Here is a 43,751-nt window from a genome sequence, read left to right on the forward strand (position 1 = left end):
CGTCACCGTCTGCTACTACGGCGGCAAGGACCGAATCCAGGCCTCGGCCAAGGTCACCGGCGACAGCGCCGACCGGCTAAACAAATTGATCGAGACAGCCCCGGCCGGCCGTAACCCGGTCCGCCCACCCCAGAGCTGCGACGCGAGCACCGACACGCCCCATCCGGACGCGGTCCTCCTGACCGGCAACCGCACCGTCCGCGTCCGGTTCAGCACGTGCACCGGCCGCGGCATGGACGACGGCGCCAGGACCGCTCAGACGACCCGCAGCATCGTCCAGGCGATCATGGCGCCGATCCACACCGGCTACAGCGTCAGCGGCGACCTACCCGCATAAAGCAACGGTGCCACCAGCTCGCGCAGCAGGTCGATCCCGTGCTCGGTCAGCACCGACTCCGGGTGGAACTGGACGCCCGCGAACGTCGGGCCGCGCAGCGCGTGGACCTCTCCGGAGTGCTGGTCCCGGCTCACCTCAACGCCCTCGAAAGCCGAGGAGCAGACGGCCGTGTACGTCGAATAGAAACCCACCCGCTCCGCCCGGCCGAAGAAGTCGATCTCGCGCTGCATGCCCTGATAGGGGCTGTCCTTGCGGTGCAGCGGTAGGCCGAGGGCGCCCGCCAGCACCTGATGGCCGAGGCAGATCGCCAGCATCGGCTGCCGCGCTGCCAGCAGATCGCGCACGAGCCGGTCCAACGCAAAAATCTTGGGATCGGCGAGATCACCCGGATCTCCCGGCCCCGGTCCGACCACGACCAGGTCAAACCCCTCACGATCAAAATCTTCACGGTACGAGCGGAGCGTCACCCCGAACCCCAGCGCGCGCAGTTGGTGGGCGAGCATGCCGGTGAACGTGTCCTCGGCGTCCACGACGAGCACCCGACGGCCGTCGAAGACCGGCGAAGCGACCCGTTCCTCAAGCCAAAATGAAGCCAGCGTGTCGTTGCGGCGCGCCAGCCCCGCCTGTACCTGATCATCAGCAACCAGGACGGCAGGAGCCGAAGCATCGCCACTCCCCCGCAGCCCGAGCGCGGCCATGACCCCGGCGGCCTTGGCATAGGTCTCGGCGACCTCGTGCTCCGGTGTCGAGTGCCGGACCAGCGTCGCCCCGACCGGCACCCGCAGCTCACCCTCGGCGGAAAAGACCGCGGTACGGATCAGGATCGGTGCGTCGAGCGTCTGCCTACCGAGAGTGTCCCGGCCGATCAGAGCGAGAACTCCGCCGTAGTACCCACGCCCACGCTGCTCGTGGCGGGCCACCACCCGGCATGCGTTCTCGATCGGGCTGCCGACGACGGTCGGCGCGAACATCGTCTCCCGCAGCACCTCACGCGCGTCCTTCGAGCCGCGCCCGACCAGCAGGTACTCGGTGTGCGTCAAGTGGGCCATCTGCTTGAGGTACGGACCGACGACCTGGCCACCCCGATCCGCGACGGTCGCCATCATTTTGAGCTCCTCGTCGAGCACCATGTACAACTCGTCGGTCTCCTTGCGGTCGGCGAGAAACGCCAGGAGCTCGTCACGGTCCGGACCGCCCGCGGGGTGGCGGTAGGTGCCGCTGATCGGGTTCATCATGACCAGGCCGTCGTCGACGCTGACGTGCCGTTCGGGGGTGGCACCGACGAACGTCAGCGAACCGGTGTGCACCAGGAAGGTCCAGTACGCTCCGCGCTCGTCGCGCAGCAATCGGGCGAACGCGGCCAGGGCGGCGGCAAGCGGGTCTCCGTCGACGGACGCCTCGAAGACCCGGTGGATGACGAAGTTGGAGCCCTCGCCGCGGCCGATCTCGTCTCGGAGCACGTCTTCGACGATCCGCGCATACGAAGCGTCATCCACGTCGAAGGCACCGCCACGGACCCGCGGCGGCGAAGACGGCAGCCCCGCCAGCACCTCGTCGACCGGCGCCTCGGCATAACCGCCGATCGGCAGGTACAGCAGCGCAGCGCCGTCGTCGACGGCCTCGAAGCCGCGCTCGCGCACCTGCCGATAAGGCACAAGCGCGAGGACGTCCGGACCGGCCGAAGCGTCGTCGCGCAGGGGCAGTTCGGCGAGGGACGAGGCCGTCTCGACCGTACCCGTCAGGATCTCGACATGGTCGCGGCCCTCGCGACGCAGCAGCGCGAACGGGCCCTCGGGGATCTCCACTGGGTTTCCTCTCGGTCTGGCCGCCTGCACGAGGCGGAAAGACCGCGGAAACGCCGACGGCCGCCTCGAAAGGCGGCCGCGGATGGTCAGGTCACGCGCGGGTAAGGATGGCCGCCGGTCAGGCGGGCCACCAGAAGTTCAAACGCGCGGACATGATCAACAGTGTATCAGCCCCGGCTGCGCCCGTTCTTCTTCCGGGGACGTACCGACACGTGGATCGGCGAACCGGCGAAGTCGAACTCCTCGCGCAGCTTGCGCTCCACGAAGCGCACGTAGCCGGGATCGAGCGGCCCGGTGGTGAACAGCACGAATCGCGGCGGACACGTGCCCGCCTGGGTGGCGAACAGGATGCGGGGCGCCCGACCACCGCGTACCGGGTGCGGGGTGGCCTGTACGAGCGCGGTGAGGAACTGGTTGAGCCGGCCGGTCGGCACCCGCCGAGACCAGTTCTCCAGCGCCGTCCGAAGGGCCGGGGCGAGCTTGTCGACCGCCCGGCCGGTCATGGCCGACACGTTGAGGCGCAGCGCCCACGGCACGCGCCGCAGGTCCCGCTCGATCTCGCGGGACAGCTGGTGCCGGCGGTCCTCGTCGACGAGGTCCCACTTGTTGAACGCGATGATCAGCGCCCGGCCGGCCTCGGCGACCATGGTGATGATGCGCTGGTCCTGCTCGCTGATCGGCTCGTGGGCGTCCAGCAGCACGATGGCCACCTCGGCCGCCTCGATCGCGGCGGCGGTGCGCAGGCTGGCGTAGTACTCGGTACCGCTGGCAAAACCGACGCGCTTGCGCAGGCCCGCGGTGTCGACGAAGTTCCAGACCTCGCCACCGACGCTGACCAGGCTGTCGACCGGGTCGACCGTGGTGCCGGCGATCGCGTCAACGACCGCCCGCTCCTCCTTGGCAAGCCGGTTCAGCAGGCTGGACTTGCCGACGTTGGGGCGGCCCACGAGCGCGACGCGGTGGGGGCCGCGCGGCCGGGCCACGCCGGTGGGCTCCTCGGGTATCGCGGCGAGGACGGCGTCGAGCAGGTCACCCGAGCCGCGTCCGTGCAGCGCCGACACCGGGTGCGGCTCGCCGAGGCCCAGCGACCACAGGTGGGCGGACTCGGCCTCCTGCCGGGCGTTGTCGACCTTGTTGGCTACGAGTACCACCGGCTTGCCGCCGCGGCGCAGCATGCGCACGGCCGCCTCGTCGTCGTCGGTCGCGCCGACCCTCGCGTCGACCACGAACAGCACCACGTCGGCCGTCAGCACGGCGGCCTCGGCCTGGGCGGCGATCGCCTTGGCCCGGTCGCGCGCGTCGCGCTCCCAGCCGCCGGTGTCGACGATCGTGAACTTGCGCCCGGACCACAGCGCGTCGTAGGCGACCCGGTCGCGGGTCACGCCGGGTACGTCCTCGACGACCGCCTGCCGGCGGCCGATGATCCGGTTGACCAGGGTGGACTTGCCGACGTTCGGCCGTCCGACGACCGCCACGACCGGCACCGGCCCCTCGTCGACCTCTTCGATGTCGCCCTCGGCGGCCTCGGCCTCCTCGAAGTCGGCTTCGTCGAACTCCTGGAAGTCCGCTTCGTCAAAGTCTTCCTCGTGGAAGTCGACCTGATCCAGCTCGGTCCGGTCCGATTCGTTCATAGTCACTGTCGCGTCGCCCCGTCCACCAGTGCCTTCAAATGCGCCACGACTTCGTCGATACCCAGCTCGGTGCTGTCGAGCACCACCGCGTCGTCGGCCTGGCGCAGGGGATCAGCCGCCCGACTGGAGTCGAACGTGTCGCGGCGGGCCAGATCCGCCACGGTCGCCGCGAGGTCGGCCGCGTTCTCGGCGCTGCGCCGGCGGCCCCGCTCATCCTCCGACGCGGTCAGGTACACCTTCAGGTCGGCGTCGGGCGCGACGACGGTGCCGATATCACGGCCCTCAACGATGATGCGCGGCTCGGCGGCGATGATCTGGCGCTGCTGGGCGACCAGCCGCGCGCGGACGGCGGGTACCGCCGCGACCGGCGACACGGCCGCGGTCACCTCAGGCCCGCGGATCGGACCGTCGACCGGGGTGTCGTCCACGCTGATGTGCGGATCCCGCGGATCGGTGTTGATGGTGAGGACCACGTTGTCGGCGATCTTGGCGACCGCTTCGGCATCGGCCGGGTCGATCCCGTCCCGCAGGACCGCCCAGGTCACCGCCCGGTACATCGCCCCGGTATCCAGGTAGCGCGCGTCCAGCGCGACGGCGAGACGACGCGAGACGGTGGACTTGCCGGACCCCGAGGGCCCGTCCACGGCCACCACGCAACGCTGTTCGCTCACTCTGCCTGCCTCCGATGCGCTTCCACGACCCCCTCAATAATGCCGGGCGTTACCTCACGGCTTCCCGCCGGCTACCCTTCCACGGCCTTGAACAGGGCGGCGACCTCCGCATTGGTCAACCGGCGGGTACGTCCGGGCTTGAGATCGCCGAGCCGGATCGGCCCGATCGCGGTACGGATGAGGCGGTTGACCGGGTGGCCGACCTCCTCGAACATGCGCCGGACGATGTGCTTGCGGCCCTCGTGAATGACGACCTCGACCAGGGCGGTGCGCTGGTGGGCGTCCACCAGCTTGAACTGATCGACCCGGGCTGGCCCGTCCTCCAGCTCCACGCCGGCCAGCAACTGACGCCCGACCGCGCGCGGCACCGGGCCCGCCACCTCGGCACGGTAGGTCTTGGCCACCTCGTACGAGGGGTGCATGAGCCGGTGCGCGAGGGTGCCGTCGTTGGTGAGCAGCAGCAGCCCCTCACTGTCGGCGTCCAGCCGACCGACGTGGTAGACCCGCTGGTCGACGTTGCCGACGTAGTCGGCGAGGGCCTCCCGGCCACGCTCGTCGGCCATCGTCGACACCACGCCGCGCGGCTTGTTCATGGCGATGTACACGAGCTTCTGGTTCGTGACCACCCGCTCGCCGTCGACGTGGATCGCGTCGGTCTCGGGGTCGGCCTTGTCCCCCAAGGTCGCGCGCTTGCCGTTGACGGTGACCCGACCGGCCGCGATCAGCTCCTCGGAGGCCCGGCGCGAGCCGACCCCGGCAGCGGCGAGGACCTTTTGCAACCGTTGGGTGTTCTCTGACTCAACCCTGGGCATTTGCTATCTCATCCACATCATCGGGTAGGAACGGGGCCAGCGGCGGCAACTCGTCGATGCTGTTGATGCCCAGTTTTTCCATGAACAGTGCTGTTGTGCGATACAGGAAGGCACCGCTTTCGGGCTCGCTGCCGCAGTCCTCGACCAGGCCGCGGGCCAGCAGGGTACGCACGACGCCGTCGCAGTTGACGCCACGGATCACCGAGATCCGGGACCGGGTGACGGGCTGCTTGTACGCGATGACGGCGAGGGTTTCCAGTGCCGCCTGCGTCAGTCGTACCTGCTGCCCGTCGAGGACGAAGCGCTCCACGTACGCGGCGTAGTCGGCCCGGGTGTACAACCGCCAGCCACCCGCGGCGCGCCGCAGCTCGAACCCACGACGCTGTTCGGTGTACTCGCCGACGAGGTCGACGAGTACGGCCAGGATGCGGTCGGTGGGCTGGTCGAGCACCTCCGCGAGGGTCATCTCGGACACCGGCTCGTCGATGACCAGGAGGATCGCCTCGACCGCGCCGCGCAGCTCAACCGGGTCCTCGAAGCGGATCGCAGCGGGCGGTTCAGGCTCAGCGGCCGGCTCAGGCTCAGGCTCAGCGGCCGGCTCAGGCTCAGCGGCCGGCTCAGGCTCGGCCTCTGCAACCGGTTCAGCCTCCGCCGCAGGCTCAGCCTCGACCGACTCGACCTCGGCAACGGGCTCAGGATCAGATACCGGAGCGGGCGCGGGCGGACGTTCCCACGGCGGAATCCACGTCGCCGCCTGGTCCGCGAGCGACCGGGCAGCCGCGTCATCGCCGCTCACTGCGCCTCCTCCTCAACACTCTTAGTCTCGTCCTCGCCGTACTCGTCGATGTCGAGACCACCGCCGGCGTCGTCCCTGCCGGTCCACCGCACGTTCAGCTCGCCGAGCGCCTGCACCTGGTCGAAGCCGACCAGGCCTTCCCGGTACAGCTCCAGTAGCGCCAGGAACCGCGCCACGACCTCCAGGGTGCTGTCACAGTCGACGCACAGCGTACGGAAGGAGGCCACACGGAGCCGAATCAGCTGCTCACGGATCTTTTCAGCGTGCTCACGAACGCTGACGCGCACCATGTGGATGTGCTCGATCGACACCACCGGCGGCACCTTGGGGGCGAACGCCTTCATCGCGAGCGCGGCGAGGCGCTCCGGCCCGATGCCCAGGACCATGTCGGGCAGCGCCTCGGCGTAGCGCGGTTCGAGCTGGACCTGGCGGGGCCACCGGCGGGACGCGACCGCCTCCATCCCGGAGATCGCGGCGGCGGCCTCCTTGAACGCCTTGTACTGCAGGAGCCGCGCGAACAGCAGGTCGCGCGCCTCCAGCAGGGCCAGATCCTCCTCGTCCTCGACCGCGGCCGCGGGTAGCAGCCGGGCCGCCTTCAGGTCGAGGAGCGTCGCCGCGATGACGAGGAACTCGCTGGCCTCGTCGAGGTCCCAGTCGTCGCCCATGGCGCGGATGTACGCGATGAACTCGTCGGTGACCTGATGCAGCGCTACCTCGGTGACGTCGAGCTTGTGCTTGCCGATGAGCTGCAGCAGCAGGTCGAACGGGCCGGTGAAGTTGGCCAGCCGGACGGTGAAGCCGGCCGGGGCGTCGTCAGCAGCCGGGGTGCCGTCGACACCCGCGGCAGCCTCGTCGACGAGCCCGGACGCCCCGTCAACAGGCGCCGGCACCTCATCGACAGGCACGGTCGTCTCGTCGACAGGCGCGGTCACCCGAAGACCGTAGCTCACGACCCCATGCTCACCGGCGAGGCACCGATGAAATAGGACGAAATCACAGGCGCGGCGGCCTTACCTGTCGTCCCGCTCGGCCTGCGCCGCGATGACCTCCCGGGCGAGTTGCCGGTAGTTGCGCGCACCGGACGAGGCCGGGTCGAGCGTGGTGATCGGGGTGCCGGCCACGGTGGACTCCGGGAACTTCACGGTCTTGGTGACCACCGTCTGGTACACCTTGTCGCCGAACGCCTCGACCACCCGCTGGAGCACCTGGCGGCAGTGGGTCGTCCGGCTGTCGTACATCGTGGCGAGAATGCCCTCGAGGTCGAGGTCGAAGTTGAGCCGTTCGCGCACCTTGTCGATGGTGTCCAGCAGCAACGCCACCCCGCGGAGGCTGAAGAACTCGCACTCGAGCGGGATCAGCACCCCGTGGGCGACGGTCAGCGCGTTGATCGCAAGCAGGCCCAGCGACGGCTGGCAGTCGATGAGGATGAAGTCGTAGTCGCGCAGCACCGGCCGGAGCGCCCGCGCGAGGGCCATCTCCCGGGCCACCTCGTTGACGAGCTGGATCTCGGCGGCGGAGAGGTCGATGTTGGCCGGCAGCAGGTGCAGACCGGCCACGTCGGTCTTGATGCGGATGTCCTCGATGCCGACCTCGGGGTCCATCAGCAGGTTGTAGACCGACAGCTCCAGCTCATGCGGGTTGACGCCGAGCCCGACCGAGAGCGCGCCCTGCGGGTCGAAGTCGACCAGCAGCACCCGCCGGCCGTACTCGGCGAGAGCCGCGCCCAGGTTGATCGTGGTGGTCGTCTTGCCGACGCCGCCCTTCTGGTTGGCCATCGCGATGATGCGCGCCGGGCCGTGCCGGTCGATCGGGAACGGATCCGGGATGGGCCGCCGCGTGGTGTACGCCGTCGGATCGGCGGGACCGAGATGCGCGCCGAGATCCATGGCGGACTGCTGCTCCGCCCGAAGCACAGAGGTCCACGCCTCTGCCTGCTGCTCGCCAATGCCCATCTACTTCCCGCCCCCTCCCGGTGGCACACACCCGCCGCCCGGGTCCGCACCGGTTCGCCGACTCCAGGCACGCGCGGAAATGGCCGTCGCCCGACTGTACGCCACGACCAACCTAAATCTCCTTACAGGACACGGCGTGTCGTTACCGCGACAAGCCAAATACTGCCTGTGAACGGCAGGTAGACAGCCGATCCCGCACGAACGATGTACCCGAAAAGGGGCAATATGTCAGCCACGAGCGCGTGGGTGGGCCGTCGCGTACACCTCGCGCAGCCGCTCCACCGTTACCAGCGTGTACACCTGCGTTGTCGTCACCGAGGCGTGCCCTAGCAGCTCCTGGACCACCCGGATGTCCGCGCCGCCGTCGAGCAGGTGGGTGGCGTAAGAGTGGCGCAGCGTGTGCGGCGACACCCCGCGGTCGCCGTCGACCGGCAGCCCGGCGGCGACAGCGGCCTGGCGCAGGATCGTCCACGCGCTCTGCCTGGACAGCCGTCCACCCCGGGCGTTCACGAACACCGCAGGGCTCCCCCGCCCGGCGGCGAGCAGCCCCGGCCGCGCCCGGACGAGGTAGGCCTCGAGGGCCTCGCGGGCGTACCCGCCGACCGGAACCAGGCGCTGCTTGCCACCCTTGCCGTGCAGCAGCACCGTGCCCTCGCGGAGGTCCAGGTCGTCGACGGCACAGCCGACGGCCTCCGAGATGCGCGCGCCGGTGGAGTAAAGAAACTCCAGCAGCGCCCGGTTACGCAGGGCTAGGGGTTCGTCGAGGCCGGCGCCGGCGGCGGCCAGCAACTGCTCGATCTGCGTGACATCGAGGGCCTTGGGCAGCCGCTTCGGCAGCGTCGGCGGCTTGACCTCCCGCGCCGGGTCATGCGTGGTCAACCCCTCCCGGACGGCGAACCGGTGCAGCCCACGGACCGCACTGGCGGCGCGCGCCGCGGACGCCGCCGACAGCGGCGGATGGTCGTCGCTACCGGTGCGCAGCGTGGCCAGGTGCCCGGCGATCTCCGAGGGCCCGACCGCGGCGAGGTCGGACACCCCCGCCGCGGTGAGCACCTCCAGGTAGCGATCAAGATCACGACGGTACGAGCTGAGCGTGTTCGCGGCCAGCCCCCGCTCGACCGTCAGGTGATCAAGATAGGTTCGCAGTACCCGCCGGAGAGCCGGTCCGGGTTCGTTGTTCGGCGCCGGGCTGTTCAGGCGAGCACCTCGGCGACCGGCAGGTGGCTCAAGCCGTGGACGTCGGCCACCGGGCCGTACGTGACCTGGCCGGCATGCGTGTTCAGCCCCGCTGCCAGGGCCGGGTCGACGCGCAGCGCGTCCCGCCAGCCGCGGTTGGCCAGCTCCACCGCGTACGGGAGGGTGACGTTCGTCAGCGCGTACGTGGAGGTGTGCGGCACCGCGCCGGGCATGTTGGCCACGCAGTAGAAGACCGAGTTGTGCACCTGGTACACCGGGTCGGCGTGCGTGGTGGGGCGCGAGTCCTCGAAGCAGCCGCCCTGGTCGATGGCGATGTCGACCAGCACGCTGCCCGGCTTCATCCGCTTGACCAGGTCGTTGGAGACCAGCATGGGCGCCTTCGCGCCCGGCACCAGAACCGCGCCGATGACCAGGTCAGCGTCGATCACGGCCTTCTCGATCTCGTACGCGTTCGACGCGACCGTCTGCAGGTGGCCCCGGTAGATGGCGTCCGCGGCGCGCAGCCGGGAGATGTTCTTGTCCAGCAGCAACACCTCGGCCTGCATGCCCAGGGCGATTGAAGCGGCGTTCATGCCGGAGACCCCGGCGCCGATGACGGCGACCTTCGCCGCGTAGACACCGGACACGCCGCCCATCAGGACGCCACGGCCACCGCCCTGGCGCATCAGGTGGTACGCGCCGACCTGCGGCGCGAGCCGGCCGGCGACCTCCGACATCGGCGCGAGCAGCGGCAGCGACCGGTCCGGCAGCTCGACGGTCTCGTACGCGATGCCGGTGACGCCGCGGTCCAGCAGCGCGCGGGTGCAGTCAGCCGACGCGGCCAGGTGCAGGTACGTGAAGAGCACCTGCCCTTCCCGCATGCGGTGGTACTCCTCCGCGATCGGCTCCTTGACCTTGAGGACCAGCTCGGCGGTCCCCCACACGTCGTCGGCGTCCGCGAGGATGGTCGCGCCGGCAGCGCGGTACTCCTCGTCGGTGATGGACGACCCCAGCCCCGCTCCGGACTCGACGAAGACGTCGTGACCGTTTCGAACGAACTCGTTCACGCCCGACGGCGTTATCGCTACGCGGTACTCGTGGTTCTTGACCTCGCGCGGGATTCCGACCTTCACCGTGTGCGACCCCTCAATCGCTAGGTAGTGGCCCCGTTGCCACCTGCGAGGACGCGGAGCCTCGCCGACGGGAGTCTAGGTCTGAGATGCCGATGCGGCATGGATCACACTGGAAACCACTGGACCGCATGGTTAACAGCATGTCACCCAGGAGGCGCCACTTCCCTCCTCGGTAGCGGCGTGTCCACCGGACGGAGCGTCGACCAGCCGCAGTCCCGGGCGCGGGCCGCCGCCAGCAGGCCCACCAGGCACGCCGCGTTGACGATCTCGCCACGCAGCGCCATCGCCACCGCCTCGTCAAGGTCGACGCGGCGCACGATCATGCCGGCCTCCTCGTCCCGCCGCTCGTGGCGACGCTCGGACGGCACCGGGCTCAGGTCGCGGGCCAGGAACAGCCGGATGAGCTCGTTCGAGCAGCCCGGCGACGGGTACGCGTCGACCAGCACGTCGAGCCGGCCGGCGGTGAGGTCGGCCTCCTCCTCCAGCTCGCGCAGCGCGGCCCGGTCGAGCGCCTCGCCGTCGACGTCCATGATCCCGGCCGGCAGCTCCCACAGGTGCTGGCCGGCCGGGTGGCGGTACTGGCAGACCAGCACCACCCGGCCGTCCTCATCGAGCGCGACCACCCCGACCGAACCGATGTGGACCATGTAATCGCGCTTGGCGACGTTCCCGTCCGGCATCCGCACCTCGTCGGTGACGACGCGGAACATCGGGCCGGCGAAGTGCTCCGTACGCGAAACGACCTGGTACCGCTCGGTCTCGGCAGCCGCGCAGTCACTCATGACCGGACCGACGCCCGGGACGCTCCGTTGCGGGACGTGGCCGCCTTGGCCGCCTTCTTGGTGCGCTTCTTGGCGACCTCACCGTCGGCGACCTGCGCCGACGCGGCCTCGGCAGCGGCGGCCTCGGCGGCGGTCTCCTCGGCTGCGGTCTCCTCGGCTGCCTCGGGCAACGCGACCGGCAGCCGGTCGGCGTCGTTGTACTCGATGGCGGCGCCGATGAACGCGGCGAACAGCGGGTGCGCCTTGGTGGGCCGGCTCTTGAGCTCCGGGTGCGCCTGGGTGCCCACGAAGAACGGGTGCAGGTCGCGGTCGAGCTCGACGAACTCGACCAACCGCCCGTCCGGCGAGGTGCCCGACACGACCAGGCCGGCGTCGGCCATCGCGTCCCGGTAGGCATTGTTGACCTCGTAGCGGTGGCGGTGGCGCTCGGAGATCACGGTCTCGCCGTACGCCTCGGCCACGATCGAACCCGGCAACAGGTGCGCGTCGTACGCGCCGAGCCGCATCGTGCCGCCCAGGTCGCCCTTGCCGGCCACGATGTCCTCCTGGTCGGCCATGGTCGAGATCACCGGGTTGGGGGTGTTCTCGTCGAACTCCAGCGAGTTCGCGTCGGCGATACCGGCGGTGTGGCGCAGCGTCTCGATGGCCATGCACTGCAGGCCCAGGCACAGGCCGAGGGTCGGGATGCGGTTCTCCCGGGCGTACCGGATCGCGCCGAGCTTGCCCTCGATACCCCGTACGCCGAAGCCGCCGGGGACGAGCACGCCGTCGACGCCGGCGAGCTCCTTCGCGGCGCCGGCCGGGTCGGTGCAGTCGTCGCTGGGCACCCACCGGATGTCGACGCGGGCGCGGTGGGCGAAGCCGGCCGCGCGGACCGCCTCGGTGACCGACAGGTACGCGTCCGGCAGGTCGATGTACTTGCCGACGAGGGCGACGGTGACGGTCTGCCGCGGGTGGCGAACCCGGTCGAGCAGGTCGTCCCAGCGCTTCCAGTCGACGTCGCGGAACGACAGGTTGAGCCGGCGCACCACGTACGCGTCGAGCCCTTCGCGGTGCAGCACCTTCGGGATCTCGTAGATGCTCGGCGCGTCCGGCGCGCTGACGACGGCCTCGCGGTCGACGTCGCAGTACAGCGCGAGCTTCTCCTTGAGCTTCTGCGGGATCTCCCGGTCGGAGCGGCAGACGATCGCGTCCGGCTGAATACCGATGTTGCGCAGCTCGGCCACCGAGTGCTGGGTCGGCTTGGTCTTGAGCTCGCCGCTCGGGGCGAGGTACGGCACCAGCGACACGTGCAGGTAGAAGACGTTGTCCCGGCCGATGTCGTGGCGCACCTGCCGGATGGCCTCCAGGAACGGCAGCGACTCGATGTCGCCGACGGTGCCACCCACCTCGGTGATCACCACGTCCGGTTTGCGGCCGTCCGGACCGGGCTCGGCCATCGCCAGGATCCGGTCCTTGATCTCGTTGGTGATGTGCGGGATGACCTGGACGGTGTCGCCGAGGTACTCCCCGCGCCGCTCCTTGGCGATCACCGCCGAGTAGATCTGGCCGGTGGTGACGTTGGCCTTCTGCGACAGCTCACGGTCGAGGAAGCGCTCGTAGTGGCCGACGTCGAGGTCGGTCTCGGCCCCGTCCTCGGTGACGAACACCTCGCCGTGCTGGAACGGGTTCATCGTTCCGGGGTCGACGTTGAGGTACGGGTCGAGCTTCTGCATGACCACGCGGAGGCCGCGGGCAGTGAGCAGGTTACCCAGGCTCGAGGCGGTCAGCCCCTTGCCGAGAGAGGAGGCGACGCCCCCCGTGACGAAGATGTGCTTGGTCGTCCTAGCCGAAGGGGCCAAAGCCTGCTCCCGTGGTCGTTGCGAGGTCTCTCGTCTAACGGTGTGGGCAAGCGTGCGACGCCCGATCCACGGGACTCCACAGTAACACCAGCATCGAGGTGGATCGGCCGCGCCCGTCGGCGCGTCCAAGATCCACCCGTACGTGTGGCGCCGCTGAGCTGGATCGTCACCCCGTGCGGCCGCTCGGCGACGGAGAAAACTGTCCGATCTACCGACACCCGGCGGCGAAGTACCTTGGTGTGGAAGGTCACGGCATGGACGTATTCGTCGCAGTTCTCGTCGGCCTACTCGGCCTGATCATCGTCACCGTGACGATGGTGTCGGCCGCGCAGACCTTCGTGGTCCCCCGCGGCACGCCGATGCTCATCACCCGCTGGACCTTCCTCGGCATGCAGGCCATCTTCCACCTGCTCACCGGCCGCGCCCACGGCTACCGCAGCCGCGACCGGGTGATGGCCATGTTCGGCCCGTTCAGCCTGCTGGCCCTGCCCCTGGTCTGGCTGGCGCTGGTCGTCGTCGGCTTCGCCGCCATCTACTGGTCGCTCGGGGTACACCCCTGGCAGGACGCTCTGCTGGCGAGCGGGTCGTCGCTGTTCACGCTCGGTTTCCGGGGGCCCACCGGCGTCCTCACCGGCGTGATCGAGATGGTCGAGGCGGCCTTCGGGCTCGGCCTCGTCGCGCTGCTGATCAGTTATCTGCCGACGATCTACGCAACCTACTCGCGCCGCGAACTGCTGGTGACCGCGCTGGAGACCGAAGCCGGCGACCCACCCTCAGCGGCGGAGCTGCTGGACCGGCTGCTGCGCATCAAAGGCCTACCGCTGCTGGAGACGTACTGGGCCGACTGGACAAAGTGGTTCAACGAGATCGAGGAGACCCACGCCACCACACCCATGCTGGTGTTCTTCCGGTCCCCCTCGCCCGACCGCAGCTGGGTCACCGCAGCCGGCGCCGTCCTGGACTCCGCGGCCCTGGTCGTCTCCACCTTCGACCCGGAGGAGCACATCGGCCACTGCAACGCCGAGATCTGCCTCCGCGCCGGCTACCTCGCGCTGCGCCGCACCGGCGACTACTTCGCCATGCCCTACAAGGCCAATGCGCAGCCGGGCGACGGGATCGCGGTGAGCCGGCAGGAGTACGACGAGGTGTGCGATCGGCTGGTCGATGCCGGAGCCAAACTGCGAGACGACCGCGACGAGGCGTGGCGGGACTTCATCGGCTGGCGGGTCACCTACGAGTCGACCCTGCTGCGATTCGCGTCGCTGTGCATGGCGCCCACCGCGCCGTGGTCGAGCGACCGGCCCATCGAGTTCCACCGCCTGCCGATCACCAGGCACCGCGACCATCGCCTGATCCGCGATCGCCGAGAGTCTGGGGCGAGGTGACGCCCCAGACTCTCGGCGATCATCAGGAGAACTGAACCGGTAGCTCCAGCAGGCCCCGGAACGGCGACGCCGCCGGCAGCCGGCGCAGCTGCTCGACCGGCACCGCGAGCCGCGGGTCCGGCAATCGGCGCAGCAGTGCCCCGATGCCGATCTGAGCCTCCATCCTCGCCAGCGAGACCCCGAGGCAGTAGTGGACACCGTGACCGAAGCCGATGTGCGGGCCACGGTCGCGGCAGAGGTCCAGCCGGTCCGGGTCGGCGAAGTGCTCCGGGTCGTGGTTCGCCGAGTTGATCACCACGCCGACGATCGACCCGCGCGGGATGCGTACGCCCTGGTACTCGATGTCCTCGGTGGCGATCCTGGGGCTGGCCACCGGCAACGGGCCGTCGAACCGGAGAAGCTCCTCGATCGCCTGGGGCAGCAGATCCGGCTTGGCGCGCAGAAGTTCGAGCTGGTCAGGGTTGGTCAGCAGGGCCACCGTCGCATTGCCGAGGAAGTCCGCGGTGGTCTGGTGTCCCGCGAACAGCAGCAGGAACGTGGTGGTGACGAGTTCCGACTCGGCCAGCGTCCCGTCGTGGTCGCAGGCCTCGATCAGCGCGCTGATCATGTCGTCGGCGGGATTCCCGCGTTTGGCCTGCACGAGGTCGGCAAGGTAATGGTTCAGCCGTAGCTGGGCCTCCTGCACGGCCGCCCGCTCCTGCTCCGGAGGTCGACGGGACGACCCGGACGTCCTGATCACCTGGGTCCAGTCGAGGACCCGATCGTGGTCGGTCGCCGGGATCCCGAGCAGGTCGGAGATCACCATCATCGGTAGCGGGATCGCGAAGTCGCGCATCAGATCGGCCTGGCCCTGCGGGACGATCTTGTCGAGCAGGTCGTCCACGATCTCCGCCACGCGCGGCCGCAACGCCTCGATCCGGCGGGGCGCGAACGCCTGCGACACGACCCGGCGCAGCCTGGTGTGCTCCGGCGGGTCGGAGTTGAGCATGTTCTTGTTCAGCCCCTCCGAGTTCGGCCCGAAGATTCGCAGGTAGTGCTGGCCGGGGCCGTAGAGGTCCTTGGACAGCCGGGGGTCGGTCAGCGCGGCCTTGGCGTCGTCCAGCCTGGTGATCAGGTACTGGTCGAACCGCAGCGAGCTGACCGGGCACACCGGAGCGTCCGTCCGCAGGCGCGCGAAGGTGGGATAGGGATCGGCGACGAACTCGTCGGTGTAGAGCTCCGACGCGGGTACGGCGCGGTCGGTCATCTCGACTCCTCGGGCTCGCTCCGCACGCTGTGCAGGACCTGGTACGTGTGCCGTTGCGCGGACTCGCGCAGGTCACGGATCACCCGCATCAGATCGTCGCGGTGCCCGCTGTGGCCGAAGGCGTCCAGCCGCTCGCGGTCCGCCCAGTCGCTGATTATCAGGTAGCTGCGCGGGTCGTCGGCGTCGCGGACCAGGTCCTGGCGCAGGCAGCCGTCCAGCGTGCGGATCTTCTCCGCCGCCGACAGCCACTCCGATTCGAACCGTTGCTCGCAGCCCTCCCTGGCGCGCATCGCGAGCACCGTGCGGACCCTCGTCACTTCGCACCTCCGAACACCAGCTGAAGGTTCTTGCGCAGCGCGTCGGCGTCGAGTGGCTGGCTTCGGAAACCGACATGCCCGTCCGGGCGGATCAGGTACAGGGCGGTGCCGGTGACGCCGTAGGCGGCGCGGAACTCGCCCGCGGTGTCGCGTACAACGGGCGGGTTGAGCATCGCCGGCACGCTGGCGTCCGGGCTGGCCAACAGGTACGCGTCGAGCTCCCCGGACGCCAGCTCGCGGACCTCGGCGCACACCTTCTCCACCGCGGCCACCGCCGCCTCGTCGGCCGAGCCGTCCGCGTAGAGCAGCAGCGTGTGCCGCGTCCCGCAGGTCAGGTCACGCAGTCGCAGCGGATGTCCGACGCCCCGCCGGTGCAGGCCGCCAGCGTCGGGGGCGCGGTCGCCGGGCTTGGGGGCGTCGGCGGCCAGGGCATCGGGAGGGGAGACGGACTCGCCGACGAGCGGACTGTCCGAGTAGCTGAGCAGCATGGACATCTCCTGCAGGAACTGGCGCTTCAGGTCCTCGCGGTCCAGCTCGTCGGTGAAGGCCATCCGCACCGCACGCCCGACGATCTCCTCGCCTTCCGGGCGCCGTTCGGCCTCGTAGCTGTCGAGCAGCCCGGGCGCGGCGATTCCCCGTACTGCGAGGGCCAGCTTCCACGCCAGGTTCCAGGAATCCTGGATCCCGGTGTTCATGCCCTGGCCGCCCGCGGGTGGGTGCAGGTGCGCCGCGTCGCCGGCGACGAACACCCGGCCGTCGCGGTACCGGTCCACGATCCCGTGGCTGATCCGGAACACCGACGACCAGCGCAGGTTCGACGCGCGCGTGCCGGGCGGGGCCAGCTGGTCCAGCGCGGCCTGGACGTCGGCCAGGGTCGGTGCGGCGAGCTCCTCGCTGAACCCGGGCGGGGCCTCCGCCCCGCCGGTCTGCGCGAAGAACCTGGGCGGCGCCAGCGTCGCGATCCGGTACCGGGACTCACCGCGCAGCGGTACGCACACCAGCATGCCGTCCATCCGGCCGTCGGTGGAGTGCATGAACCGCAGCAGATGGCCCTCCGGCATGTCCCAGTCCACGTCCACGTCGCCGAGCATGAACAACTGCGGGAACCGGCCCAGCCCGCCAAGGAACGTCAATCCGAGCAGCTCGCGGACCTTGCTGTGCGCGCCGTCGCAGCCGACCAGGTACTTCGCGCGTACCGTCTCGCCGCCGCCGCCGGCCGCGCGCGCGAGCGTGGCCAGCACGCCGTCGTCGTCCTGGATGAACGTGACCAGCTCGACCCCTCGCTGCGGGCGCACGCCGAGCGTGGCCAGCCGCTCGGTGAGGATGCGCTCGGTCTCGTACTGGGGCAGGCCGAGGTGCGCGTACGGCAGCTCGGGCAGCTCCCAGCTCATCCGGTGGGTCTGGACACCGTTGACGAACACCATGTTGCCGGTCAGCCAGATCCCGGCATCCATGGCGTCCCGGACGATGCCCTGCTCCGCCCAGATCTCCATGGTGCGGCAGTGAATTCCGATCGCCTTGTCGGCCTGGCCGGGTGGGGTGGTCAGCTTCTCGATCACCCGGCACTCGATGCCGCGCCGGGCCAGCTCGACGGCGGCAGTCAGCCCGGTGGGCCCCGCGCCGACGATGAGTACATCCGTTGTCGTGTGCACGTCGATCTCCCTGCCCGTACTGGCTTCTCGTGTGGGATGGGTCGCGAGGTGGAAGAGGCGGCGCCGGAAGTCTGTGCGGAGGAAGGACGCGATCGGCCCGGCCTCCTCCTGCGCATGCGCCGGGTTGTCGATCCAGCGGAAGAACTCCGCTTCGCCGCGCCATTCGGCGAAGATGTGGAAGATGTCCGAACCGGGCTCGTGCAGCAGGTCCTCGCGCAGGTATCCAGGCACCCCGGCCATCCGTGCCTTGACCTCGGCGTATCCGCGTGTGAACGCCGCCAGCCTGGCGGCCGGCACGGTGACCGAGACCTCTACGAAGATCCCCGGTGCCTCGTCGCCCGGGTCGCGCATCACCCGGTAGCTGTCCGGTGCGGGTTCCTCGCACAGCGGACGAACGGCAGCGGCGAAGCGGGCGGCGACCGGCCCGATCTCGTAGTCGCGCAGTGCCGAGTCGTCGGCCCACTCGGTGACGACGACGAACGAGCGCCCGTCGCCCGCGTCGCGGAGCAGTTGCCGCAGGAGGTTGCCGGCCAGCTCGCCGATCTGCTCGGCGACCGCGCGCCACGCGGACTCCACGGCGTGTTCGCACCCCGGGCGCGCGCGTAGCCGGCGCATCGTCCTGATCACGGCGTCTCCTCGGCCGGCTGCCCGCTGAGACGACCGCATCCAGCGCCTCGACCCGTCATCAGTCCGAGGCCCGCCAGCGGTAGAACTCCTTGGCCACCGCGTCCTGGTGGCTCTGCCACTGCGGGCTGTAGTGGCCGACGAACGGGCTGAGGTCCGCCATGAGCTGGGCGAAGGCGGGCTTCTCGTGGCTTCGCGTCCGGGCCTCGACGGACGGCAGCGCGCTGTACTCCAACAGGTGCAGATAGACGTCGTCGAGCGAGTACAACCAACGCCCTCGGACGCCCATCTCGCCCGGCAGCGGCCCGGCGTCGGACTCGGCGAAGAGGCGTGCGATGTCCGGCTCGGCGCCGGGCCGGAGGCGCTGGACGATGACGGCTTCTTCCGTCACGGCCGATTCCGGCTCCGTGGCCGGAACCCAGCTGTAGAACTCCTTGGCGACGGAGTCGGACGGGACCTTCCAGTCCTTCGGGTACGGCGTCACGTACGGCGCTATCTCTTCGGCGATCTGCTGGAACGCGGGCAATCCCCGGGGTCGCTCCAGCGTCTTCGGATCCACGTTGCGCTCGATCACGTGGATGTACAGGTCGTCCAGTGACAGCAGGGTGCGCCCGATCACGCCGAAATCCTGCGGTCGCGTCGCCCTGTCGTAACGGCCGAAGACTTCGGCGACCTTGTCCTCACTGCCCGGGACGATGTGACAGACGATCACGCTTCGGAAAGTCATGGCTACTCCTTGGGTGGCTGCTCGCTACGGCTGGATCACGTTCCGTCGTGGTGCGTTGCTGAGCCTGCATTGACCGCTGATCCACGATGTGGATCCCTCACGGCTCCCAGCGATAGAACTCGGAAGCCATGGCGTCCGCGGGGCTGCGCCAGGTCGCGGGGTCATACGCCTCGATGTACGCCGCGAGCTCCGCATTGATCTGCTGGAACAGGGCGTCGTCCCGCACCCGCTCGACCGCCGGGCCTACCGGCCTGTCGGCCTCGATGAGATGCATGTAGAGATCGTGAAACCGGAACAGAGTGCGCGATCGGACACCGATGAGGTGGGGCAGCTCGGTGCGGTCGGAGCGGGCGAAGACGTCCGCGACGGCCTGCTCGGCATCGGGCTTCATCCGGGCGACGATCAGGGTTCGGTGCATCTGACTTCCTCTCATGCCCATCGCGATATCCCTGGGGCGCCGTCACGAAGGCCCCAGGGGACAGCGTTCATACCGATCAGCCGCGCGGCGCCGAGGCGGACGCGCCCGTGTCCGCCTCGAGCTTTTCTTTGATCAACTTCAGCTGTACCGGGCTGTTCGCGTTGATGCGGGCGGTCATGCCGGCGTCGTCCACCGGCGCGTCCGGCCGCATGGCGAAGTCCTGGATCCAGCGCATCAGCACCCCGTCGTCGGTCTGCTCGTACGTCCAGCGGATCCGCATGTACTCGAAGGGGCCCGGTTCGACCCGGCGCGCCTCGACGGTGCGCGTGACCGGGTCCGCGATCCGCTCCGAGACCCACGACCACACGCGCTGCTGCTCGTCGGGGTACATGGTCAGCCGGAACCGGACCCGCGGGCCGTCCTCCTCCAGGACTTCGGCGGCGGCGTACTCGCTGAACAGGTCCGGCCAGGCCCGGATGTCGTTCGTACGCTGCCACACCAGCTCCATCGGAGCGGAGATCACGATGCTGTTCTCGGTGCGCCCCGGCATGTCAGGCCGCCGCGAGGAGTTGCTCGTTGACGGACCTGAGGAACGCGGCGATCGAGGTCGAGCCGGTGACCTCCGCCGTCAGCTTGACGTGGTAGCGGCGCTCGATCTCGGCGGTCAGACCGAGGACCGCCAGAGAATCAACACCGAGGCTCGCGAACTGGGCGTCCGGCGTGAGATCCGCGACCGGGATCTTCAGGCCGGCGCCGGCGTCCAGAAAGACGGCAAGATCCTCTTGGGCGATACGAACCGACATCGGGTAACTCCTTCACTTCAGGTAGGGAAATCTGATCAGCCGGCATCCGGCGGGCGGCGCAGCACGAGGGCGGAGGCGAACCCTCCGAAACCGCGGGCGATGACCAGTACGTTCGAAAGCGGTAGCCGCCGCGGTTCACCGGTCACAAGGTCGATGTCCTCGTCGACGTCGGCCGGGATGACCGACGGGGTCGGTGGGAGCGCGCCGTCGCGGATCGCCAGCGCGGCGGTGACAACGTCCAGCGCGGCGCCGCCCGAGTACAGCCGCCCGACTCCCGCCTTCGGCGCGGTCACCGGGGCCCGGGCCGCCCGCTCACCCAGCGCGATACGCAACGCCTCGACCTCGGCCCGGTCGGCCGCCCGGACACCGACCGCGTCGGCGACGACCGCGTCAATGTCCGAAGGGGACAGACCGGCGTCGGCGAGCGCGCCGCCGATGGCCGCGGCCAGCGCGGGCGCGGACGCGGCCCAACCGCCGGCGTCCGCCCGGTCATCGGACGGCCCGGCGAAGGCCGTGGCGTAACCCGCTATCTCGGCGAGGACCGGGACACCCCGGTCCCGGGCGCTCGCCCACTCCTCGACGACCATCATCGCCCCACCCTCGCCCGGCACGTGCCCGGCGGCGTCGCGGGTGAAGGGCCGGTAGGCGCGTTCGGGATCGGCGCCGGTGAACAGGGTGCCGGCCGGTATCTGGCAGGTCAGCGCGTACGGGCCGATCGGCGCCTCGGTACCGCCGGTGAGCACGGCCCGGGTGCCGCGCCGGATCGCCCGCCGCGCGTGCCCGAGCGCGTCCAGCCCGCCCGCGCCCTCCGTGCAGATCACGCCGCACGGGCCGCGAAGCTGGTTGGCGATCGACAACTGACCGGTCGAGGCGGCGTAGAACCAGGCGATGGACTGGTACGGGCCGACGAACGCGGGCCCCTTCGACCACAGTGCCTGGATCTCCCGCTGCCCGAAGAGGTTGCCGCCGGACGAGGCCGACGTGGTGACCCCGATCGAGAACCCCTCGTCGCCGGCGTCCGGTAACCCCGCCGCGGCGAGCGCCCGCGAAGCGGCGACCAGAGCGAAGTGCGTCCACCGGTCGGTCTGCGCGAGGATCCGCTGCTCCACGGCACCGCCCGCGTCGAAGTCGCGGACCTCGCCGGCCAGCCGGGCCGGGTACGCGGACGCGTCGAAATGCGTGATCGGGCCGATCGCGCTGCGACCGGCCAGCGTCGCCGTCCAGTACTCCTCGGTGTCACCCCCGGTGGGCGCCACCACGCCGAGCCCGGTAAGAACGGCCCGCCGTGTCATCGCGCCCTCCTGCCGCAGGCGTCGAGCACGACAGCGGACTGGAAGCCACCGAACCCGCTACCCACGCTGACCACCAGGTCGAGCGGGGCCGGCCGGGCCTGCCGGGGCACGTAGTCGAGATCGCATTCTGGATCGGGTGTCTCGTAGTTCGCGGTCGGCGGGATCACCCCGTTGGCGATCGCCAGGACACACGCGACCAGCTCGATGCTGCCGATCGCGCCGAGCGAGTGACCCACCATCGACTTGATGGAGCTCATCGCGGTGCGGTAGGCGTGCGGTCCGAGGCTGCGCTTCACGGCTGCCGTCTCATGGCGGTCGTTCTGCCGGGTGCTCGACCCGTGCGCGTTGACGTAGTCCACCTCGTCAGGATTGGCCCGCGCCTGCGCCAGCGCCGACGTGATGGCGGCGGCCATCTCGACGCCCGCGGTCGTCAGCCCCGTCATGTGGTAGGCGTTTCCGAACGTGGCGAAGCCCGCCAGCTCGCAGTAGATCCGCGCGCCGCGGCGTCGAGCGTGCTCGAACTCCTCCAGGATCAGTACGCCGGCGCCCTCCCCCAACACAAAACCGTCCCGATCCGCGTCGAACGGGCGGGAGGCGTGTGCAGGGTCGTCGTTGCGGGCGCTCGTGGCTTTGATCGCGTCGAAACACGCGACGCTGATGGGCGAGATCGGCGCGTCGGACGCACCGGCGATCACGATGGCGGCCTGCCCGTCCTCAATCAACTGGAACCCGTAGCCGACGGCGTCCAGCCCTGAGGTGCAGCCGTTGGAAACCGTCATCACCGGGCCGTGCGCGGCGTGGTCGCCGGCGATCTCCGAGGCGAGCGTGCTGGGCACGAGAGCGTGGTACAGGTACGGGTGGGGGCTGCCGGAGTCGACCAACCACTGGCGTCCGGTGTCGGACACGACGACGTACTCGTCCTCCAGCCGGATGGTGGAGCCAACCGCCGTACCCATGACGACGCCGGTGCGCCAGCCGTCGATCGCGCCCGCGTCGAGCCCGGCATCCTCGACCGCCTCCCGCGCCGCGACGAGCCCGAACAGGATGTGCCGGTCGAGTCGGTACACCTGCGCGTCCGTGAGCCCCGCTGCGCGCGGGTCGAAGTCACACTCGGCTGCGATCCTCGATCGGAACCGCGACGCATCGAACAGGGAGAGTGGTCGGGTGGCGGTACGCCCGTCGACCAGCAACTCCCAGAAGTCCTTGGTTCCGATCCCGCCTGGGGCGACGACACCGACACCGGTGACGGCGACCCTCCTGGTCATCGGGCACTTCCCTGACCACCATCGGTCTCGGTGTCGACGTGCCCGAGCTCCGGTCGAGGGGCGAGCGGGCCCAGGTGGAACACGCACTGGGCCGGCTCCGTGCCGCTGTTGCGCAGCCGGTGCCGCGTACCGGGCGGGATCAGCAGGGCGTCGCCGGGCCGCATCGGGTGCGGCTCGCCGTCCAGGTCGACGACGAGTTCGCCCTCGATGAGGTACAGGAACTCTTCGGAGTACGGATGGTAGTGCTCGGCGATCCGCTCACCCGGCGCCAGATCCGCCCGGCCGAGGAACCCGGACGTCGAGCCCACTGACTTGGGACCGAGCAGGACACGTAGCTCGCCGCCGCGCCGCACGTCGGTGGGCACGTCGCCGGCGGACACGAGTCCGATCGGCCGGTCGGGCTGCCGTTCATGCACCGGATACGGCTCCGGCGGGGCAAGGGTGGTGCGCTCCATATTGAAACCTCACAGGTGTCAGCGCCGGCGAGGGGCATATCGCGCTTTATTACGATCAAGAGCGATTTCCCCGGGCAGCGGGGAACCACAGACCCGTACGGCGTTGCCGCGTCGGACCTGTTGCTTCTGCACTTTCGGCACCGGCGACGCATCAGCGCCGGTGGGGTATCGGCTGACCGTGTCCATGAGCGGGAACGGCCACCGTCGAACGCACTCCTCGCGCACCCATCACCGCGACAATCACGGCGAGCGACGAAGGTCCGAGGAAATTCGGTGCTTAGGCTCAGATGCTATCCAGGTAGCTGCCAGGTCGCACGGCGATCGAAACTGGTCAAACCGGCGCGAAGCTCGGAGGTCGATCAAGCCGGCTGGTGGCGATGCTCATACGGAGCGGGCGGACGCGAGGACGAGCGGGCTACGAGGCGGCGGTGTCCTGGGCGGCGGCCACGGCGGCCACGGCGGCCGCGTCCGGCGCGGCGGACGGGACCGGCGCGGCGGACGGGACCGCCGGCGTCGCGGTCACGGCCGAGCCGGTCGGATCCACCGTGACTGCGGGGGTGCGCTCGTCCGCGTGCCGCAGCACCCGCAGCGCCGCCAGGACGGCGAGCGGCAACACGGTCGCCGCGGCACCGCCAGCCGTGTTGAAGCCCACGCCCTTCAGCGGGCCGGCGATCAGGGTCGCGACCGCCGTACCGGTCAGGCCGGCGCGGACCGCCGGGAACAGGCCGAAGAGGCGCTTCAGCCCGCCCCAGGGGCGCAGCAGCGCGAAGTAGACCATCACGGCGGCGCCGACCACCAGCAGCGTGAGTGGGCTCGTCACCGTGACCACGACGTTGTCGGACTCGATCGGGTAAAGGACCAGACGGCTGGTGCCGTCGCCCAGGTGGCCGAGGAAGCGGCCGACACTGCCGCGCTGGCCGACCGGCCGGGTCATGTCGAGCACCGCGAACGCGATGGTCACCGCGATACCCGCCATCAGGGCCCAGGCGACCCGTGGGAAGGTCAGCCACCCGCCGCCTGCCATCGCCGCCGCGACGCAGACACCGGCGGCCAGGGCGACCGCGCCGACCGCATCCGTACCGAGGTACGGGCTGCCGACGAGGACCACCGCCACGCCGCCGAGCACCGCGACCACGACCGGGCGCCACTGCCGCGTGACGTGCTGGGCCAGGCACCCGGCGGCCACCAGCACGCCGGCGGCGAACACGCCGAGCGCGAGCGTTGCCAGGCCGGTGTACTGCCCGCCGGTGACGGCCGAGTACCCGACGACACCGTTGAGCTGAAGCCGCGAACCGGTGAGCACATCCGTTGCTACCACCGCTGCCGCCAGGGCGGCGATCCCGCCGAGCGGCCCAAGTACCCGCCGCACGAAGCGGGACAGCGTGATCATGGCCGTGGCCACCACGATGGCGGCCACCGTGACAGCGGCGAAGACCAGGCCCGGCACCGGCGTGCGCCACCAGGGCACGACCCCGGCCACCAGCGCCGCCGGTACGGCCAGCGAGGCCGCGACCAGCAGTACCTCGACGCCGCGCTCGAACCATGGCGGGTTGGGCACGGGTGCGACCGGCCCGGCCGGCCGGCGGGCGCGGCGCAGGAGCGGGATGGCGGCGACGAACAGCAGAAGCTGGCAGACGGCGAGGACGGTGATGAACCGTGCGGCCACCGGTCGCTGGACGCGCGCCTCCTGGTCGGCGTCGACCAGGCGTTCCACCGCGGTCGCCAGCGTTGCGTGCCGGCCACCGGCGACCGCAGCGGGTGAGCCGGGGAACAGCTTGCTCGGCATCGACCGCCCGAGCGCCGCCAGCGCCGTCGGCGCGATATCGGTGAGCTGCAGATAACCCGGGCGACCAGTGCTGGTCGACGTCAGCAGGCCGCCGTTGTACCCCCCACCCTCCGCGACGGCGACGTGCAGTCGCGCATCCACACTGGTGTCCGAGACACCGGCGAGCACCAGCAGCGACCGCTGCGGGCGGGCCGCGACGATCCGGGCCAGTTGCGCGTCGGCCGCCCGGGCGGCTTCCTTCCGCGCGCTCCCCTCGCCGGCGACCGTGCCGAGGTCCACCACCGACAGCACACAGCCGGCGAGGGCCTCCTTCGGGTCGTCGGGGATCCGGTCGTTGTACCGGTCGATCCGGCCGAACGGGCGGGCGGCGGCGAGCGCCGCCCCAGGCCCCATCGTGGTCGTGCAGCGCACCGACTCGGCCAGCGCACCCGGCTGGGCGCTCCACGGCAGGTCCTTGTTCAGGCTCTCGATGCGCTTCTTCTCCGCGGCCGACAGGAACGCGCCGCCCGGGCCCGGGTGGTCGATGCCGACCGACAGCGGCGGGCACTCGCCTTCCGTGCGGTCGGCGGTACGCGCGGCGTAGTTACCCGCGCCGAGGGTGAGCCAGCCGTCTCCGGGGCACGTCGGGCGCCGCGCCGACCGTACCGACAGCGCACCGATCGATCCGCTGCCGGCCAGCTTCCACATCGTCGGCGTGTCCGTGGCGTTGACGTCGTCCCAGCGCAGCCCGGCGGCGCCGGTAACAATCACGTAGTCCGCTGTGCGGGCGGGCACCGCGGTGGCCGGTGCCGGCACGAGGCCGACGATGCTCGCGACCACGGCGAACAGCGCGATCAGGTATGGCGGCATCCGTCCACTCAACGCGCCTCCTGGCTGGCTCCGCGGACAGCGCCGGCCACCTCGTCGTACACCGCACAGACCTGGGCCAGCGTGTCCGCCTCGGTCGGCCAGGTGGCCGCCCGCTCAGCGCCCCGGCGACCGTACTCGGCCCGCAGGCCCCGATCATCCAACAGCGACCGTACGGCATCGTCAAGGGCGTCGATGTCTCCCGGCGGTACGAGCAGCGCGGCGTCGCCGACGAGCTCGGGAAGGCCGCCGACGGAGGTGGCGACCAGCGGGGTGCCCGCGCGCATCGCCTCCTGGGCGAACAGCTGGCGCGCCTCCCAGACGCTGGTCACCACGGCCAGGTCGGCGGCGGCGAGCAGGTCGGGGACGTCCGTGCGGTGCCCCGCGAGGACGACCGGTGCCCGCTGCTCGGAGATCTGGCCGGCCAGCCTCATGTACGCGGGTCCGCTGCCGGCGATCACCACAACCGGGACGGGCTGCCGGGCACGCCACCGCGACGCCGCGGCGACCAGCACGTCGTAGCCCTTCTGCGGGTGCAGTCGGCCCACGGACAGCACCATAGGCCGGTCCGGCGCGATCCCAAGCTCCTCGCGTACCTCCTGGGCCGATCTGGTGACCGGGGCGAGTTCCGGGGCTGCCACGGCGCCCAGGCGGGCGTCGCGGGCGCCGAGCGCGGCCGCCCGGTTGACCAGGTCGGCGGAGGCGCCGAGCGTGACGTCGGCGGCGCGGGCGACGTACCCCTCCAACTGCCGGTACACGCGGCCGCGTACGCCCTGCGCCAGGACCTGGTTGTGCCAGGTCACCACCAGCGGGCAGCCGGTGGGCCGGGCGAGCGCCGCGACCAGGCCGGCCCGCAGCCCGTGTGCGTGCACCAGGTCCGGCGCGGCGGCCCGAAGCGCGCGGCGCAGCGCGTGTACGGCGGCGGCATCGCGCGGCTGGGGGCTCGCCGGGATCTCCACGGGCACGAACCGTGCGCCGGCCAAGGTGAAGTCGAACTGGCGGTCGGTGTCGACCGGGCCGCACACCGTGACCTCCACGTCGAGCCCGGCGAGCCCGGCCGTCAGCGACGCGACATGCCGGCCGATGCCACCGGTGCTGGATGCGAGCACGAGCGCGACGCGCCGACGCGGCTCCGGCACGCTCACAGCCGCCTCCTCGCTCACTGCTCAAGACCTCCCTGTCGCCTGCCATTGGCCGGCGACGCACTGTCGGGCGCCTGGCTCCGGAAGCGCGCCACCCGGCGCACCAACCCAGCCAGCAGCGGGCGGACGTCGCGGGGGTCCAGGACGTACGCCACGCCGAGGAAAGCGGCGGCTACCACGGCACCGGACAGCATGCCCTGTCCGACTGCTCCGGCCACACCCGGGGTGGCGTCGCCCCACACCAGCCGGCGTACCCCGACACCGGCGGCAGCGGCGACGAACCCGGCGATGACCGACGCGCCAAGCGTGCGGGCCAGCCCGTCGATCGCGGCCCGGCCGGCCCGCCGCGCCACTCCGGCCAGCAGCAGCGCGCCGAGCAGCAGCATGCCGGCGGAGTTGGCCAGGGCGAGCGCGGCCACCCGGGCGGTGCCGGGCAGCGCCCTGGACAGCAGGAGTGCGGCGAGCGCGACGCCGGCCCAGCCGAGGACCGTGGCGGCAGCGGCGTGGCGGGTGTCACCGCGGGCGTACAGCGCGCGGGACAGCAGCGCGAAGAGGGCGTACCCGAGCAGGCCGGGAGCGAGGCACGCGATGCCGGCGGCGACCCTCGCCGGGCTCGCGGTCGTGCTCGCCAGGGCCCAGGCGAGCGGCTGCGCGGCCGCGGCCAGGGCGGCGGCGCCCAGGCAGGCCAGCAGCACCAGTCCGCGCGTCGCGCCGGCGAGGATGGCCGCATAAGCGGCGCGGTTCTCGCCTGCCGCGGCCTCGGCGAGCGCGGGGTAGGCCGACGTGGCGATCGGCAGCGCGAGGACCGCCCAGGGCAGCAGGTAGACCGTCTGCGCCACGGTGAACTGCACCAGCGTGCCGGCCACGCCGCCGTTGGCAAGCACGATGGTGAGGGCGACGGCGAGCTGCTGGGCGGCGACCGTGACCGCCCCGGCGGCGGCGAGGCGGCGGACCGTGGTGGCCGCGGACTGCTCGAACGAGTACGTCGGACGTAGCCGCAGCCGCAGGCCCCGCAGCGGGATCAGCAGGCACAGCGACAGGACGGCCACGCCGAAGGTCGTGCCCACCGAGAGCACCGCTATGTCGGAACCACTGACGTGTGCGACATCGGGGCGGCGGCCGGCGACGACGGCGAAACAGGCGTACGCGCCCATGACAGTCACGCTCGACAGCAACGGCGCGAGCACCGGCCAGGCGAAGCGCCGGTGTGCCTGGAGAACTCCGGTGAGCACGATGCCGACCCCGTACAGCGGCAGTTGCGGCGCGAATACCCGCAGCATGTCGGCGCCGACGGCGGCGGCCCGCGCGTCGGCGCCCGGGTCGAGCGTCCGGACGATCGGCCCGGCGGCCAGCGCGACGATCGCGGCGGCCGGCACCAGCAGCGTCAACACCCACGTCAGCAGCGCCGACGCGGTCGCGGACACGGCCGCGCGGTCGCCCCGGGCGATCGCGCCGGCAAGCATCGGCACGACCAGGCTGGCTAGCGCGCCGCCCGCCACGATCTCGAAGATGATGTTGGGGACGGTGTTGGCGCTCTGGTAGATGTCGCCCAGGTCGCGGTCGCCGACGGCGTGGACGAACACGAGCGTACGGGCGAAGCCCGCCAACCGGGCCGCGACCGTGAGGACCGCGATGAGTAGCGCGGCGCTGGCCAGCCGGGCCGCCCGCGGCATCCGCCCCGGCGCCGTCGCGCTGTTCGCTCTGGTCACCTCGGTCACTTCGGAAGTGTCGCGCACCGGGCGCCGGCCTTTAGTCCGTCCGCCGGCCCAGCGCGTCCAGTTCGCGCAGTACCGGGGTGCGGTCGATGACCTGGGTGAAGCTCACCTTCTCGCTGGCCGCGGTGAGGGCGGCGATCCCGGCCAGCGCTGCTGCCCGGCCGACCGTGCCGGTACGGGCCGCCAGTGCGGTACCGAGCAGCGCACCGAGCGCGTTGGCGCCGGCGTCGCCCAGCATGATCTCCTCGCCGAGATCTGCCGGCAGCAGCCCGGCCGCGGCGCCGACCGTTCCGGCGGCGACCCCGCCGGCCGCGCCGCCGGCCGCCGCGATCGGCGCGCCGACGAGCAGCCCAGCCTTGATGGCCCGGCCGGGGCGCAGGTCGAGCAGATTGATCAGGTTGGCGCTGCCGGCGATGACGCCAGCGGCGAGCAGCGTGTCGACCACGCGCCGCGGCCGCCCGGACGGACGGTCGGCGTCCAGCAGAGTCGCGGCGGCCAGCGCGCTGGCGCCCACGCCGGCAATCTTGACCAGCCCGCTGGTGACCCGCCCCTCGGCGAGCGCCCGCAGGTGCCCGCGGAAGCCCTTCGCCTGCTGCCCGGGCCGGACCCCGACCAGGTCGTCGTAGGCGCCCACCGCGCCGGCGCCGAGGCCGGCGACGATCGTCGCGGCCCGCACGCCCCGGCGACCTGCGCCGAGCGCCGCGGCGGTGGTGGCGCCGAGCGCCAGCGCCGGGCCGCCGGCGAGCGTCACCTGCCGGCCGCGGAAGTTGGTACGGGCCAGCGTCGCAGGGTGGACGCTGGTGGCCACGATGGTGAGCGCCTGGCGGGCTGCCAGCGCGCCCATACCCGCAGCGAGCAGGCGCCGGCCCAGGCTAGGAGCCACTGGGCTTGCTCACGGTCGGCTTGGGCATCAGCGCCGTCGCTCCGTCACCGATGCCGTAGTGCCCGGCGCCACCCGCGATCTGTTCGGCGAGGGTGAGCGCGACGATGACCCGCCCCTGCGGCGTGGCGATGTTGTCGACGGTCGAGATCGTCTTGGTGAGCGCGGGGTCGCGACGGACGGCCGTCACCGCGTTGCCGTCGGTACCCACCCCGTCGCTGCCGACGACGAGGTGACCCGACTTGGCCAACTGGTCGACCATGTTCACCACGGCCGCGTTGCGCTTCGTGGCGTCGTGGTCGACGTACGGCGCCCCGGTGAGCAGGATGACGGCCTCGGCCGGCCCGGTCGGGGTGCCGGTCGTGATGATCCAGCCGCCCGTCGCGTACGCGCTGAGCACGGTCCGGCGCTGGTCCTCCGGGATGGCGGCCTGTCCCGCCGCGCGGTCGACCAGCACCGCGGACAGCAGCGCGGTCGAGGTCTGGACGCCGTCGGTGTTGGGTGACGCGGGGTCGCTCACGCTCACCGGCCGGCTGATCGTGGCCAGGTCCAGCAGCTGCGAGTTGTTGGCGGGGTCGGTGAACTTGTCCTGGATCTCGACCTGGGCCGTGATCTTGGCGCCCCCGACCTGCAGCGTGTCGACCACGTCCTTGACGTACTTGCTCGCCGCCGGCAGCGCGACGACCAGGACGCGGCGGTTGCGCAGCTTCTCGGCCAGGATGACCGGCGCGGCCTGCGTGGCGAACTGCTCCTGCGTGTTCGCCTCGGCCTTGAGGTGGTTGACCTGGTCGCGCAGCTGCTGGTTCTGCCGACCGATCCCGTTGACCCGGTCGTTGAGCGCGTCCACCGCGGGCCCGTTGAGCGCCGCCGTGCCCACGACGAGACCGATCGCCAGCGCGAGGAAGACAGCGGTCAGCGAAACCACGTGGTACCGAAAATTGATCACAGGGCCGCAAACCTTCGGTCAGGAGAAAATCGAGAACATGAGATTGTCCCACCACTCGGCGACCACCCCGAGGTACGCCTTGCCCACGGTGGAGACCGCCACGGCAGAGGCCATCGCCGCGATCGCGGACAGTACCAGCAGGAGCAGAGACGAGCCGGACATGCTCTGCCGGTACAGCCGGCTGACGCCCTTGGCGTCGACGAGCTTGCCGCCCACCTTCAGCCGGGTCAGGAACGTCGACGCCATGCCGCCACGGCCCTTGTCGAGGAACTCGACCAGCGTCGCGTGGGTGCCGACGGCGACCATCAGCGACGCGCCCTTCTCGTCGGCGAGCAGCATCGCGATGTCCTCGCTCGTCGCCGCGGCCGGGAACGAGATGGCCGGCAGGCCGAGCTGGTGCACCCGGGCCAGACCGGGCGCCCGGCCGTCCGGGTAGGCGTGCACGACGATCTCGGCGCCGCAGCGCAGCACGTCGTCGGAGACCGAGTCCATGTCGCCGACGATCATGTCCGGGGTGTAGCCCGCTTCGACCAGCGCGTCGGCACCGCCGTCGACCCCGATGAGGACCGGCTTGAACTCCCGGATGTACGGGCGCAGCACGTCCAGGTCGGCCTTGTAGTCGTAGCCGCGCACCACGATGAGGCAGTGCCGACCGGCGATCTTCGTCTCCACCTCGGGCACGCCGACACCGTCGAGCAGCAGGTCACGTTCCTGCTTGAGGTACTCCATGGTGTTCGCGGCGAACGCCTCGAGCTGCACCGACAGGCCCTCACGGGCGTCGGCCATGGCCTTGGCCACGGTCTCGGAGTCCTGCCGCCGCCCCTCCGCCACCGGCTTGCCGTCGCAGAAGACCGCGCCGCCCTCGATCCGGACGGCGTCACCTTCGCGGAGCCGGTCGAACAGGTCTTCGCCGAGGTCGTCCACGAGCGGGATACCGGCCTGGACGAGCACCTCGGGGCCGAGGTTCGGGTAGCGGCCGGAGACCGACGGCTTGGCGTTGAGCACCGCCGCGACACCGGCCGCGACGAGTGAGTCGGCCGCGACCCGGTCAAGGTCGACATGGTCGATCACCGCGATCTCGCCGGGCCGCAGCCTTCCAACGAGTCGTTTGGTCCGCCGATCAAGTCGCACCGCGCCGGAGATAACACCCGGCTCGGCGGGCCGGGTCCGACGCAACGTTGGCAGTCGCATCGTCACTCATCCTGGCATGCCGACGCCGCCAGCGGGGTCGCGACATGCGCGAGTACGCACGGTAAAGATGCACAGATCGCCCGTTACGCGCCGTTTGAGGCACTCGCTATGGATCAGTGGCACGGTCGGGAAGCTCTGTCGCCGCTGCGACGCCCGCAGTCGCCGCGGCCGTGCTCCGCAGTCGCCGCGGTCAGCGGCGCTTCTCGCGGGCGGCGACCGCCAGCAGTTCTTCCGCATGCGCAATGCCCAGGTCGGAGTCGGGCAAACCCGCGAGCATGCGCGCCAGCTCCCTGGCCCGCTCGGTGTCCTCGACCAGCCTGACGCCGCTCGTGGTCACCGCACCCCCGGTGTCCTTCGCCACCACCAGGTGACGATCGGCGAACGCCGCGACCTGGGGCAGGTGCGTGACCACAAACACCTGGTGCCCGTTGGCGAGCCTGGCCAGCCGGAGGCCGATCTCGACCGCGGCCCGACCGCCCACGCCTGCGTCGACCTCGTCGAAGACCAGCGTCGGAGGGCCGCCGACCCCGGCGAAGACCACTTCGATAGCGAGCATCACGCGGGACAGCTCACCGCCGGAGGCGCCCCGCTGCAACGGCAACGCGGGCGCGCCCGGATGGGCGTGCAGACGCAGCTCGACCTCGTCGGCGCCGTCCGGACCCACGCCGGTCGGCGTACCGCCCACCTCCAGCGTCGGCTCGCCCCGGCCGGCTGACTTCGGCGCGACCACCACCTCGATCCGCGCGTGCGGCATCGCCAGGCCCGCCAGCTCGGTGGTGACGTCGCTGGAGAACCGGCCAGCGGCCTCCCGGCGCGCCGCCGACACCACCGCGGCCGACTCGGCCACCTCACCGGCCAGCCGTCGGCGCTCCCGGTCGAGCTCTTCGAGGAGCTCGTCGGAGGTGTCCAGCTCGGCCAGGCGGGCGCGGGCCCGGTCGGCCCAGGCGATCACCCCGTCCACGTCCTCGGCGTACTTACGGGTCAGCCCCTTGAGCGCCGCCCGCCGCTCGTACACCGCCTCCAGCCGCGCCGGATCGGCGTCGAGGGCGTCCAGGTAGCTGGACAGCTCCGCCGCCACGTCGGTCACCAGCGCGGCCGCCTCGGCCAGCCGGCCGGCGAGGTCACCGAGGCTGCGGTCGACCCCCGCCTGCGCCTCCAGGGTGTTGCGGGCCATGCCCAGCATGCTCACCGCGTCCGGCGCGTCATCGGCGGCGGCGTCCACGCCCCCGGCGACCGCCTGGTACGCCATCTGCGCCGCGGTGCGCAGGCCCTCCGCATGCTCCAGCCGCTGCGCCTCCTCGCGGAGCGCCTCGTCCTCCCCCGGCTGCGGGTCGACCCGGGTGATCTCGTCGAGGCCCAGGCGCAGCAGGTCGGCCTCCTGGTTGCGCTCGCGGGCGTTACGCCGCCGATCGGCGAGGTCGTCCTCGACGCGCCGCCACTGCGCGTACAGCTCGTGGAACCGCTCCAGCAGCTTCTCGTGCTCCGGACCGGCGAACCGGTCGAGCGCCGCGCGCTGCTCGGCCGGGCGCAGCAGCCGCAACTGGTCGGACTGCCCGTGCACCGCCACGACCTGCTCGCCGACGTCACCGAGTACGGAGACCGGCACCGACCGGCCACCGACGTGCGCCCGCGAACGCCCCTCGCTCGTGACCGTGCGGCTCAGCAGCAGGCTGCCGTCCTCGTCCGGCTCGGCGCCGGCCTCGGCCACCCGGGTCAGCACGGCCCTACCCGAGCCACCCGAGAGCCGCAGCCGCCCCTCGACGACCGCACGACCAGAATCAGCACGGACGCGGCCGGCGTCGGCCCGCCCACCAAAGAGCAGGCCGAGGCTCGTGACGACCATCGTCTTGCCCGCACCCGTCTCCCCGGTGATGACCGTCAGGCCAGGACCGAGGGGAAGGGTGGCATCTTCGATGACGCCGAGTCCGGTGATGCGGAGCTCCTCCAGCACGGACAAGACAGTAGTCGTGGGGAACGTCAGTCTCCAACGCTCCGCGCCGAGATCACTATGCCGGCGGCTCCGGCCAGCGCTCCGCGCCGTTGCCCCGCCAGCCGGCCACCGGCAGGCCGAACTTGGCGACCAGCCGGTCGGTGAACGGCTTCGGCCGCAGCCGCACGACCCGTACCGGCAGCTGACCACGGGTGACGGTCACGCTGGAGCCCGGCTCGAGATCGAACGTGCGACGCCCGTCACAGGCCATGAAGGCGAACGTCGTGTACGGGTCGACCGTCACCTGGATCGTCGATGTCGGTGCGGTCACCAGCGGCCGGCTGAACAGCGCGTGCGCGCTGACTGGGACCAGCAGCAGCGCCTCCAGTTCCGGCCAGACCACCGGACCGCCGGCCGACATCGCGTACGCGGTGGAGCCGGTCGGCGTCGCCACGACCACGCCGTCGCAGCCGTACCGCGACAGCGGCCGGCCGTCGACGTCGACGCGTACCTCCAGCATCTTCTCCCGGGCGCCCTTTTCGATGCTGATCTCGTTGAGGGCCCACGAACGGGCCACGATCTGGCCGTCGCACTCCGCGACGACCTCGAGCGTGAGGCGCTCCTCCACGGCGTACTCGCCGGCCACCACGTCACTCACGGCCAGGTCCAGATCGCTGATCTCGGCCTCGGCGAGGAACCCCACGTGCCCGAGGTTGATGCCGAGCAGCGGGGCGCCGAACGGGCGGGCCAGTTCCGCCGCGCGCAGCACCGTCCCGTCGCCGCCCAGGGCGAAGACGATCTCGACGCCGTCGGCGGCGTACGGGCCGGAGACCGCCTCGACCCCCGGCAGGTTGAGCTCGGCCGCCTCCTCGGCGAGTACCCGCACGTTGAAACCCGCGTCCAGCAGGTCACGGGTGACCGTACGAGCGGGTTCGAAGTTGGACCGACGTCCAGTGTGCGTCACCAGTAGCGCCTCGCGGCTCATTCAGCACCTCCGCAACCCGCTACGCGTCGCACCGTCTCCTGGTTCACCGGCGGGGCGCCACGGCGAAGCCAGAGGAAAAACTCAATATTGCCCGACGGCCCCGGCAACGGACTCCGCGCGACGCCGGCCACGCCGAATCCGAGTTCGGCGGCGGCCTTGGCCACGTCGAGCACCGCGTCGGCACGGGTCTCCGGGTCACGCACCACGCCACCGGCGCCGACCCGCTCCCGGCCGACCTCGAACTGCGGCTTCACCATCGGGACCAGATCGCCGTCCGGCGCAGTACAGGCGGCCAGCGCCGGCAGCACCAACCGCAGCGAGATGAACGACAGGTCGGCGACGGTCAGATCGGCCGTACCGTCGATCGCCTCGGGGGTCAGCGTCCGCACGTTGGTGCGCTCCAGTACGCGTACCCGCTCGTCGGTACGCAGCGGCCAGGCGAGTTGCCCGTACCCGACGTCGACGGCGACGACCTCGGCCGCTCCGGCGCGCAGCAGCACGTCGGTGAAGCCGCCCGTGGAGGCGCCGGCATCGAGACAGCGCCGGCCCTCGACGGTCAGCCCCTCGGGAACGAACGCCTCGAGCGCGCCGGCCAGCTTGTGCCCGCCGCGCGAGACGTACTCGGAGCGCGCGTCGCCACCGGTCACCCGCACCGGGTCCGCGGGGTCGACCTGTGCGGCGGCCTTATGTGCGGTTGTGCCGCGGACCTCGACACGGCCGGCCTCGATGAGGGCGGCGGCCTGCTCCCGGGATCGGGCCAGACCTCGACGGACCAGTTCGGCGTCGAGTCGGATACGACGCGCCATGACGCTGCGCGACTCCCTAACTTTGCTCGATCGAGCGCAGGGTCTCCTGCAGCGTGCGGTGTACGGATTCGTAGACGGAGATCTGCTGATCCGGTGGCAGCTGCGCGGCCCGCTCGAGTTCGGCGAGGACAGCTTCGAGCTGCGCCTGCCCGGCCGGTCCGGTGGTCTCAGCGGCGCCTCGTGCGTCGTCCGACTGCGGGGCCAGCCGCGACGCCAGGCCGGCCAGCCGCCGCGGGTCGAATGCGGACGGCTTCATCGGTTCGCTCATTCGCCGGCTCCCCCGCCGCTGGAGCCACCGGCTGCCCTACGGGCGGGCGCCTTCTTCGGCGGCGCCTTCTTGGCCGGGGCGCGACCGGTGGTGGCCTTCCGTCCGGGTGCCTTCTTGGCCGGGGCAGCCTCGGTCCGACCGGCGGCCTTCTTGGCGGCCGCCTTCTTGGCCGGCTCGGCGGCCTTCCGGCCCGTTGCCGTCTCCGCGGTCGCCTTCTGGGCGGTCGCCTTCTTCGCGGCCGCCTTCTTCGCGGCTACTTTCTTCGCGGCTACTTTCTTGGCCGGCTCGGCCTCGGCGGTGGCCTTGGCCGGCGCCGCCTTGGCAGCGGTCTTCTTGGCCGCCTTCTTCGCCGCCCGCCCGCGCGGTGCCGCCGGCTCCGCGGCACCCGGCGCAGCGGCATGCGGCGCAGCGGCCTCCTGCGCAGCGGCCGACTCCACGATGATGGCCGCCTCTTCGAACGCGGCCGTCTCCTCGAGCGCGACCACGGCCTCCAGCGCTTCAGCGGCGGCGTACTCGTCCACCACGGGTTCGGTGATACGCGCCTCCACGTCGCCACCGAACGGCTCCGCCGGCACCGGGACGGCGACGGCGACCGCCGGCGCCGACGCGACCATTTCAGCTGCCTCGGCGTGCGCGGCCGAGAGCTCCGCCTCCAGGTGGCGAACCCGCGCGGTCAGCTCGGTGACCTCCTCCGCGGTGGCCAGGCCGACCCGGCTCAACGCGCGGTCCAGCTCCGCGCGTACCAGCTTGGTGATGGCCTCCCGGTTGGCGACGCCGGTCTTGATCAGTTCATCGGCGAGGTCCTGTAGCTGCTCTGCCGTCGCACCGCCCTTGCCGAGCACCTGCTTGACGGCCTTGGTCGCCTTCTTCCGCGACTGGTCGGTCAGGCCGAGCGCCAACTCCAGGTAGGCCCGCCACGCTTCCTGCCGCATCGTGCGCTCCCTCCACCACAGTCTGGGCAACCATGCTGATGCCACGCTACCGGGGCGGCTGCAACGCTACCGGGCGAGGTACATACGGCTTGCGGTAGCGTGCCCAAGAACTCGGCAGACATTTCGGGAGTTGGGAAATGGCAAGCGTTGAAGAGTGCCGTGCGGCGCTGGAGCACCTGACGCAGCGGATGGCGGCCAACGCGGATGCCGCCAAGGCGAAGCTCGACTTCGACCGCACATTGAGCTGCCAGATTCCCGACCTGGGCGTCGCCTTCCGCGCTCGACTCAGCGGCGGTCAGATCCACGATGTCGAGGAGGGTGACGACCCGAAGGCGAAGCTGAAGCTGACGGCCGCGAGCGACGACCTGGTCGCGCTCGTACAGGGCAAGCTCAGTGCGGCGTCCGCGTGGGCCAGCGGCCGGATCAAGATTGATGCCAGCCTGATGGACATTATGAAGCTGCGCAAGCTGCTGTAGCTCGCGATCGCGGTGACCACCCCCGCCGGCGCCGGCGGCTGGTCGATGGTCCATTACACCCGGGCGGAAGCACAACCGCTCATCACATTGATGTCAAACTATGCGCAAGGTCGACGTCCAAGGTCGCGTAACACGCCCGACATGGTCACACTACTAAATGTGCAGGCACGTTTACTTTAAGTGTGGGCGGGGTGGTGGCGCACATGAGCACACCTGGATACCGCGGACCTTCCGCCCCGACGTGGGACCCTACGGCGACCGTCGACCCAGCCGAAGCCGAAGAGTTCCTGTGCCTGCTCCATCAGGAACACCCGACCCTGGGCCCGGTAAGGCCGCGCCTGGATCAGGTCCGCCGGGAAATCGCCGAGTCCGGCACGTACGCACACACCTCGACAGAACTGACCTTCGGAGCCCGGACCGCGTGGCGCAACGCCAGCCGCTGCATCGGCCGCCTGTACTGGCGCAGCCTGCTGGTGCGCGACCTGCGCGGCGTACGTACCCCGAAAGCGGTCTTCGCCGAGCTGGTCCGCCACCTCGAGATCGCAGGTGGCAACCGCGGTGACGCACCTGGCAGCCGCCGCATCCGGCCGGTCATCTCCGTCTTCGCGCCGGCTCGGCCAGGTAGACCGCCGGAGACAAGGCTGTGGAACGAGCAGCTCATCCGCTACGCCGGCTACCGCAACACCGACGGCTCGGTCGTCGGCGACCCGCGCTACGCGGAGTTCACGGAGGCGGTGACGGCGCTGGGCTGGCGCGGCAAGGGCAGCCGGTTCGACGTACTCCCGCTGGTCATCGAGTCGACCCTGCCCGGTCCGCGCCTGTTCGACCTACCCAGGCGGGTCCTCGTGGAGGTCCCGCTGACCCACCCGGAGTACCCGTGGTTCGCACGGCTCCGGCTGCGCTGGCACGCCGTCCCCGCCATCTCGAACATGCGCCTATCGATCGGCGGCGTCAGCTACCCGCTCGCACCGTTCAACGGCTGGTACATGGGCACCGAGATCGGCGCCCGCAACCTCGCCGACCCCGACCGCTACGACCAGCTCCCCGTCGTCGCCGCCCGGCTCGGCCTGGACACCTCCAGCGAAACCACCCTGTGGAGGGACCGCGCCCTGGTCGAACTGAACCGGGCGGTGCTGTGGTCGTTCGAACGCGCCGGACTGCGCATCAGCGACCACCACACCGAATCGCGCCGGTTCCTCGACCACCTCGCCAAGGAGGAGCGCGCCGGCCGCAAGACGCCCGCGGACTGGACCTGGATCGTGCCACCGCTATCGGGCGCAGCCACCCCGGTCTTCCACCGGTACTACCACGAGGCCGACCAGCGGCCGAACTTCTACCTCGACCAGGAGACCGCCGAGCTGGGCCGCTGCGGCCGGACCGCAGCCGGAGCGCGACCGCAGGTCTGCCCGTTCATGGACGGGCGATCCTGCGCCACCGCGGGGCCAGTGGACCGGCTGGACCCGGAAACGTTCGACGGGTACGCCGGAGCGACGATCCAGTAGCCGGGTCACATCGCACAGCGTGTGCGACACCCCCGCACTGCCTTCTGCGACCGTGCTCTCTCGATCAACCGAAAGTGGGGAGAGGCACGAGTGGGCATACCCGGATACCGCGACGAGCCTGCTCCAGCCTGGGATTCGCAGGCACTGGTCGATCCGTCCGAGGCCGAGGAGTTCCTGTGCCTGCTCCATGACGAGCACCCGGAACTCGGGCCGGTTCGTCACCGCCTGACCCAGGTACGCCAGGAGATCGCCGAATCGGGGACATACGTCCACACCCCGGATGAGCTGACGTACGGTGCGCGGATTGCGTGGCGCAACGCCAGCCGCTGCATCGGCCGCCTGTACTGGCGCAGCCTGCTGGTGCGCGACCTGCGCGCGGTACGCACGCCGGAAGGCGTCTTCGCTGAGCTGGTCCGCCACCTCGAGGTCGCAGGTGGCAACCGCGGTGACGCCCCTGGCAGCCGCCGCATCCGACCGGTCATCTCCGTCTTCGCGCCGGCGCACCCGGGCAAAATGCCGGCCGTACGACTGTGGAACGAGCAGCTCATCCGCTACGCCGGCTACCGCAACACCGACGGCTCGGTCGTCGGCGACCCGCGCTACGCGGAGTTCACGGAGGCGGTGACGGCGCTGGGCTGGCGCGGCAAGGGCGAACGCTTCGACGTACTCCCGCTCGTGCTCGAGTCGCCGCTCGGCGGTCCGCGCCTGTTCGACCTGCCCGAGCACGCCATCGTCGAGGTGCCGCTGGCCCACCCGGAGTACCCGTGGTTCGCCGAACTGGGGCTGCGCTGGCACGCCGTCCCCGCCATCTCGAACATGCGCCTGTCGATCGGCGGCGTCAGCTACCCGCTCGCACCGTTCAACGGCTGGTACATGGGCACCGAGATCGGCGCCCGCAACCTCGCCGACCCCGACCGCTACGACCAGCTCCCCGTCGTCGCCGCCCGGCTCGGCCTGGACACCTCCAGCGAAACCACCCTGTGGAGGGACCGCGCCCTGGTCGAACTGAACCGGGCGGTGCTGTGGTCGTTCGAACGCGCCGGACTGCGCATCAGCGACCACCACACCGAATCGCGCCGGTTCCTCGACCACCTCGCCAAGGAGGAGCGCGCCGGCCGCAAGACGCCCGCGGACTGGACCTGGATCGTGCCACCGCTATCGGGCGCAGCCACCCCGGTCTTCCACCGGTACTACCACGAGGCCGACCAGCGGCCGAACTTCTACCTCGACCAGGAGACCGCCGAGCTGGGCCGCCGTGGCCGTCGCGACACGACTGCCGCTTCGCCTCCCGCCTGGCCCTTCCGGCAGCGGCCACCGGCATCCGATCAGCCGGAGTCCGCGGGCAGTCCGCATAGCCGTCTCTGAGGCGGGGACGCAGACTTGGGTCATGCGCGCCTGGCAGGTCCACCGCCCCGGCCCGATCGGGACCGGCCCGCTGCGGCTGGCCGACATCCCGGTTCCGTCCCCGGCGCCCGACGAGTTGCTCGTGCAGGTGCACGCCTGCGGGGTGTGCCGGACCGACCTGCACATCGCCGAAGGTGACCTGCCCGTCCACAAGCCGGACGTGGTGCCCGGCCACGAGGTCGTCGGCACGGTCGCCGCGGTCGGCGACGCGGTACAGGGTTTCCTCATCGGCGATCGCGTCGGCATCGCCTGGCTGCGGCACACCGACGGCGTGTGCGCGTACTGCCAGCGCGGCGGGGAGAACCTCTGCCCCCAGTCGCGCTACACCGGCTGGGACGCAGACGGCGGGTACGCCGACTACGCGACGGTGCCGGCCGATTTCGCGTACCAGCTTCCCGAGGGGTACGAGAACACCGAACTCGCGCCGCTGCTGTGCGCCGGGATCATCGGGTACCGGGCACTGCTCCGCTCCGACCTGCCGCCCGACGGGCGGCTGGGCATCTACGGCTTCGGCGGGTCGGCGCACCTGGCCATGCAGGTGGCGCTCGCGCGGGGCGCCTCCGTGCACGTCCTGACGCGCTCGGTGGCGCACCAGGAGCTCGCCCTTGAACTTGGTGCCACGTCGGTGGGTGACGCCACGGAGGAGCCACCTGAGCGGCTCGACTCGGCCATCCTGTTCGCGCCGGTCGGTGACCTGGTGCCCGTTGCGCTCGCCGCGCTGGACCGGGGTGGAACCCTCGCAATCGCCGGGATCCACCTCACCGACGTGCCGCCGCTGCACTACGAACGGCACCTGTTCTACGAGCGGACCCTGCGCAGCGTCACCGCCAACACCCGCGAGGACGCCCGGCAGTTCCTCGCGTTCGCGCAGGACCACCGGCTACACGTCCGGGTGAACCCCTACCCGTTCGACGACGCCGCGCTGGCCCTCGAAGACCTCGAGGCCGACCGGGTCAACGGCGCCGCCGTCATCGTCATGTGAGGGTTCGTCACGCGAGGCTCCGTCACGCCAGGCCCAGGGCGCGCAGCGCACGCTCGGCGTCGGGTCCGTCGGCGACGGGCGCGCCGTCCGGGGTCGCTGCCCCCGCGAGTACGCGCAGAGCCCCGATCGGGTCGCCGCTGCCGGACAGCCGGCCGTCGGTGACCCGCCAGGTGCTCTCCTTCGGCGGTACCCGCACCTCGTCCGCCGGCGCGAAAAGGCCGCTCAGGTCGGCGGCGAGGTACGTGGGCCGCCGCTGCGGCGGTGTGCTCAACACGTCCGCCGCCCCGTGCGCCCCGGTGAGGACGAGCAGGCTGTCCATGCCGGCCCGGTGGGCACCCTCGATGTCGGTGTCGATGCGATCCCCGACCACCAGCGGCCGGCGTGCCCCGCGTGCTCGCGCCACCTGCTCGAACAGCGTCGGCTCGGGCTTGCCGACCGCCACGTCCGGCTGCCGGCCCAGCGCCGTGACCAGCACGGCGACGAGTGAACCGTTGCCGGGCAGCGGCCCGCGCGGCGTCGGCAGGGTCCGGTCGATGTTCGTCGCGACCCAACTCGCCCCGGCCCGGATGGCCACGGACGCTTCGGCCAACTGCTCCCAGCCGACCTTCGGCCCGTACCCCTGCACGACCGCCACCGGAGCGTCGTCGGCCCGATGGACCGGGCGCAACCCCACCTCGGAGATCTCCTCGTGCAGCGCGGGCGACCCGACCACGAGGACCGGGCTGCCTGCGGGCAGCCGCCCGGCCAGGACGGCGGCGGAGGCCTGCGCCGAGGTCGTCACCTCGTCGGCCTGCGCGGGTACGCCGATGGTCGACAGCAACGCCGCTACCTCGCTGGCGCGGCGCGAGGCGTTGTTCGTCGCGTACGCCCGCGGCGTGCCCCGCTCGGACAGCTTCGCCAGGGCCTCCGGCGCACCGGGAACGGGCTGCTCTCCCAGGTAGACAACCCCGTCCAGGTCGAAGATGACGAGGTCGTACCCGTCAACGAGCGCCTCGCTCACCGCCTGTCGTCCTCGCGGTCGGTGTCCCGGAGGGCCACGATCCTGGACTCCCGGTCCTCATCCTCGTCGTCCAGCTCTTCGGCCTCGGCGGCGCGCTCGTCCTCCGCCTCGATGTCGCTCTCGGCGACCTCGTCCTCGAGGTCTTCGTCCTCGTCCTCGTCCTCGTCGCGGTCCTCGTCCTCGTCGCGGTCCTCGTCCTCGTCCGCTTCGAGGTCTTCATCCGCCTCGAGGTCTTCATCCGCCTCGTCTTCGAACTCCGCGTCCAGGTCCTCGAGCACCACACCGTCGAGTTCGAGCAGGCGCTCGGCCGCGTCGGTGGTCAGGTCCTCGTCGATGTCCGCCGCCCGACCGAACCACTCCCGCGCCTCGTCCCGGCGCCCGGCCGCGAGCAGCGCGTCGGCATACGCGTACCGCAGCCGCGCCACCCACGGCTCCCGCGACGCGGAGGTCAGCTCGCGGACCTGCAGCATCGCCACGGCTGCGTCGCGCTGGCCGAGGTCGCCCCGCGCACCCGCGCCCACGATGAGCAGCTCCACCGCCTCTTCCGGAGCCAGCTTCGACCGATCCGCGGTGCGGTAGATATCGATGGCGCGCTCCGGACGTCCCAGGGCCCGCTCAGCGTCGGCGATGACCGCGAGATGCGATTGCCGTCCGGTCAGCCGGTGGAACGTGCGAAGCTCCGCGATCGCAGGCTGCCACTCCCCGTTGTGGTACGCGGCCAGACCCAGCGCCTCACGTACCGCGGCGATGCGCGGTGCGATCCGACGGGCCGCGCGGGCATGCGCAAGCGCCAGCTCCGGGTCCTCGTCGAGCAGCCGGCCCGTGGCGACCAGGTGACGAGCGACCATCGAGGCGTCCGTCGACTTCAGGCTGCGAAGCTCCTCGCGTACGTCCCGGTCGAGATCGCGCGCACTGATGTCCTCCGGAAGCTCCGGTGCCAGGTCGGTACCGCCCCGCCGATCCTCATCGCGCCAATCCGCCCGCGGTCCACGGTCGTCCCGGAAGCCCCGGTCACGGTCGCCACGCGGTCCGCGGTCCCGCCGATCGTCGCGCCGCTCCCTGAAGTCGGCGGCCTCGCGCTGCTCGGGAATCCCCTGCTCGAGCGGGGCCACATCAACGATGTCGCCCGACGGCTCTTCCACCGCGCCCGGTGCTGAGCGGGCGGCATCGAGGTCTACCGGCTCTTCGCGCTCCGGCAGCGGCGTCGGCTCGACGGTCGGCCGGCCGCCCCTCTCCTCGGAGCCGGCGCCGTACTCCCGGCGCGCAAATCCGGCCTGACGGGAACCACCCTCCTGGCGGTACCCGCCCCGCTGCTCGCGGTCGCCGAACCCGCCCCGCTGCTCGCGGTCGTCACGATGGCCGCGGTCGTCACGATGGCCGCGGTCGTCCCTGCGCTCCGGCCGGGGTCCACGATCCTGGAAACCGGGGCGGTCCCCCCGGCCACGGTCGCCGCCGTAGCCGCGCTCCCGGTCCGGCCGGTACCCCCGATCCCGGTCGCCGTAGCGTGCGCGATCATCCCGGTCGCGGTACCCACCGCCCGGACGGCCCCGCTCGCCGCCGCGTTCCTCATAGCGCCGACCCGCTCCGCGGTCGCGGTCATCGAATCGTCCCCCGCCGAACCGTTCGCCGCCGGGTCGCGTCGGGCGCCCACCGCGGTCCTCGGTACGCGGCCGGCCGCCTGTGTCCCGGCCGGCCCCGTACGCCGGCCGCCGCTCTCCGCCCTCACGGTCCCGCCACTGCGGGCGCCGCTCGTCTCGGGGCGGGCCGCCGGCGCGGTCGTCGCGGCGGTATCCGCCCTGCGGCCGATCGGTGCGCCCACCAGCCTCGTCGCGGCGGTATC

39 protein-coding genes and 2 pseudogenes are annotated in these 43,751 nt (G+C 71.3%); 7 read left to right on the forward strand and 34 right to left on the reverse strand.

The window, feature by feature from the left end; genetic code table 11:
- The coding region (locus HC028_RS25325; protein ID WP_203981559.1) for a hypothetical protein at positions 1 to 337 on the forward strand (337 nt) is incomplete at its 5' end.
- Here HC028_RS25325 and HC028_RS25330 read toward each other — a convergent pair.
- The 11 genes and pseudogenes from HC028_RS25330 to HC028_RS25380 form a co-directional block, all read right to left on the reverse strand.
- Positions 307 to 2,142: an anthranilate synthase family protein gene (locus HC028_RS25330; protein ID WP_239075700.1), complete on the reverse strand. Its 1,836-nt coding sequence runs from the start codon at positions 2,140 to 2,142 to the stop codon at positions 307 to 309. The two genes, HC028_RS25325 and HC028_RS25330, sit on opposite strands and share 31 nt — an antisense overlap.
- Before the next feature lie 167 nt (positions 2,143 to 2,309).
- Positions 2,310 to 3,773 (reverse strand): ribosome biogenesis GTPase Der, encoded by a 1,464-nt coding sequence (der, locus tag HC028_RS25335; RefSeq protein ID WP_168079949.1) that lies wholly within the window; start codon positions 3,771 to 3,773, stop codon positions 2,310 to 2,312.
- Positions 3,774 to 3,775: 2 nt separating this feature from the next.
- Positions 3,776 to 4,444 (reverse strand): (d)CMP kinase, encoded by a 669-nt coding sequence (gene cmk / locus HC028_RS25340; RefSeq protein WP_239075699.1) that lies wholly within the window; start codon positions 4,442 to 4,444, stop codon positions 3,776 to 3,778.
- 71 nt (positions 4,445 to 4,515) lie between these two features.
- Complete coding sequence (locus HC028_RS25345; RefSeq protein ID WP_168079950.1) at positions 4,516 to 5,256, reverse strand: pseudouridine synthase; 741 nt, start codon at positions 5,254 to 5,256, stop codon at positions 4,516 to 4,518.
- Positions 5,243 to 6,052 carry an SMC-Scp complex subunit ScpB gene (gene scpB / locus HC028_RS25350; protein WP_168079951.1) on the reverse strand — a complete coding sequence of 270 codons (810 nt, stop codon included), beginning with the start codon at positions 6,050 to 6,052 and terminating at the stop codon, positions 5,243 to 5,245. Before scpB ends, HC028_RS25345 begins: the two co-directional genes overlap by 14 nt.
- Positions 6,049 to 6,984: a segregation and condensation protein A gene (locus HC028_RS25355; RefSeq protein ID WP_239075698.1), complete on the reverse strand. Its 936-nt coding sequence runs from the start codon at positions 6,982 to 6,984 to the stop codon at positions 6,049 to 6,051. The genes scpB and HC028_RS25355 overlap by 4 nt, the downstream gene beginning before the upstream one ends.
- Before the next feature lie 78 nt (positions 6,985 to 7,062).
- Entirely contained in the window at positions 7,063 to 8,004 is a 942-nt protein-coding gene (locus tag HC028_RS25360) for a ParA family protein (protein ID WP_168079952.1), read from the reverse strand.
- 228 nt (positions 8,005 to 8,232) lie between these two features.
- Positions 8,233 to 9,201 (reverse strand): site-specific tyrosine recombinase XerD, encoded by a 969-nt coding sequence (locus tag HC028_RS25365; protein ID WP_168079982.1) that lies wholly within the window; start codon positions 9,199 to 9,201, stop codon positions 8,233 to 8,235.
- Complete coding sequence (gene ald / locus HC028_RS25370) at positions 9,198 to 10,313, reverse strand: alanine dehydrogenase (protein ID WP_168079953.1); 1,116 nt, start codon at positions 10,311 to 10,313, stop codon at positions 9,198 to 9,200. The genes HC028_RS25365 and ald overlap by 4 nt, the downstream gene beginning before the upstream one ends.
- Before the next feature lie 143 nt (positions 10,314 to 10,456).
- Entirely contained in the window at positions 10,457 to 11,095 is a 639-nt protein-coding gene (locus HC028_RS25375; protein ID WP_168079954.1) for an NUDIX domain-containing protein, read from the reverse strand.
- A gap of 98 nt (positions 11,096 to 11,193) precedes the next feature.
- Positions 11,194 to 12,936 (reverse strand): annotated as a pseudogene (locus HC028_RS25380) (CTP synthase); the annotation flags it as partial.
- A 254-nt stretch (positions 12,937 to 13,190) separates the two neighbouring features.
- Here HC028_RS25380 and HC028_RS25385 point away from each other — a divergent pair.
- Complete coding sequence (locus tag HC028_RS25385; protein ID WP_203981558.1) at positions 13,191 to 14,321, forward strand: hypothetical protein; 1,131 nt, start codon at positions 13,191 to 13,193, stop codon at positions 14,319 to 14,321.
- 22 nt (positions 14,322 to 14,343) lie between these two features.
- On the opposite strand, the gene HC028_RS25390 is transcribed toward HC028_RS25385, so the two are convergent.
- The 21 genes from HC028_RS25390 to HC028_RS25490 all read right to left on the reverse strand — a co-directional run bounded on the left by HC028_RS25390 (position 14,344) and on the right by HC028_RS25490 (position 36,547).
- A complete protein-coding gene (locus tag HC028_RS25390; RefSeq protein WP_168079956.1) occupies positions 14,344 to 15,567 on the reverse strand; it encodes a cytochrome P450 family protein in 1,224 nt (407 codons plus the stop codon).
- Positions 15,564 to 15,884 carry a putative quinol monooxygenase gene (locus HC028_RS25395; protein ID WP_168079957.1) on the reverse strand — a complete coding sequence of 107 codons (321 nt, stop codon included), beginning with the start codon at positions 15,882 to 15,884 and terminating at the stop codon, positions 15,564 to 15,566. Before HC028_RS25395 ends, HC028_RS25390 begins: the two co-directional genes overlap by 4 nt.
- The gene (locus tag HC028_RS25400; RefSeq protein ID WP_168079958.1) at positions 15,881 to 18,163 is read right to left on the reverse strand and encodes an FAD-dependent monooxygenase; all 2,283 of its coding nucleotides are present in this window, start codon (positions 18,161 to 18,163) and stop codon (positions 15,881 to 15,883) included. Before HC028_RS25400 ends, HC028_RS25395 begins: the two co-directional genes overlap by 4 nt.
- A 58-nt stretch (positions 18,164 to 18,221) precedes the next feature.
- Positions 18,222 to 18,887 (reverse strand): TcmI family type II polyketide cyclase, encoded by a 666-nt coding sequence (locus HC028_RS25405; protein WP_168079959.1) that lies wholly within the window; start codon positions 18,885 to 18,887, stop codon positions 18,222 to 18,224.
- Positions 18,888 to 18,984: 97 nt separating this feature from the next.
- Positions 18,985 to 19,305, reverse strand: a complete 321-nt coding sequence (locus tag HC028_RS25410; RefSeq protein WP_168079960.1) for a TcmI family type II polyketide cyclase — start codon at positions 19,303 to 19,305, stop codon at positions 18,985 to 18,987.
- A 76-nt stretch (positions 19,306 to 19,381) separates the two neighbouring features.
- The gene (locus HC028_RS25415; RefSeq protein ID WP_168079961.1) at positions 19,382 to 19,855 is read right to left on the reverse strand and encodes an SRPBCC family protein; all 474 of its coding nucleotides are present in this window, start codon (positions 19,853 to 19,855) and stop codon (positions 19,382 to 19,384) included.
- 1 nt (position 19,856) lies between these two features.
- Positions 19,857 to 20,108 (reverse strand): acyl carrier protein, encoded by a 252-nt coding sequence (locus HC028_RS25420; RefSeq protein WP_168079962.1) that lies wholly within the window; start codon positions 20,106 to 20,108, stop codon positions 19,857 to 19,859.
- A 35-nt stretch (positions 20,109 to 20,143) separates the two neighbouring features.
- Entirely contained in the window at positions 20,144 to 21,400 is a 1,257-nt protein-coding gene (locus HC028_RS25425; RefSeq protein WP_168079963.1) for a beta-ketoacyl synthase N-terminal-like domain-containing protein, read from the reverse strand.
- Entirely contained in the window at positions 21,397 to 22,665 is a 1,269-nt protein-coding gene (locus HC028_RS25430; RefSeq protein WP_168079964.1) for a beta-ketoacyl-[acyl-carrier-protein] synthase family protein, read from the reverse strand. The genes HC028_RS25425 and HC028_RS25430 overlap by 4 nt, the downstream gene beginning before the upstream one ends.
- Positions 22,662 to 23,120 carry a cupin domain-containing protein gene (locus tag HC028_RS25435; protein WP_168079965.1) on the reverse strand — a complete coding sequence of 153 codons (459 nt, stop codon included), beginning with the start codon at positions 23,118 to 23,120 and terminating at the stop codon, positions 22,662 to 22,664. The genes HC028_RS25430 and HC028_RS25435 overlap by 4 nt, the downstream gene beginning before the upstream one ends.
- 415 nt (positions 23,121 to 23,535) lie before the next feature.
- Positions 23,536 to 25,767: a hypothetical protein gene (locus HC028_RS25440; protein WP_168079966.1), complete on the reverse strand. Its 2,232-nt coding sequence runs from the start codon at positions 25,765 to 25,767 to the stop codon at positions 23,536 to 23,538.
- A complete protein-coding gene (locus tag HC028_RS25445; protein ID WP_168079967.1) occupies positions 25,764 to 26,897 on the reverse strand; it encodes a glycosyltransferase family 4 protein in 1,134 nt (377 codons plus the stop codon). The genes HC028_RS25440 and HC028_RS25445 overlap by 4 nt, the downstream gene beginning before the upstream one ends.
- A gap of 14 nt (positions 26,898 to 26,911) precedes the next feature.
- Complete coding sequence (locus HC028_RS25450) at positions 26,912 to 28,567, reverse strand: lipid II flippase MurJ (protein ID WP_168079983.1); 1,656 nt, start codon at positions 28,565 to 28,567, stop codon at positions 26,912 to 26,914.
- Positions 28,568 to 28,643: 76 nt separating this feature from the next.
- Positions 28,644 to 29,453 carry a hypothetical protein gene (locus tag HC028_RS25455; RefSeq protein WP_168079984.1) on the reverse strand — a complete coding sequence of 270 codons (810 nt, stop codon included), beginning with the start codon at positions 29,451 to 29,453 and terminating at the stop codon, positions 28,644 to 28,646.
- A gap of 28 nt (positions 29,454 to 29,481) precedes the next feature.
- Positions 29,482 to 30,435 carry a copper transporter gene (locus tag HC028_RS25460; protein ID WP_168079968.1) on the reverse strand — a complete coding sequence of 318 codons (954 nt, stop codon included), beginning with the start codon at positions 30,433 to 30,435 and terminating at the stop codon, positions 29,482 to 29,484.
- An 18-nt stretch (positions 30,436 to 30,453) separates the two neighbouring features.
- Complete coding sequence (steA, locus tag HC028_RS25465) at positions 30,454 to 31,626, reverse strand: putative cytokinetic ring protein SteA (RefSeq protein ID WP_168079969.1); 1,173 nt, start codon at positions 31,624 to 31,626, stop codon at positions 30,454 to 30,456.
- A gap of 190 nt (positions 31,627 to 31,816) precedes the next feature.
- Complete coding sequence (gene recN, locus HC028_RS25470; RefSeq protein ID WP_168079970.1) at positions 31,817 to 33,577, reverse strand: DNA repair protein RecN; 1,761 nt, start codon at positions 33,575 to 33,577, stop codon at positions 31,817 to 31,819.
- 55 nt (positions 33,578 to 33,632) lie between these two features.
- The gene (locus HC028_RS25475) at positions 33,633 to 34,541 is read right to left on the reverse strand and encodes an NAD kinase (protein ID WP_168079971.1); all 909 of its coding nucleotides are present in this window, start codon (positions 34,539 to 34,541) and stop codon (positions 33,633 to 33,635) included.
- Positions 34,538 to 35,347: a TlyA family RNA methyltransferase gene (locus HC028_RS25480; RefSeq protein ID WP_168079972.1), complete on the reverse strand. Its 810-nt coding sequence runs from the start codon at positions 35,345 to 35,347 to the stop codon at positions 34,538 to 34,540. Before HC028_RS25480 ends, HC028_RS25475 begins: the two co-directional genes overlap by 4 nt.
- 16 nt (positions 35,348 to 35,363) lie before the next feature.
- Entirely contained in the window at positions 35,364 to 35,615 is a 252-nt protein-coding gene (locus HC028_RS25485) for a hypothetical protein (protein ID WP_168079973.1), read from the reverse strand.
- Positions 35,612 to 36,547 (reverse strand): phasin family protein, encoded by a 936-nt coding sequence (locus HC028_RS25490; RefSeq protein WP_168079974.1) that lies wholly within the window; start codon positions 36,545 to 36,547, stop codon positions 35,612 to 35,614. The genes HC028_RS25485 and HC028_RS25490 overlap by 4 nt, the downstream gene beginning before the upstream one ends.
- 137 nt (positions 36,548 to 36,684) lie before the next feature.
- On the opposite strand from HC028_RS25490, the gene HC028_RS25495 reads away from it, so the two are divergent.
- The 4 genes from HC028_RS25495 to HC028_RS25510 all read left to right on the forward strand — a co-directional run bounded on the left by HC028_RS25495 (position 36,685) and on the right by HC028_RS25510 (position 40,911).
- A complete protein-coding gene (locus HC028_RS25495; protein ID WP_168079975.1) occupies positions 36,685 to 37,023 on the forward strand; it encodes an SCP2 sterol-binding domain-containing protein in 339 nt (112 codons plus the stop codon).
- 203 nt (positions 37,024 to 37,226) lie between these two features.
- A complete protein-coding gene (locus HC028_RS25500; RefSeq protein WP_168079976.1) occupies positions 37,227 to 38,525 on the forward strand; it encodes a nitric oxide synthase oxygenase in 1,299 nt (432 codons plus the stop codon).
- A gap of 90 nt (positions 38,526 to 38,615) precedes the next feature.
- Complete coding sequence (locus HC028_RS25505) at positions 38,616 to 39,890, forward strand: nitric oxide synthase oxygenase (RefSeq protein WP_168079977.1); 1,275 nt, start codon at positions 38,616 to 38,618, stop codon at positions 39,888 to 39,890.
- A gap of 22 nt (positions 39,891 to 39,912) precedes the next feature.
- Complete coding sequence (locus HC028_RS25510; protein WP_168079978.1) at positions 39,913 to 40,911, forward strand: zinc-binding alcohol dehydrogenase family protein; 999 nt, start codon at positions 39,913 to 39,915, stop codon at positions 40,909 to 40,911.
- Positions 40,912 to 40,933: 22 nt separating this feature from the next.
- Here the strand turns inward: HC028_RS25510 and HC028_RS25515 are convergent, their stop codons facing one another.
- A complete protein-coding gene (locus tag HC028_RS25515) occupies positions 40,934 to 41,911 on the reverse strand; it encodes an HAD-IIA family hydrolase (protein ID WP_168079979.1) in 978 nt (325 codons plus the stop codon).
- Entirely contained in the window at positions 41,908 to 43,053 is a 1,146-nt protein-coding gene (locus HC028_RS25520; RefSeq protein WP_308442110.1) for a hypothetical protein, read from the reverse strand. Before HC028_RS25520 ends, HC028_RS25515 begins: the two co-directional genes overlap by 4 nt.
- 213 nt (positions 43,054 to 43,266) lie before the next feature.
- Between HC028_RS25520 and HC028_RS25525 the strand changes: the two are divergent.
- Positions 43,267 to 43,751: pseudogene (locus tag HC028_RS25525) on the forward strand (hypothetical protein); the annotation flags it as partial.

It is taken from the genome of Planosporangium flavigriseum (assembly GCF_011947225.1).
GTDB lineage: Bacteria > Actinomycetota > Actinomycetes > Mycobacteriales > Micromonosporaceae > Planosporangium > Planosporangium flavigriseum.

Excerpts from the sequence above, each read along its gene's own strand:
- HC028_RS25475 (WP_168079971.1), bottom strand. The coding sequence starts at position 34,541 with ATGAGCCGCGAGGCGCTACTGGTGACGCACACTGGACGTCGGTCCAAC.
- HC028_RS25420 (WP_168079962.1), bottom strand. The coding sequence starts at position 20,108 with ATGTCGGTTCGTATCGCCCAAGAGGATCTTGCCGTCTTTCTGGACGCC.
- HC028_RS25345 (WP_168079950.1), bottom strand. The coding sequence starts at position 5,256 with ATGCCCAGGGTTGAGTCAGAGAACACCCAACGGTTGCAAAAGGTCCTC.
- HC028_RS25415 (WP_168079961.1), bottom strand. The coding sequence starts at position 19,855 with ATGCCGGGGCGCACCGAGAACAGCATCGTGATCTCCGCTCCGATGGAG.
- HC028_RS25490 (WP_168079974.1), bottom strand. The coding sequence starts at position 36,547 with ATGCGGCAGGAAGCGTGGCGGGCCTACCTGGAGTTGGCGCTCGGCCTG.
- HC028_RS25360 (WP_168079952.1), bottom strand. The coding sequence starts at position 8,004 with ATGGGCATTGGCGAGCAGCAGGCAGAGGCGTGGACCTCTGTGCTTCGG.
- HC028_RS25510 (WP_168079978.1), top strand. The coding sequence starts at position 39,913 with ATGCGCGCCTGGCAGGTCCACCGCCCCGGCCCGATCGGGACCGGCCCG.
- HC028_RS25495 (WP_168079975.1), top strand. The coding sequence starts at position 36,685 with ATGGCAAGCGTTGAAGAGTGCCGTGCGGCGCTGGAGCACCTGACGCAG.
- der (WP_168079949.1), bottom strand. The coding sequence starts at position 3,773 with ATGAACGAATCGGACCGGACCGAGCTGGATCAGGTCGACTTCCACGAG.
- HC028_RS25435 (WP_168079965.1), bottom strand. The coding sequence starts at position 23,120 with ATGGAGCGCACCACCCTTGCCCCGCCGGAGCCGTATCCGGTGCATGAA.
- steA (WP_168079969.1), bottom strand. The coding sequence starts at position 31,626 with ATGCGACTGCCAACGTTGCGTCGGACCCGGCCCGCCGAGCCGGGTGTT.
- HC028_RS25410 (WP_168079960.1), bottom strand. The coding sequence starts at position 19,305 with ATGCACCGAACCCTGATCGTCGCCCGGATGAAGCCCGATGCCGAGCAG.
- HC028_RS25405 (WP_168079959.1), bottom strand. The coding sequence starts at position 18,887 with ATGACTTTCCGAAGCGTGATCGTCTGTCACATCGTCCCGGGCAGTGAG.
- HC028_RS25425 (WP_168079963.1), bottom strand. The coding sequence starts at position 21,400 with ATGACACGGCGGGCCGTTCTTACCGGGCTCGGCGTGGTGGCGCCCACC.
- HC028_RS25385 (WP_203981558.1), top strand. The coding sequence starts at position 13,191 with ATGGACGTATTCGTCGCAGTTCTCGTCGGCCTACTCGGCCTGATCATC.
- HC028_RS25375 (WP_168079954.1), bottom strand. The coding sequence starts at position 11,095 with ATGAGTGACTGCGCGGCTGCCGAGACCGAGCGGTACCAGGTCGTTTCG.
- HC028_RS25480 (WP_168079972.1), bottom strand. The coding sequence starts at position 35,347 with ATGGCGCGTCGTATCCGACTCGACGCCGAACTGGTCCGTCGAGGTCTG.
- HC028_RS25500 (WP_168079976.1), top strand. The coding sequence starts at position 37,227 with ATGAGCACACCTGGATACCGCGGACCTTCCGCCCCGACGTGGGACCCT.
- HC028_RS25390 (WP_168079956.1), bottom strand. The coding sequence starts at position 15,567 with ATGACCGACCGCGCCGTACCCGCGTCGGAGCTCTACACCGACGAGTTC.
- HC028_RS25485 (WP_168079973.1), bottom strand. The coding sequence starts at position 35,615 with ATGAGCGAACCGATGAAGCCGTCCGCATTCGACCCGCGGCGGCTGGCC.
- HC028_RS25450 (WP_168079983.1), bottom strand. The coding sequence starts at position 28,567 with ATGCCGCGGGCGGCCCGGCTGGCCAGCGCCGCGCTACTCATCGCGGTC.
- HC028_RS25430 (WP_168079964.1), bottom strand. The coding sequence starts at position 22,665 with ATGACCAGGAGGGTCGCCGTCACCGGTGTCGGTGTCGTCGCCCCAGGC.
- HC028_RS25455 (WP_168079984.1), bottom strand. The coding sequence starts at position 29,453 with ATGGGCGCGCTGGCAGCCCGCCAGGCGCTCACCATCGTGGCCACCAGC.